The organism is Thermomicrobiales bacterium (assembly GCA_041390825.1).
Classification (GTDB): Bacteria; Chloroflexota; Chloroflexia; order Thermomicrobiales; family UBA6265; genus JAMLHN01.
The window spans coordinates 1-49,649 of record JAWKPF010000030.1 but is presented as its reverse complement, the minus strand read 5'-3'; the positions used below and the strand labels follow the sequence as shown (position 1 = coordinate 49,649).

Here is a 49,649-nt window from a genome sequence, read left to right as displayed (position 1 = left end):
ATGCGTTGCGGGACGCGCGGCCGTGATCAGCCGATCGAGTCCTTTGGCGGCTGCATCGAGCGACTCCTCCGAGAAGGTAAGTGGCGCTCGGTAGTGCGACTGCAGCACCATCAGTCGAAACGCCTGGGTCGTTCCACCTTCGATGAGGTCCTTGATGCGAATCACGTTGCCGATCGACTTGGACATCTTGTCCCCGCCGAGCTGCAACATACCGTTGTGCAGCCAATAGCGCGCGAACGGCGCCACGCCGAGGAAGGCTTCCGACTGGGCTATCTCGTTCTCATGATGAGGGAAAATCAGGTCGGTCCCGCCGCCATGGATGTCGACCTGCCCGTTCAAGTGATGGGAGCACATCGCGGAGCATTCGATATGCCAACCGGGTCGTCCGTCGCTCCAGGGACTCGGCCAGGTCGGTTCTCCCGGCTTGGCTGCCTTCCAAAGCGCGAAATCGAGCGGGTCCTCTTTGCGTTCGTCGATCTCGATTCGCGCGCCAGATACCATGTCATCGACATTGCGGCCAGAGAGTTTACCGTAGTCATCGAAGGTGCGCACCCGAAAGTAGACGTCACCGTTTGCGACGTAGGCGTGTCCCTTTTCGATCAATCCCTCGATCATCGTCACGATCGCGGGAATCTCGAGTGTGGCTTGCGGATAGACCGTGGCAGGCAGGACGCCCAGCGCTTCGCGCTCGCGGTGAAAGTCCGCGATCAGTTTCTCGGTGAGTTCGCTGGCGGACACACCCTCGCGTTGCGCGCGCACGATGATCTTGTCGTCGATGTCGGTGAAGTTCACCACATGACGGACCTCGTACCCTACGTGCTCGAGATAGCGCCGAATGACGTCGAACACAATGGCCGACATCGCGTGGCCGATGTGCGCGTTGTCGTACGGTGTGACACCGCAGACGTACATCCGCACCACACCGGGCTCGATCGTTTCCAGCGGCTCGACCTTGCGCGAGAGCGTGCTATAGAGACGAAGTCCGTCAGCCATTCCCGCATCCAATCGAGTTTCTCTCCTCTGCCTGTTGCAACGCGAGTCGCAGTTTCCGCGTCTCTTCTTCCAGTTCCTCGATGCGCTGTGTGATCGCCACCAGAGCATCCCGTTGCGGATCGGGTAGCGATTCCACTCTGCGGGTCTCGCCCGAGTGGGGATCGGTCCATCCCACCGCTCGCGCAGGAATGCCCACGGCGGTCGTGTGTGCCGGAACATCGCGCAGGACGACCGCGCCACCTCCGATGCGGGCGCTTTCGCCTATTACGACATCACCCAGGATCTTCGCGCCGACGCCGACGATGACTTTTGATTCCAGTGTCGGGTGCCGTTTGCCGCGCGCCTTGCCGGTACCGCCCAGCGTCACGCCCTGATAGAGCGTGCAATCGTCTCCTACGATGGCAGTTTCACCGATGACGACGCCCATGCCGTGATCGATGAACACTCGCTCACCGATCGTCGCGCCAGGGTGGATCTCGATCCCGGTCAGCCAACGTCCGAGATGGCTGACAAGTCGAGCAGGCAGGTACATGCCCTTCGCATAGAGTCGATGCGCGAGCCGGTGAAACTGGATGGCATGAAAGCCCGGATAGGCGAGCACGACCTCGACAGCAGAACGCGCCGCCGGATCGCGACTTTGAATCGCCCTGATCTCATCCCGAATTGACATTGGAAGCTCCTGTACCGATGTGACATCTGTTCGTAGGGCTGTATCGAGCAGCTCGCTGCCCAGGGAACTACGGGCGCCCGGTCAAAGCGCCCAACGTACAGGAGCAAGGAAAATGGAACCTCGAAATCGGCATCAGGACTCCGCAGCCGCCGCGGACGCCTTGACTTCCTTGGCGGCCTCCTTGGACGATTCTTTCGGCGCTGAACCGTTGCTGTCGCTCGACTTGTCCGACGAGTCGGACTTGCTGGTGGACGTCGGATTCTTGGCATTGCGGCTGTCGTTGACGTACCAGCCCGAACCCTTGAACACGATTCCTACCGGTTGCGGAACGCGACGAATCGGTCCTTCACATTCAGGACACACCGTCAGTGGGTCGTCCGCGAACTTCTGAAAGAAATCAAATGAGTGACCGCAATCCGAGCAGCGGTAATGATAGGTTGGCATGCGTTGTCTGGAACTCCGATGTGCTCGATATGAGCGCGTAACCTCTTGACCGTAATTCTACGGCCCACACCGTCCGATTCCCAAGCGGCGAGCGTCAGTTGGGCAAGACGTAATCTTCCATTTGATTCCAGTTTGGACCGACCGAAACTTCGGTCAGCAGGGGCACATCGAGTGGATATGCGCCTTCCATAGCCTCACGAACGGCGGCGACCGTCTCGGCGACGGCGTGCTCACTCACTTCCAACACGAGTTCGTCATGCACCTGAAGAATCATCGCCGCGGGAAGTTCGAGCTCGGAGAGCTTTCGGTCAGCGGCGATCATGGCGATCTTCATGATGTCCGCCGCGGTGCCTTGTACCGGCATGTTGATCGACATTCGTTCCGCCGCCGCGCGGTGCGCAGGGTTGGACGAGGTGAGATCTGGAGTCGGCCTGCGTCGGCCCATCAGGGTTTGCACGTATCCGTTCGCCGCGCCAAATGCGAGTGTTGCGTCGAGGTACTCGCGGACTTTGGGCAGGCGCGCCCAGTATTGGTCGATGAAGGCCTGCGACTCGGTGCGGCTCATGCCGGTGTCCCGCGAGAGACCCCATGCTTGCATTCCATACAGCAGCCCGAAATTCACCGTCTTGGCGACGCGTCGCTGATCCGACGTGACTTCTTCGATCGGAACACCATAGACCAACGAAGCCGTCGCCCGGTGGACGTCCTCACCTGCGCGGAAAGCATCGAGCAGGAACGGTTCCTGGCTCATGTGCGCCATCAACCGCAACTCGATCTGCGAATAGTCGATCGAGACCAATACCGAATCTGGCACGATCCGGAACTCCGGCCGCCTGTCCGCGACAAATGCCTGTCGCACACGACGGCCGAGCTCAGTGCGAATCGGGATGTTCTGCAGGTTCGGGTTCTGCGACGAAAGCCGCCCGGTCGCCGCGACAGTCTGGTTGTACGAGGTATGCACGCGGCCAGTTTCCGCAAGAATCGAGTCTGGCAACGCATCCACATACGTGGAAAGCAGCTTCCCGAGTGAGCGGTACTCGAGGATCAGGTCGACGAGTGGATGCTCGTTGCGCAGGTTTTCCAGAACTTGTTGATCGACCGAATATCCTGTCTTTGTGCGCTTGCCAGAAGGAAGCTTGAGATCATCGAAAAGGATCGTGGCGAGTTGCTTCGTCGAGTTGATGTTGAACGTCTGGCCTGCCAGCTCGTAGATCTTCGCCTCGATCTCGCCAGTGCGCTCGACGATCTCTGTGCTGAACGCGGCCAGGTACTCTAGATCGATGGCGACCCCGGCCTGTTCCATCCTGGTCAGCACCGGAACGAGTGGCATCTCGATGTCGCGCATCAGCGACTGCAACCCGCGCGCAGCCAGCTCCGGCTCGAAGAGTTCGCGTAATGCGAAGGTGACTTCGACATCCGCGCAGGCGTAGTCGCTGACGTCTCCAACGGGAACCACGTCCATCGTCAGTTGCGATCGACCGGTGCCGATCAGTTGCGAAATCTCGGTCATCTCGATGCCAAGCCGGCTGAACGCGAGATCCTTGAGCCCGACCGACTTCTCGTTGAGCAGATACGCCGCGATCATCGTATCGAACGTCACGTTCGTCACATCGAGCCCGGTGCGATGCAACACAGTCAGGTCGTACTTGCTATGGTGCGCCAATCCGGTGATTGCGGGATTCGTGACAGCCGGTCGCAGCCGGGCGGCCACATCGCCAAACGAAAGCTGATCGCCTTCGCTGTGCCCAACGGGAATGTACGCGCTTTCTTGCGGCGAAACAGCGATCGAAATTCCGACCAGGCGGGCTTGCATTGGGTCGGTCGAAGTCGTTTCGACGTCGATTGCGTAGGCGTCTGCCTGTTCGAGGCGCGCTACGAACGTTTCGAGCGCTTCGATTGTCCTGATCGTCTGGCGGATGGAAGGGGGGCGTTCCTCGATGATCCGCACCGGAACGCGCTTGGTCTCCGGAATTCGGGAGAGCAGCGAGCGAATCTCCAGTTCGCGCATCAAACCGACGACCGCCTCGCGATCGAAGTCGTCGATGCGCGCCGTCTCCAGGTCCAGGTCGATGTCGAGATCGCGCACGATGGTGGCCAGATGCTTGCTTCGCAGCGCATGCTCACGATTCCCTCGCAAGGCGTTCTGCGCGCGGGTAGGCGTCACCTCTTCGACATGGTCGAAGATCGACTCCACCGGCCCATAGGCTGAAATCAGCGCCTTGGCGGTCTTCTCACCGATTCCTGGCACGCCGGGAATGTTGTCCGATGTGTCGCCCACCAGCGCCTTGTAATCGGGTACGAACTCCGGACCAAAGCCATAGCGCTCGACAACCGCAGCAGTGTCGTACTGACGGAAGTCGTCGAATCGTTTCACGCCTGGAAGATAGACCCGAACGTGATCGCCGGCCAGTTGCAGCAGGTCCGTGTCCCCGGTGAGCACGATCACGTCATACCCTTGCTGGGCGAACTGTCGGGAGAGCGAGCCGATCACATCATCGGCCTCGTAGAGCTCGCGCTCGACGATGGGAATGTCGAGCGCCTCGATTAGCTGCCGAATGCGTCCGATCTGCACACGGAGCTCGTTTGGCATCTCAGCGCGTGTGCCCTTGTATTCCTCGAATGTGTCGTGCCGAAAGGTCCTCCCGCTCTCGAGCGCCATCACTGCAAAATCGGGCTGTTGATTGTTGAGGAGGTTGAACAGCATCGAGGCAACACCGTAGACCGCGTTTGTCGGCTCGCCTGACGAGGTGTTCATCGACGCCTGGATGGCGTAGAACGCGCGAAAGATCAAACCGAACCCGTCGATGAGCATCACCGTTGGCCGGTCGGTTCCGGAAGCGCTCGGTTCGGGCACTGCCGCGGTGGGTTCAGGAGATTCCAGGCTCAGTTGTTCGATCATTCGTTCGCCTCCACGCTGCTCGGCCCCCAAGTATATGGCCCGCGCGGTCCGGACCTCGTGCAGGTGCGGGGCAGAGTGAGGGCTATACTTCGCCCAGGCGCGCGGCGCCGAGTTCGCGCATAACTCCAGCAATGAAACTCGGAACGCCTGCCGTTCGTATGACCGGATGTGGCCCGAATCGCACAAGGTGACAGAGCAACGATGCAGGTTTCGTCCGTTCAGGAATTGGTTACGCGTGCCTCGCGCAACGTGGAGCGGGTGATCGTTGGCAAGCACCGTGAAGTCGAGCTGATGTTGATCGCCTTGATCTGTCGCGGGCATGTGTTGATCGAGGATGTGCCGGGGGTGGGCAAGACGATGCTCGCCAAGGCAGTTTCTCGCAGCATTGGCGCCAGTTTCAAGCGAATCCAGTTCACTCCGGACCTGCTCCCGAGCGATGTGACAGGGGTGAGTGTCTTCAATCCGCAACGAGGTGCGTTCGAGTTCCGACCCGGTCCCATCTTCTCCCAAATGGTGCTTGCCGACGAGATCAACCGCGCCACGCCCAAGACCCAGTCAGCGTTGCTCGAAGCCATGGAGGAGGGCCAGGTTACAGTCGACGGTGTCACGCATCAATTGGCGGAGCCATTCGTCGTGTTGGCCACCGAGAACCCGATCGACTACGAAGGGACCTTTCCCCTTCCCGAAGCTCAGCTCGATCGCTTTTTGCTTCGTCTGGCCATGGGCTATCCCGGAAAGCAAAACGAACTCGAAATGCTCGCACGCCAGCATCGCACGCATCCGCTTGCCGACTTGCAGCAGGTCGTCGGCATCGATGAGCTGCTCCATGCGCAGGACGTCGTACGCGAAGTCCATGTTAGTCCGCTCGTCAGCGACTACATCGTCTCCATCGTCGAGTCGACTCGTCGCCATCCCGAAGTGCTGCTCGGAGCGAGTCCGCGTGGCTCGCTGGCGCTGTACAACGTCTCGCGCGCGCAGGCGGCCGCACAGGGACGGGAATACGTCACCCCTGACGATGTGAAGTCGCTTGCCGAAGCAACGCTTTCGCATCGCATCATCGTGAGTCACGCTGCGCGAATGCGTGGATCGAGCGGCACAGAGATCGTTCGTGAAGTCGTCCGGTCGACCCCAGTCCCAGGCGCGAATCCCCGGATGACGCCCGTTCCGGCATAGCTATGACCTACCGTTCCTTCATCACCGCGCTCATTGCCGTCGCGTTCCTCGCGGCAGGCGAGGGGTTCGGCTGGCCCATCCTTCGGCAGCTCGGCGCCGCGGTGGCGGTTGTATTCGTTCTCGCGTATCTCTGGAGCCGAATGAACATTGCCGGTCTCAGCGCTCGGCGAGTGCTCGACACCCGAGCGCTTCAGGTCGGCGGAGTCTTCGCCGACGAGCTCTCAGTGCGCAGCCGCTCGCTGCTTCCCAAGCTGTGGATCGAGCTTCGCGACCGATGCGAGCTCCCAACCCATGATGCGAGTCGAGTGTTCGGGCTTCGGAGCCGGGGAACCGCTTCGTGGAAAACTCAATCGATCGCGGTTCGCCGGGGAGTGTTTCGCATGGGGCCGGTAGTACTCAGGTCCAGTGATCCGTTCGCCATCTTCTCCCACGAGCGGAGCGTCTCATTCGATGAAGACGTTACGGTCTATCCGCCAGTCTTCGAGCTCACCGCGTTCGAGTTGCCCGGCGCGCAATCCTCAGGAGGCCCGCACATCGATCATCGGTCTCCGCTCACCACCGCGGCGGTCTCGTCGATCCGTGACTATTCCGCGGGCGATCCGTTCAATCGAATCGCCTGGTCATCCACCGCGCGCACCGGGAAGTTGATGGTCAAGGAGTTCGATCTCGATCCCACTGCCGAGATATGGGTCGTGGCTGACTTCGGCGTTTCGCAAGCTGTCGTTCCCACCCGCGATCATGAGTTGTCGCGCCAACCGGGATTGACCTTTGCCGAGGCATGGCTCGATTCCAGTGAAGACTTCGTTGCCGCGCTTGCGGCATCGGTTTCCAGGAAGGCGATCGACGCGAATCGAGCGCTTGGGTTTCTCGCCAACGCGTCGTCGCACGATTTTCGCCCACCAGAATCATCGGAACGGCAGTTCCTCCGCGTCCTGGGAGCGCTGGCGCTCGCAAAGTCGGACGGGGCGGAATCGATCGACACCCTCCTCAACAATGAAATGCGCCGGTTCGACCGCTACCGCTCGCCGGTCGTGATTACGGCGAGCACAGAGCTCGACTGGATCGAATCGCTGGAGCACGCGGTGTTGCGCGGGGTGCGCCCTACCGTGATCTATGTCGATCCTGCGTCATTCGATGCGGCACGGGATAGCGCGCGTGTGCGTAATCGGCTTGCTGTTGCACCGTTCCCGGTTCATATTGTCGACTATCGGAACGGCATCGAGGCGGCATTCTCGTGGGCGAGTGCAGCGCCGTCGTCACGGGTCCTTCAGCATGTCAACTAGATCCGTATCGCTCCAGCGCGACCGACCGCAGGGTTCACGTGCGGGATCAGGGGTGCTTCCTGATGGCTGGTCGTTGCTCGTGCTGGGTGCGTTTTCGGTTGGGTTGCTCGGGGCAGTCGTCGGCGAATATTCCATCAATACCGATCCCGGGGCGCTGGCGACGCTCGCCACCGCTGGATACCTGATCGGATACGCGCTTGCCCGCACATCGATCCCCGACCTGGCCGCGCATGGCTTCAGCTTTCTCCTTGGAATCCTTGCGTCCTCGATCGCCATCGATCCTGCCGCCAACTGGCAGCAGGTGCGCAACGGCGAATGGCGACTCGTGCTCGATCGCTACGAAAGCCTGCTGCGCGGGTTTATTTCGTCGCTGGAGTCGAACAGCAAATTCGAAACTGATATCGCCGTGTTCGCGATCGGGCTAACGATCTGGCTCGTTGGCTACACCGCCGCATGGATGCTCTTCCGGCGAGGATGGATCTTCTGGTCGATAGCGCTGCCGGGTTCGATTCTTCTGGTCACCTTGGCACTGGAGCGAGAGCGTCCGGCGTGGCCGGCGCTGCTCTATCTCGGTCTTGCGTTGGCGATCGCTGCCGCGCATACGACATTGTCACGTTCCGCGTACTGGCGGTCACGATCGATCGATCAGCCGTCATCGTTTGGACGGCGATCGATTCTCCTGGGTAGCGCCATTGCCGCACTGGCGGTCGGAGTGGGTCTCTACTACTCGTTCGATCTCGACGATCGCCTGCAGGAACGCGCTGTCCAGGGCGGGGACCGGCTTGCGAGCTGGATCACCGATCGGTTCGACCAGTCCAGCTCGAATCCCTCGGGGCCGCAGCCGGTGGCCGGTAACTATGGCGCGTTTTCCGATCAGTTCAAGGTCGGTGATGGCGTGCCGTCCGGCGATGTCCCGATTGTCGTGATGGATGCGGACGATGAGGAGTACCTCGCCGCTCGGCGGTTGAATGAATACGATGGGTCGGGTTGGAAATCGACCACGAGCGCATCCGAGGACGCCGAGACTCCTGCGCCGCGGATTGCCTTTCAGTCCGACCAGCCAATGAACCTGCCACGCGAGCAACTGCAGTCTCGATCGCAGGAAGAGGCGACCCTGATGGTCCTGCAACCCACCGATCGGTTGCTCTTTACGATCGATCAGCACTACGCGGCATCGGTACCATCGCTTGTCCGCGTGGGGTGGGAACCGATCGATGAGACGGTCTCGGTCGATGCGATCGACATCGCGAGTACACCGGTCGACTTGCGGGAGTTGGTCGTCTTGCTGCAGTCGGCCGAGTTCAGCACCCCAGACGAAACAGACACCCCACAATTTGTCTCCGAGCAGGATCAGGCCGATTTCCTGCGCATTCAGAATCGACTCATGCAGAGTTACCCGGTGAACTCTGAACTGAGTTGGGGGGAAGATGGCGGCGTGGTGGTCCATTTCCAGGGTCGGCTCCCGGTCTATTCGGATGTCGAAGCTGTGTTTGGCTCCGACGAGCCAACTGGACATGCGTATTCCGTCATCGGGCTGGCGCCGCAGATTGCCCCGGCAGATCTGGCAAGCGCGGGATCGGACTACCCCCCGTTCATCGTCGAAACATATCTGGGTTTGCCCGAGACCGTGACCGAGCAGACCGCCGACCTGGCCAACCAAATCGTGAACCAGGCCGGTGCGACAACGCCATATGAGCAGGCCATCGCAATCCAGAACTACCTGAGGTCGAACTTCACCTATCAGCTCGACGCAGGCGGCGCGCCCGACGGTCGAGACATCGTCGACTACTTCCTGTTCGAGAGCAAGGTCGGTCGCTGCGATCACTTTGCATCGTCGATGGCAGTGATGTTGCGCACGCTTGGCGTTCCCACGCGAATCGTCACCGGGCTCGCTCCAGTGCCGTATAACGAAGAAATGCGTGGCTTTGTTTACCGGGGACGAAACGCCCATGCCTGGGTGGAAGTCTACTTTCCGGGATACGGATGGATTCCGTTCGAGCCGACTCCAACCCAGCAATCGATCGACCTCTCGCCCAGCGAACGCGAGACTCCCACGCCAGAAGCGACCTTGACTCCCGAACTGACGGCCACCCCCGAAGGCCCCTCTCAATCTCCAGTGCCGTCTCCAACACCGACGCCTCTTGCCGCTCCAGCGTCGACTGATACCGGTGGAACCTCGAATTCCGACGAGCGCATCGCTCCGTGGCAGATTGGACTGGCAGTAGGCGGATTCGCGCTCCTCGCCATCGCCGGGTTGTTCTTCGTGCGCCGGAGGAACGCGTATGCAGGGCTTCCTGTCGCGCATGCGAACTATGGGCGACTGCAGCGGCTCGGCAAGTTCATTGGCGTGTCGTCTTCTCCCGAGCTCACACCCAGGGAGTACGCAGCCAAGTTCGGATTCGCCCGCCCGCGTTCCGCCAGTGGAGCCATGCGGGTTGCCGACGCGTTCACACGCGAGCAATATTCGACGAATGTCGATGCAAGCGCTGTCGCGCGTGACAGTGAATTCGGTTGGCGTGAAGCCAGAGACGGGGCCAAAGACTGGAGATTGTGGCGTCGACGTTGACGGAGGCGATTCTTGGGCGACGGAAAGCGGATTCTGGTAGCGGGTTCCATCAATACCGATCTTGTCGTACGTGCACGGCGGGTGCCCGAAGCGGGAGAAACCGTCACCGGCACCTCGTTTGCCCAGTTTGGCGGTGGCAAGGGGGCGAATCAGGCCGTTGCCGCGGCCAGGGCCGGCGGACAGGTTGCCATGTTGAGTGGCGTCGGAGTCGATGATTTCGGTCGACAGCGCCTGGCTGACCTTGCTGCCGAGTCGGTCAATACCTCGACGATTCTGGTTACTGACCGCGCGTCCTCTGGCGTGGCCCTGATTACCGTCGATGAGACCGGGCAGAATCGAATCGCCTATGTGCCCGGCGCAGGCTGGGAAGTTGGGCCCGCCGAAGCGCTTTCGGCGCTCGACAGCTGGAATCCCGACATTGTGTTGAGCACGCTGGAACTGCCGCATGAGACGCTGGCCGCGTTGTACGCAGCGGCGAACGAGCGCGGCGTTCCGATCATCTGCAACGCAACTCCAGAACCGTCTGAAGGGCGTGACCTGGTTGCGCTCGCAACTGTTCTCATCGTGAACGAACAGGAAGCCATCGAGCTCGCTCAGACGAGCGGCACTGAAGACTGGGCGACGGTGGCCCAGGCGCTCACAGAACTTGGACCGAGCACCGTCATCCTCACCCTCGGAGAAGAGGGCGCGCTCGTCTGGGAATCTGGCAGATCATTCGACATACCAACGATCGAAGTCGAGGTCGTCGATACGACCGGGGCGGGTGACGCATTCTGCGGCGCATTCACGGCATTTTTCGCTGGTGGTGCATCAGCAGTCGAGGCGGCGAGGAAGGGAGTCATCGCCGGGTCGATTGCCGTTACCCGTCCGGGCGCGCAACCATCCGTGGCGACACTCGAGGAGATCGAGACAGCCTTCGCACGACGCGAACTTGCGGTTTGATTGGCAGATCGAACGGCGGAAGGGGTGGGATTCGAACCCACGAGACGGCATTACCGTCTACGCGATTTCCAGTCGCGCGCACTAGGCCAAACTATGCGACCCTTCCCGGATACAAAGGCAGAACTACTTCGCCTGGCGGAGAGGGCGGGATTCGAACCCGCGGTGGCTCAACACCACACCAATTTTCGAGATTGGCACCTTAAACCGCTCGGACACCTCTCCGGGGCTATTCTAGCAATCCGCGCCCATACAAGCCAGAATATCCCCGGTTGTTGACATTTCAGTTCCATGAACCGCCCATTGGAGGCATAGACGTTGGCCGACCATTCCGAAACCGAGTTCGCTCGCCCGGAGACGATCCATGCTCGGCCGACTCTTCACCAACTCATCATTGCCGTTGTCGTGCTGATCGGCGCGGGTGTCGCGACCTTGCTCTCTGGACCCGGCTTTGGTGTGCTGGTGCTCACCCTCGCGGCAGTTGCCGCGGCGTTATGGATGAGCTACGGCGGTCCGAAACCGACCCCGACCCCGACGCCAGCCGCTGCGGCGTCCTCGGCCGCATCCGTTGCTGTGCCCGGCACGATGAAACCCGCGCGCGAGCGCCGCTCGACCGATTGGGCGCGCATCCGGGCATCGCTCGACATCTCGCTCGATCGAGCGACGGTGCTGGCCTTGGCTCCGGCGGCACTGGTCATTGCGGCGATGGCCGCCTACTTCTACGCCCGGGATCTCCGAACCAATCCGCCGAATCTCTTCAGTGACGAAGCGATGATCGGATTGCAGGCGGCCGGGGCATTCAATGGTGAGGCCAAATTCCAGTTCCTGCGCATTTTCTACACGCACTTCGAGACGCCGCTGCTTGGAGCGCTCCCTGTCTACTCCACCTGGCCGTTCGTCACGTTGTTCGGGTTGAACGAGTTTTCTGTCCGCTTCGCATCGTCGTTCTATGTTGCGCTGGGACTCTTCTTTGCTTTCCTGGCGCTTCGCCGATTAAAGGTCCCATATCCCATCGTGCCCGTTGTGATCGCCGGCACGCAGCCGGTTGTCATTCACTTTGCCCGCATCAACTTTGGACACGCGGCAGCGTTCTGCCTCATGTTGGCGGCGATCTGGCTGTGGATTCGTGGCCGCCAGAACGAACAAGTCAGTCAGGCTATTCTGGCGGGTTTCGTGATGGGTGTCGCATCGTATGGACACCTCTCCTTCGTCATCGCCGTTCCACTGGTGGTGACGATCATCTGCATCTCGGAATTGGTTTGGAACCGAACCAACCTGCGAGCGTACCGGTGGATCGTCGCGTTCGGCGCCACCGCAGTGGTCACCATGCTTCCGCATGCCTGGCTGGCGCTCACCGACAAGCGCTATTGGGACCGTCTGGATGAGAAGCAAGGCGGCAACATCACGCCCGACATCTTGGTCGAGCGGTTGCGGACCTATCCGAGCTTCTTTAGCTATGACTATCTTTTTCGCAAGGGCGAGGAGTGGTATATCACCCGCCATTCGATCGTCGGGGCAGGTGAGCTCTTTCCCTATCTCTTGCCCCTGCTGCTCATTGGCATTGTTTCGATCTGGTTTCTCCGCAAGCAACCGGAAACCCGGTTTCTCTTCGTCTTCGCCCTGATTGCGCTGCTCTATCCCATTCCGGATGCAATCAGCCGCCCGCCACAGGACTTGCCCTACACCATCTCGACCTTTTGGGCCGCGATCGCCATTCCCTTCCTGGTCGGCAGCAGCTTCAAAGGGATTGCCCTGTTCTTGCGCCGAATTCGGATGCCACGAGCCCTGGCGCTTGCCGGAACCGGGGTGCTCCTTCTGGCGCTGGGGTGGGGGATCTGGTTTCACCGCGGCCCCGAAGCAGAGTATCCGTTGATCTCAGCCGACTATTGGGGCTGGCAGTATGGGCCACGTCCGATCAACGACTACTTCGTCAATCATTCCGATCAGTACGATGAGTTGCTACAGTCCGGCGACTTCAATGGCGCCTATGTCTTCCCGCAGTTCTATCTTTACCACACGCCACTGGCGAGCAGGGCTCGAATCGGAGGGGTCGAGAACATCGACTTCACAAAGCGATCACTCATTGCCATGCGTGTCGAGGAGTGGGAACGGTATCGGGCCAGCCAGTTTCCAGGGAAGGACTATTTGATCCTGGTCGACACCATCTATTACCCAAATGGCGACCCGGCGTTCTACCTGATGACTGTCGATCCGATGTACTTGACGTTGCCCACACCGGCGCCAGAAACAGAAGCGCCCGCTGGATAGCGGGCGCTGATCGCATCTTGGTACGCCTGGCAGGATTCGAACCTGCGGCCTTTGGGTCCGCAACCCAACGCTCTATCCCCTGAGCTACAGGCGCCTATTCATGTCCATCTTGCGAACGCGCTACCGTTCGCGGCGGGAAGGGAGGGATTCGAACCCTCGGAAGAGATTAAAGCCCCTTCAACCGCTTAGCAGGCGGCCCCATTCGACCACTCTGGCACCTTCCCAGATTCTCGCATTTCTCGAGCATCGGCGCCGGTGGCTGGCGGAGAGGGAGGGATTCGAACCCCCGGAGCTTTCACTCAACTGTTTTCAAGACAGCCGCCTTAAACCACTCGGCCACCTCTCCGAGTCGCAAGCCGGGCAATTCTACACCAGACGCCGATTCCCTGCGATCCCGCTTCTAGTTCACGCCGTCGAACACGATCACACTGCGCGCCACTTCACCGCGGTTGAGCGCGGCATAGCCATCGTTCACCTCGTCGAGCGAGATCGTTCGCGACACGAGCTCGTCGAGCTTCAAGTCCCCAGCCAGATAAGCCGCAACATACTTGGGAATGTCCACCCGAAAGCGGTTCGAACCCATATTGGAACCAAGCAGACTCTTCCCGTCACCCATCAGCAGTTCGCCGCTGACTTCGATCATTTCGCCTTCGGGGATCATACCGACAATAACGGCGCTGCCGCCTTTCCCGAGCATTCGAAACGCTTGTTCGGCCGCTGACTTCAGCCCGATCGCTTCGAACGCATAGTCGACTCCGCCCGGCACGATGTTCAGCACCGCCTCCACCGCGTCCTCTTCCGAGGCATCGACGACATCGGTGGCTCCGTATTGCCTGGCCAGATCGAGCTTCCATGCGAGCTTGTCGATGGCGATCACTTTGCCGGCGCCGGCCATGGCGGCGCCCTGGACCGCGTTGAGCCCGACTCCTCCGCAACCGAGAATCGCCACAGTTGCTCCCAGCGGGATGCGTGCGGTGTTCGTGACGGCCCCCACACCGGTGGTCACCGCGCAGCCCACCAGCGCGGCCCGGTCGAGCGGCATCTCTTTGGTGATGGTCACAGTGCTGTTCTCGTGGACCAGCATCTGTTCGGCAAACGCGCCGAGGCGCGCGAACTGGTTCACCCGCTGGCCGTCGAACGAGAGCCGCGGTTTTTCGTCTGGAGATCGTTCCAGTCCCTGCCGATTGCAAAGGTAGGGGCGTCCCGTGACGCAGAACGCGCATGTTCCGCAGAAGCTCGAGAGGCAGGTGATAACGTGATCGCCCGGTCGCAGGTAGGTAACGTCTCGTCCCACGGAAAGCACGATGCCGGCTGCCTCGTGCCCGAGCACGCACGGGAGGTCGGTGTGGTACTTCCCTTCGAGGAAATGCAAGTCGCTGTGGCAAAGTCCAGAAGCGGCAACCTGGATCAGTACCTCGCGAGGTCCTGGGTCGTCTACCTCGAGATCGACGATCTCGAGTTGGCCTGGAACCTCGAACTGGACGGCTGCGCGCATCGCATACTCCCTTGTGCTTCCTGGTCGTTCGTCGAAGCGAAATTGTACGCATCCGGCGTCGAACAGCCTCGTCTCGGATGTGCGCTCCTCGGTATGATGACGGGAGCTTGCCAGGGCGACGGCGCCCGGAGGAGAGATCGTGCGATTCGAAGTCTGGTTTCCGGTGCTCACGCTCATTCTGGGCGGGTTGCTCGTCATGGGGCAGAGCTGGATCGAGACCCGCTGGGGGCGCTCACAGCGGCGCGAATCGCAACGCGAGCAGTTCCAGTATGAGAAGCTGACGGAATTGCTCAACGTTGCCGCAAGGTGGCATGCCATCGTCGATCGGCACTATTGGAATTGCGTTGCCGAGTCCGATCTGACTGGCAAGTGGCCAACCGGTCCGCATGGCGAGCCGATCGATTCGGGCGACCGGGCCGAATACAACCAGCTCTGGACAGAATTGCAAGTGCTGTCGTTCCTCATCCACGACGAGGAGCTCCGCGAGGACATCGACAGCGTCCGTGACGGCGCATCCCAAACAGTCGAATCAACTGACCGAGAACGGGGGACGATCGCGTATCAGCGGGAGACCGAAGCCTACCTTGCGGTCGCCAAACGCATTGGGCAATTGCTGAGCGCCGACTTGAGCAAATGAGGAACTGAGCCATGCAGGAAGCGATGATTCGTGCCTATCTCGATGAGCCGGTCGCTTCGATCGATCCGCGCATCTACTCCGGATTCATCGAGCACCTGGGCCGTGGAATCTACGGAGGGATCTACGAACCGTCGCACCCAACGGCCGATGCGCATGGATTCCGCGGTGACGTTGTCGAAGCGCTGCGCTCGCTGAACATGCCGCTCGTTCGCTACCCCGGTGGCAACTTCGTCTCGAGCTATGTCTGGGAAGAAGGGGTGGGTCCGCGAGAAGATCGGCCGGTACGGTTGGAGCTCGCCTGGCGGTCGCTCGAACCGAACCTGGTCGGGACCAACGAGTTCATGGACTGGGTGGCGGCGATCGACAGCCAGCCCATGCTGGCGGTCAATCTCGGCACACGCGGCCTGGATGCCGCATGCGACCTGCTTGAGTACTGCAACCATCCTGGAGGGACGAAGTGGAGCGATCTCCGTCGCAGCCACGGCTACGAGATGCCGCATAACGTGCCGGTCTGGTGCCTGGGCAATGAGATGGATGGTCCGTGGCAGATCGGACAGCGACCGGCCGGCGACTACGGCATCCTTGCCGCCGAGTGCGCCAAAGCCATGCGCTTGATCGACCCAACGATCGAACTGGTCGCATGCGGGAGCTCCGGTCCGCGCATGTCAACGTTTCCGGACTGGGAGGAAACGGTTCTCGATCGCGCCTACAACAGCGTCGACTACATCTCGTTGCACATCTACTTGCGAGATGAAGTTGGTGTGCAGGACCTGTTGGTGCAGTCGGTCGAGATGGACGAGCAAATCAAGGCGGTCATTGCAGCCTGCGACCTCGTGAAGGCCCGCAAGCGAAGCCAGAAAACGATGATGCTGAGCCTCGACGAATGGAATGTCTGGTACCACAATCGGGAGACCGACAAGGTGCTCATGCGTGAGCGGCCGTGGCAAGTTGCGCCCCCGTTCGGGGAGGAGTGCTATTCCGCGGTGGATGCAGTCGCGGTCGGATCCATGTTGCTCACGCTGCTGCGTCATGCAGGACGCGTGCGCATGGCGTGTATTGCGCAGATCGTCAATGTGCTTGCCCCGCTCATGACCGAAACGGGTGGTCCGATGTGGAAGCAAACCACCTGGTATCCCTTCGCGCACGCGTCAGCGTTTGGGCGTGGCGAACTGATCTATTCATCGCATTCCGGGCCGGTGATCGATACCCCCAGATACGGACCGCAACCGGCGATCGAGTCGATCGTGACACGCGATCCCGAAACGGCGACGGTGACCCTTTTCGCGATCAATCGCTCGATGGAAGAGGCGGTTCCGCTTGCGCTGGCGATGCTTGGCGACGATCAGCTTCGACTTTCCGAGACCTACCGGCTGACGGCCGATGATCCCGCAGAAGCGAATACCGCGGCAGATCCCGAGCGTGTCGTTCCTCGCGCAATTCCAGACGCAACCTGCGCCGACAATCGGCTGACCGACAACCTTCCGCCGATGTCCTGGAATGTCTACCGATTCGTGCCGGTATCCGCAGGAGCGCTATAGGGATTCCTCAGGCGCACCTGCGACCGCTGCCCGATAGTGCGCGGTGCGGCGGCGCCCGACAATGGCGTTGGTCTCCTGGGCGGAAACGCCGTAGCGCCGCATGACATAGCGAACGCACTCCAGCCCGGCTTCGAACTCGGGTTGAACGATTTCGTTCGCGCCGGCAGCCCGCAGCAGCTCCACCTCGCTTGCCGCCTGCGCGCGGGTGACAATGCTGATCGACGGATTGACCTTGCGGGCATAGCGGATAGCCGCCGGGGTGGCAACCAGATCGACCGAGGCGACGACCAGCACGCGAGCATGCCGGATACCGGCGTGGTCGAGCACCGGTTCATTGCCGGCATCACCATAGACTGCGTGAATGCCGCGCCGCCGCAAATCTCGCACGATCGCCGGATTGATCTCGACCACGGTGTAGGCGAAGTTGCGGCGGTCGAGCGCATCTCCGAGCACCGTGCCGACCCGGCCGTATCCGCAAATGATCGTGTGCCGCTTCAGTTCCTCGCCGGGCGGCTCATCGCCGACGATTGCCAGCTCCTGCGCCGCGACACCCGGAAGTCGCGCAGCCAGGTCGACCAATGCCGGCGCCATCCGCACGACCAACGGTGTGAGCAGAATCGAGGCAACCGCGGTCGCCATGATGACCCCGAACTGGTTGTCGTCGATGACATGCTCTTCCGAGCCGGCGCCCGCCAGAACGAAGCTGAACTCGCCCATCTGCGCCATGAAAACGGCCACCAGCGTCGCTGTGGTGTGGTTCACCCCTGCAGCCAGCAACGCGCCGCCGATGATGAGCATCTTTCCGATGACCAGCGCCGAGGTGAACATAGCAATCTGCGGCACATGCGACGCAATGTAGGCAGGGTCGACCAACATGCCAATCGAAACGAAAAAGAGCGTCGCGAACAGGTCGCGGAGTGGGATGATCTCGCTCAGGACCTGACGGTCATACTCCGACTCTGAAACGACCAATCCGGCGAGGAATGCGCCAAGGGCGAGCGATAGCCCTGCTTCCTGGCTTGCCAGCGCAGTGCCCAGCGCGATCAACACCACGACCAACAGAAATAGTTCTCGAGATTCCACCCGAGCTACGGCATAGAGAATCCGAGGGACGAGCCGCGTCCCCAACACGATCACGAGCACCAGAGCCACCGTGGCGATGCCGACCGACTTGAGCAGCTCGAGTGGCACGTTCTCACCGGTGTTGCTGAGGACAGGAAGGAGCGCGATCATCGGAACCAACGCCAGGTCCTGCACCACACCAAGACCAAGCGCGACATGCGCCTGTGGAGAGTCGACCTCGCCCCGGCTCATCAGCCAGGTCAAGGTCACGATCGAGCTGGAAATCGCGAACGCGCCTCCGAGCAGGCATGACGCCTGGATGTTCCATCCGCTGAGAAGCCCCACGACGATGCCAAGCACGATCGTAAAGGGGATCTGGATGCTTCCAGCGAGGCTGACGATCTTGCGTACGCGAAGGAGCTCCGACAGCGAGAACTCCACGCCAAGACCGAACATGAGAAAGGCCACGCCCAGCTCGGCAAGCTGCGGGACGCGCTCACGGTCGGCCGCATAGCCAGGGGTGTTCGGTCCGATGAGAATGCCGGCGATGAGGTAGCCAATGAGCACCGGCTGACCAAAGCGGCGGGCGACCCAGCCACCTGCAAACGCCGCCGCAAGCGCGAGCGCCAGGTCGTAGACGAGCTCGCTATGCTCCATGCGATGGCGCCTCCGGCACGAAACACTGATCCACCGAACCGCGCCCTGGGGCGTTCGGGATTGGCAACGGCATGGTTGGGACCGCATCAGTGTGATGTCGGTGGTATTTTCGCATGTATGGAACATTGCCATGCGAGAGGAGCGACATGAACACTGAACAGCGAATCGAATCGCTTGAAACCCGGCGACTGATACTGCGTCCGTTCGTTTCGGACGACGCGGAGCAGCTCACGGCACTACTGCAAGATCTCGAGATTCATCGCTGGACAGGTTCGATCCCATACCCGTATTCGATCGATGATGCGCATGAGTTCATTGGAATCCGCGCGAAGGCCGATGAAGATGGAAGCACGTTCGGATGGGCAATCACGCTCAGGGACTCTGGTGAGCTCATTGGGTCGATTGGTTTGCACGATGTCCAACCAGAGGCCGGTCGCGCCGAGCTCGGGTATTGGCTGGGCGAGCCGTATCGCGGCAGCGGATACACCACCGAGGCCGCCCGCCGCGTTGTCTCCTGGTCGTTCGAGGTTCTCGACCTCTACCGGATCCAGGCCACCTTCTTGCCGGGAAACGGAGCCTCTGCGAGCGTGATTCGCAATATCGGGATGCAAGAAGAAGGTCTCATGCGGGGCTACGGACTCAAGAACGGCGAGCGCATCGATCTCTACATCTATTCGGTCCTCCAGATCGATCCGACGTGGGTCGCGACTGCCGACCAGTTGGCGTGACGCTATGAATGAACGGCCCCGCGCGCGTGACATTGGTCTGCGCATCGGAACCCTTCCGACTGGGACCCACAATGCCATCACCGACGTGCCTGGAGTGACCGTCGGGCAGGTGACGGTTTCATTCGGAGACGGGCAGTTGCGCCCAGGATTCGGTCCCGCGCGAACTGGCGTGACCGTCGTTCTGCCGCATCCGGGCAATCTCTTTCTCGACCGGGTTCCGGCCGCGTTCTATCAGTTCAATGGGTTTGGCAAGTGCGTCGGAATCGAGCAAATTGAGGAACTGGGCGTCCTGGAAACGCCGATCGCTCTCACCTCGACCCTCGCGGTCGGACGCGTCGCCGATGCACTCATTTCCCACGCGATATCCGAGAATCCGGAGATCGGCGTTTCCATGTCTACGGTCAATCCATTCGTTGGTGAGTGCAACGACGGATTCTTGAACGATATCCAGGGTCGGCATGTCCGCGCCGAAGATGTCGCCGCGGCGATTGCCACTGCCAGCGGCGGACCGGTCGCCGAGGGCGCGATTGGCGCAGGGACAGGCATGTCCTTGTTTGGCTACAAAGGCGGGATCGGCACGTCGTCCCGTGTTGTCCCGATCGACGTTGGGGGCTGGACGGTCGGCGTCCTGGTTCTGGCGAACTTCGGTCGGAAAGACGCGCTGGTCATCGACGGCGTTCCGGTGGGCCGTCTGCTGAACGAGGAAACCGGTCCTCAGGTGGACAAGGGTTCGATCGTCATGGTGGTTGCTACGAACGCCCCGTTGCTCGATCGGCAGCTACGCAGGCTTGCAAAGCGGGCAGTGTTGGGAATGGCCCGTACCGGCTCGCTCGGCGGCAACGGCAGCGGCGATGTGGTGCTGGCGTTTTCGACCGCCGAGTCGGTTCGCAGCCCATATTCAGGTACAGGGTGGACGGCACCGATCGAGCTACTCGCCGAGAGCGGGCCAGAAGGTTCGAGCGCGGCAATCGACGCGCTCTTCCAGAGTGTCGTCGAGGCGACGGAGGAGGCGATCTTGAATGCCCTGTTTCGCGCCGAGACGACCGTCGGTCGTGATGGACATGTGAGAACGGCGCTCCCCCTGGAACGCGTCACGGCAATACTCAGCGCCCATGGGCGACTCGCCCCGGAACAATGAGGGATTGATGTCAGCCAGCTGCAGCGCGGCGTGCGCGCACTGCTTCGGCAAGTTCGTCGAGGACAGGGAGCAACATCTCCCAGCCCATGCAGCTATCGGTAACGCTCTGCCCGTAGGTCATGTCGCCCGACCAATCGAGCTCCTGCCGCCCATCGACCAGGAAGCTCTCCAGCATCAGGCCGATGATGCCCGCTTCTCCCGCGCTGATCTGCTGGGCGACTTCATGTGCGACCAATGGCTGTCGGCGGTAGTCCTTGTTGCTGTTGCCGTGACTCGCATCGATCATGACACGCGCTGGCAGGTTGGCAGCCCGAAGCGAATCGAGCGCCGCGCTGACGCTCCCTTCGTCGTAGTTCGGACCCGACCGGCCACCACGCAGAATGACATGGGTGTCGCGGTTGCCGCGTGTCTCCACGATCGCCGCCAATCCTTCTTCCGTCACGCTCATGAAGTGATGCGGCCATGACGCAGCGGAGATCGCGTCGATCGCGATCTGAATGTCACCGCTCGTGCCGTTCTTGAATCCGACGGGCATGGACAAGCCGGACGAGAGGTTCCGATGCACCTGGCTTTCCGTCGTTCGTGCACCGATGGCCGCCCAGCTCACCGCATCGGCAATGAACTGCGGCGAGATCGGATCGAGAAACTCGCAGCCGGCCGGCAGTCCAAGATCGAGCACGTCCAGCAGAAGACCCCTCGCGATGCGCAAACCCTCGTTCACCGCATAGCTACCGTCTCCACGGGGATCGTTGATCAGGCCCTTCCAGCCGACGGTTGTGCGCGGCTTCTCGAAGTAAACTCGCAGGACGATCAACAGGTCATGCGCAAGCGCGGGGGCGATTTCCGCCAGCCGCGCCGCATAGTCGAGCGCCGCTCCGGCATCGTGAATCGAACACGGTCCAACCACCACCAGCAGACGGTCGTCCTCGCCGTTCAGGATGCGGCTGGCCGCGCGCCGTGACTGCTGCACTAGCGTTGCGCGCTCGTGAGTCAGCGGCAGTTGCTCCATCAGAATGGCTGGCGGAATCAGCGGCCGAATCGCCTTGATGCGCAGATTGCTCGTGATCGGCATATGCGAACCGCTGGGAACCAGGATGGTCGCGACCCCGGGGAGACTGCGCAGCACCGTCTCGACCTCGGAAAGCGGGTTACCGAGCAAGAGGATCTGGGCCGGCTCTCCCTCGTAGACTGCGGGTTCCAGCCCGGCGCCGTGCGCGACCTCGCAGACGCGTTCGATCTGCTTGCAAGTCGCGGAAGACTGCATTACCACCAGCATGTTGGTTCCATCACTCTAGCTTGCATGCGCGAAGGCAATCGTCCGCCTGGGCATGTTCTCGTTTACATGATTCGCAGGCGCATTCGCCGCGACCGGTCACAAATAGTACGAGAACTCCGGAAGGCACGGCCGATCGAGAACCTGTCGCGGCAAGCGGTTTGCAGGTGGTCCCCGAGCGCCCACCGAAATCGAACCAGAACGAAAAACGCCGAGCCTCGAAAGACTCGGCGCCATTCAGCGGAAGCGACGGGATTCGAACCCGCGGTCTCAGCCTTGACAGGGCTGCATGTTAGGCCACTACACCACGCCTCCAAGAGCGGAATGCATTCTAGCCCGAAGTCTGGCGACCTGTCAAGGCATTTTGCGTGACATAACACCGGTAGGCGTCAATAGAGGAAGCGTTGCTTTTCCCGTGCTTCATCGTATGCCGCGAGCGCGTCCTTGACGCCTGGCTGATTCGACGTCTCCGCAATCGGAACATCCCACCAACTGTCGAATCCTGGCACCCTGATGTCCTTGTCGACGCGCACATGGATGACCGTGCTGCGGGTTTCGTTCCGGGCTGCTTCGAGCGCCGATTCCAGTTCGGCCGGGCTGTTTGCCGAGAATGCGGCGGCTCCCAGGCTCGCGCCATTGGCCGCGAAGTCGATCGGGACGAGATCGCCATCGAGCCGGTTGGTGGCCGGGTTGCGGTAGCGCAATTCGTTGCCAAAAGACGGCGATCCGCAGGACATTTGCAGTCCGCGAATGCACTGGAAGCCTGAATTGTCGACCACGACGAGGTTGATCTTGCGCCCTTCGGCAAGCGAGGTCACCAACTCGGTGTTCATCATGAGGTAGCTGCCGTCGCCCACCATCACAAAGACCTCACGCTCCGGATCGGCCATCTTGACGCCCAGGCCACCCGCTATCTCGTATCCCATGCAGGAGAAGCCATACTCGACGTGATACCCCTTGGGGTCGAGTGGACGCCAAAGCTTGAGCAGATCGCCAGGCATGCCGCCAGCGGCGCAAACGACGACATCGGTTGGCTCCGTCGCCTGGTTCACGATCCCGATTGCTTGCGCTTGTGTGAGGGAGACGCCGGCCATCCCGGCGCGTTGCGCGTCGACAGCGGCATTCCAGTCGCGAGCAAGGGTCTCCACCACGTCGCCATATGCCGCGCTGGTGCGGAACTTCTGCGCCTGGAGCATGGGGGTCAGCCCGAGCAGCGCCTCCCAGGCGTCGCAGACCAGGGGGAACGAACCAGCCTTGTTGGCGTCCATCGCGTTGACATTGATGCTCAGGATCCGCAATTCGGGGTTCTGGAAGGCAGTATGCGAGGCGGTCGTAAAGTCCGACAGCCGCGTGCCGATTGCGATGACAAGATCGGCGCCGGCAGCGAGCCGATTGGCTGCAAGACCGCCGTTGGAGCCAACCGGTCCTGCGTACCATGGGTGGTTCCACGGCATCGAACCGTTGCCAGCCTGTGTCGTGACAACCGGTATCCCGAACTCATCTGCGAAGTGGGCGAGCGACGATGTCGCTTCACTGTAGATGACCCCGCCGCCGGCCACGATCAGCGGACGCTCGGACGCGCCAATGAGCGCGGCGGCATACCTCAGTTCCGACTCGGGCGCGATCTGCCGCACGACCCGATGCACTCGTTTCTCGAGGAAGGACGCAGGCACATCGAATGCTTCCGTCTGGGTATCCTCTGGAAATGCGAGGGTGACCGCACCGGTTTCGGCCGGATCAGCGAGCACCCGCATCGCCTCAGGTCCGCTGGACAACAGCTGCTCTGGCCGCTGAATCCGATCGAAGTACCTCGACACCGGGCGGAAGCAATCGTTGACCGAAACGTCCTGACCGAGCGGATACTCGAGCTGTTGCAGGACGGGATGGGGCACGCGGTTCGCGAACGTGTCACCTGGCAGCAATAACACCGGCAAGCGGTTGACCGTTGCGGTGGCCGCGCCGGTCACCATGTTGAGAGCGCCCGGGCCAACCGACGATGTGCAGGCCATCATCTGCAGGCGATTTTTCATGCGCGCGTATGCGATGGAGGTATGGACCATCGCTTGCTCGTTCTGCGGGCGATAGTAGGTGAGGTCTTCCCCGACCTCTTCCAGAGCCTGACCGATGCCGGAGACGTTGCCATGGCCGAAGATGCCGAACATGCCGGCGAACATTCGTTGCTCGTGGCCGTCTCGCTCGATGTATTGGTTGGACAGAAAGCGCACCAGCGCCTGTGCTGTCGTGAGTCGAACAGTCTTCATCGAGCCCTCCGCTGGGATGACCAGGTTCAGCTTGGCCGCTTGCCGGCGTCGCCGTTGATCTTGTCGGCGATGTCCTTCCAGCTGCCGATGCCATCGTTCATGTCGTCGCTCCAGGTCGCCCGTACCCAGGCGTGCTTTGGATCGTCCGATGGTTGCATCGTGCGCACTGGCTCGTCGCCTGCCAACACATTGAGGTAGTAGCCGGTGTATCCCTGGGCGACGGCGAAGGCGTGATAACCGAACGGCACCAGGAGCAGGTCGCCATCCCGAATGACGAAGGCTTCGTCGATCGTACCGTCAGCAGTGTAGAGGCGCTGCAGGCCGAAGCCATCGGGAGAGTCGATACGGTAGTAATAGATCTCCTCGAGGTCGGCCTCGCGCGGCATGTCGTGGATGTCATGCTTGTGCGGGGGATAGCTCGACCAGTTTCCGCTCGGTGTGATGACCTCGACGATCAGGAGCGAATCAGCCGGAAACTCAGGTTTGATGACGTGACGAATCTCGCGGCTGGCATTTCCGGCTCCACGAATCTCGACTGCCACATCGCTGGGCGTGATGAGTCTCGGAGGGAACCTGGAAGAGGCCTTCGACCGGCAAACCGCGATCTCCGAAAGAGTCTCGGCCTCGATCGAGCATGTGGATCCGACTGGCAGGTAGTACGCCCATGGGGGATCATCGAAGATGTTCGCGCGGGGACCGAGCGCGACGCGCTCACCATCGGAAACCACTGTGCACGAGCCGCTCAGGAGCACGAGGGCATATTCGGTGCCGTTGCTCTCGATCTGGAGCGGCGACCCTTTCGCGAGCCGGTGAACGGTGAGGCCGATGAACTCCCATTCGGCGATTTCGGCATCGACATGAATGAGGACACCGTCGCCGGGATCGACCGCGGAATGCAGCAAGAGTTCGCGTGGGTTCACTGGGACCCTCCTCAACGCATAAACCGGCTCATTGGCACAGGGGCGTTTTCCTGAATCGAAGCCTCGGCGGCATATGCCATCGCCAGCGCGGCTCGCCCGTCAGCGCCCGTGATGGGCACAGGGGAATCCTGCCGCAAGCAGTTCACGAAGGCGCGGATTTCCTCGACATAAGCCTCGTCGAATCGCTCCAGGAACCAGTAAATGTGATCGCTCCAAACGCCTTCGCTGTCATAACGAAAGAGTGGGGTTTCGCGTCCGTCACCGATCATCACTGCGCCGTTCGAACCGAAGATCTCTGTGCGCACGTCGTAGCCGAAACCCGAGCGGCGGCTGGCATCGATAGCGCCGAGTGAGCCGGACTCGAAGCGAATGTTCACGGTGCAGGTATCGATATCGTTGTACTTGGCGAAGACAGGGTCGACCAGATTCGCACCCATGGCGAAAACTTCCACTGGCTCGCATCCCATCAACCAGCGCACGCAGTCGAAGTCATGGATGACCATGTCGCGAAAGAGACCGCCACTGGTGGGAATGTACGCCTCATGTGGTGGATTCGGGTCGCGCATAGTGTCGCGCACGACCTCGATGTTTCCGAGCCTGCCATCGTGGATCATTTTCGAGGCCTTGGCGTAGGCCTTGTCGAATCGGCGTTGAAATCCGATCTGCAGCTGAACTCCGGCAACTTCCGCTGCGGCGATCGCCCGGTCGGTTGTTTCCAGATCGAGCGCGATCGGCTTCTCGCAAAAGATCTGCTTGCCGGCTGCTGCGGCAGCTTCGATCAGCGGGGCGTGAGAATCGGTCGATGTGCCAATGATGACCGCATCGATCGCGGGATCTTCGAAGATATCGGCGGGATCGGCGGTGACCCGGTCGCATCCTGTGGTGTCAGCCAGCTTTTGAGCAGACTCGAGATGCACATCGCAGATTGCGGCGAGCTTTGCGCCCTGAATCTCGTTCGCAACCGTTCGGGCGTGCCGATAGCCGATGCGCCCTGCTCCAAAAACGCCAATCTGGATCGATGCTGGCGAGGTCATGCTTCAGTACTTCCTTTGCTGCCGAGCAGGTCGAGCGCCCGGCCGAACATCGCATCAACGGAGAGACCGTATTTCTCGAGCAGCGCGTCGTTGGGCCCGGATTCGCCGAACCTGTCCTGAATGCCGACTCGCCTCATCAGTGTCGGTCGGTGCTCGCCCAGCACCTCCGCCACCGCGCCACCCAATCCGCCGATCACCGAATGATCCTCGGCGGTCAGGACCAGGTTCGTGCGCTCGGCGATCTCGACGATTGCGTCGATATCGATCGGCTTGATCGTCGGGACATGGAGCACAGAGGATTCGATTCCGCGCTCGGCGAGTCGCTCTGCAACGTCGAGAGCGCGTACGGTTTGCACACCGGTCGAGACAATACCGAGATCGCCGCCCTCACGGAGTAGCACGGCACGTCCGATCTCGAACTCATAGTTTTCGGGGAAGATAACCGGCGAGGCATCCCGTGTCAGCCGCAAATAGGTCGGTCGCCCGGAGACAGCAATCGCCGTCATGGATGCCTTCAGTTCCTGTCCATCGGCCGGGGCGATGACATCGATACCCGGAAGCGCGCGGAACGTGGCGATGTCTTCCACCGACTGGTGGGTCTTGCCCGTCTTTCCGGTGAGGATGCCTGAATAGCCGCCGCAGATCTTCACGTCGAGTCCCGGTTGGGCGATGACCACCCGGATTTGGTCGAGATCGCGACTGGTCAGAAACGCGGCGAAACTGCTGAGCCAGGGCGTGTACCCCAGCGTTGCCATGCCCGCCGCGACGCCCGCCATGTTCTGCTCGGCTATCCCCATTTCGAAGAATCGATCTGGGTAACAATCCGCGAAAATGTCGGCGCGCGTGGAATTGGCGAGATCGCCGTCGAGCACAACGGCGTTTGCGCCGGCAGCGGTAAGGTCACAGAGTGTTTGGCCCCAAACCTCGCGCAACGCGGCGTTGGTCCAGGGTCGTGGAGCCAGCGTGGTCACTCTCAACGTCATGCGGCACCTGCTCCAATCAGCGATCGCTCAGCAAGCTCGGCCACCGCGTCATCGAGCTCCTGCTGGGTCGGCACTTTCGCGTGCCAGTTGTGATTCGCCTCCATAAAGGAGACGCCCTTCCCCTTGATAGTGTTTGCAATGATGGCGACGGGTTGATCGGTCGCGCGCTCTGCTCGATCGAAAGCCGAGCGGAGTGATTCGTGATCATGGCCATCACAAGTGATTGTGTCCCAGCCGAATGCCGCGAATTTGTCCGCGGGATCGTCGATCGGTCGCGAGCGGGAATATCCTTCCTCGCTCGGCCAGCCGAATTGCGGCAGCTTGTTGTAATCGAGAATTGCAGTCAGGTTCCCAAGCCCGAACCTGGATGCGACGAAGCAGGCTTCCCAGATTTGGCCTTCCTGGATTTCACCATCTCCCAGAATCACCCAGGTGTGGAAGTCGAGCCCTGCATGTCGCGCGCCGAGCGCCATGCCGACTCCAGGCGACAGTCCCTGTCCGAGTGAGCCGGTCGACATGTCGATTCCCGGCAGCGTCTTCATGCACGGGTGGCCTTGCAGCCGGGAGTCGATCGCATCGAATGTGGCGAGTTCCTCGACCGGGAAGAAACCACGCAGCGCCAACACGGTGTAGAGCGCGATGGACGAATGCCCCTTGCTCAGAATCACCCGGTCCCGATCCGGCAGGTGAGGCCGATCTGGATCGATGTGGATTCGATCGAAGTAGAGATTGACGAGGATATCGGTGACCGAAAGCGGTCCGCCGATGTGTCCGGCGCCGGCATTGAACACCGATCGCAGAATGAGCTCGCGCGTGCGGGCGGAAAGCCCGTCGAGCTCCGAAATGGAGCGGTCAGACGGTCGTTTCGAAGTCAAAGCGTCGTCGCCTCTTCGCTTGATGTTAATGAGCGAGAACCTCGTGGCTGCTGGAGCATCCACGGTCGCCCTTCAATGGCGGATGCTACTGACCGGTCCGTTCATTGTCAATTCAGCATGCGTGGAACGCGTCGCCGTACACTGTGCCCGCAAAGAGTGCGAACGAGGAGAGGTCGATTTTTCCAATGGTTCGAGCAACGCGCCGGGCTGTGCTGCTGGGAGCGTCCGCGACAGTGGGTGGCGCAGTGCTTGGCATGGCGACGACTACTGGTTCTCGATCGATGCGGCTAGTTCGCGCCGCCGATGAGGACGATCGGCCACTTTCGGTCGCGCTGCTCGCTTCGCATGCGGAGCAGATGGAACCTCTCCTCGATACAGTCGAAGAGTCGCTCGGTTTCGAAGTCGAGACGACCGCGCTCGAGTATGCCGAGCTGTACAGCCAGTTGAGCCTGGTGCTGACCCAGCGCGCGCCGACGTTCGATGTCGTGTCACTCGACGATGTATGGGTCCCGCAGTTCTCTACGTTCCTGACGCCGCTGAAGCAGACAGAGTCGTATCTTTCACAGGTACCCGAGGTTGTCAGCGCGCTTTCGAGCTTTCCCGGCGAGTCCGAGCCTTGCTGCGTGCCGTGGCTTGGCAACGCCCAGTTCTTCGTCTCGCGTCCGGAATGGCTCGCTCGGCTCGGTCTCGAGTCTCCTACAGACTGGAACGAGACGGTCGAATTCGCGATCAAGATCGGGAACGCGTTCGGCGATGAAGAGTTGGCCGGTTTCGCGATCGAGTCGCTGACGCCGCATCAGGTGGTGAACAGCTTCCTGCCAATCCTGAGGGGATTTGGCAGCGAGCTGATCGATCCGCAAACGATGGTGCCCCAGCTCGATACCTCCGAGGCGATCGCGGCGGCCGAGGTCTTTCAGGCGTTGGCAGCTTTGAGCCCCGTTGAATCAGCCGCCACCGGCGAGCCGACGAACACCGAACGCTTCGAGTCGGGGACGGTTGCCATGATGGCGAATTTCTGGTCGTCCGGGGTGCTCGCCAGCAGTTCAGCCGAGATGGAATGGGAATCAGGGCCGATTGCCAGCAACGCGCAACCCGCGCAGCAAAGTGTTCCGCGTCAAACGATGACAGGCGCCTGGCTTGCCGGCATCCCTGCTGGCAGCTTGCAGGCAGCGAGGGCCCGTGAATTTATCGACTGGCTTACCTCTACCCGGGTGCAGATCTCGCTCATCGGATCCCTGCTGCCACCGGCCAATTCAGCAGCCTACGCAGACGATGCCTCGATCGATGCCCAGCCAGAGTTGCCGCATCTGCTGGAGTTGCTTGCTGGTTCGACGCCGCGGCCGCGCTCGCCCTACTACCCGCAGCTCGAACTGCTGGCGGCCACCGAATTGATCGCGATGCTTGCCGGAGAGCTGTCGGCCGAAGAAGCGCTCCGCAATGCCAATCTCGCGATGCGCGCTTTCCTCGCTCGCGAGGGCGTCCTGGATGCCTAAGCAGAGACAGTTGCCGATTATGCCGAAGCGGTGATACTGTTTTTTCTGTCGTACAGGGAAAAGGCTCGCCGAGAGCTTTGGTCGCTCCGGCTCCGCCATGGATCGGTCCACGGTGGATCGATCTCTCCCGCACGTTTCCATCGCAGGAGGCAGCTCGTGATCGAAGAAGGATTCACTCCGGCCGTTGATCGGCGCACCGTCCTCAAGAGCGGGGCGCTCGCTGGAGCTCTGGCCGCATTTGGCGGCATTTCAATGGCACAAGACGCCAGCGCCCAGGACACCGAACGATCCGATATTGATATCGTTGTCGTGTCCCATGGTCAGGCATCCGACCCCTTCTGGTCGGTGGTTCAGAATGGCGTTGCGCAAGCCGGGGAGGACATGGGCGTCAACGTCCAGTACCAGGCGCCCGGCACGTTCGATATGGTCGCGATGGCGCAGCTGATCGATGCCGCGGTCGCGACCGATCCAGACGGACTGGTTGTTTCGATTCCGGATGCGGATGCGCTCTCGGCGTCGATCACCGCAGCCGTCGAAGCCGGAATTCCGGTCATTTCGATGAACTCCGGTAGCGACGTCGCCGCCGATCTGGGCATCCTCACGCACGTTGGTCAGACCGAGTACGAAGCTGGATACGGCGGCGGTCAGCGAATGGCCGAGGCCGGCGTGACCAATGCGATCTGCGTCAACCAGGAAGTTGGCAATGCTGCGCTCGACCTGCGATGCCAGGGCTTCACCGACGCGTTGGCGGAGTCCGGCGGAACGGTGGAAACCGTTGCGGTCGATCTCGCGGATCCCACCGGTGCGCAGCAGCGCATCTCTGCTGCCATTACGGCAGATGACACGATCAACGGCATCCTGACGCTTGGTCCCACCGGCGCAGCGCCGGCGTTGGCGGCACTTACCGAATCTGGCCAGCTCGGATCGATGGCCCTGGCCACCTTCGACCTCTCACCCGAGGTGCTCGATGCCATCGAGGCGGGCGATATGCTCTTCGCGATCGATCAGCAGCAGTATCTGCAAGGCTACCTGCCGATCGTGCTCCTGACGCTTTACAACACCAACCTCAACACGATTGCCAATCCGGTTCTCATGACCGGACCTGGATTCGTGACCCAGGAAACAGCCGCTCAGGTCAAGGAACTCTCCGCGGCCGGCACCCGATAACTCGGGAACAACTGCTCTCGGGTGGCACGGCCGGCGCAAATCGCGCCGGTCGTGCCTCAGTCCTTCGCACAACAGGTGACGTGTATGGCCCAGGTTTCCTCGGCAACCGCTCCACCAATGGAGCCTGTGTCGACTCCTTTGCTGAAACGGCTGTTGCTCAAGCCAGAAATGGGCGCCATCGCCGGTGCGGTCGTCGTTTGGATCATCTTTGCAGTCATTGCGGGCGATCGAGGGTTCCTCTCGATGCGAGGAGCCGCGAACTATCTGGAGGTCTCTGCCGAGCTCGGCATTCTCGCGGTGGCCGTCGCGCTGTTGATGATCGGCGGGGAGTTCGACCTCTCTGTGGGGTCGACCATCGGCGCATGCGGCATGATCATTGCCATCCTTTCGGCCGAGTACGGCTGGAACTATTGGGCGGCGATCGGCGCTGCGCTGGTCTTTTCGGTCGTCATCGGAGTAATCAACGGCATCGTCGTCGTCAAGACTGGCTTGCCATCGTTCATCGTGACACTGGCCATGCTCTTCATGGTGCGCGGCGCCACCATCGGCATCACGCGCCAGATCACGGGACGAACTCAGGTCGGAGGACTGAAGGACCTTCCGGGCTTCGAAACCGCATCGAAGGTTTTCGCAAGCGATATCCATCTCTTCGGAAACAACTTCGCGATCTCGATCGTCTGGTGGCTGGCGCTCACGCTGATTGCTACCTGGGTGCTTCTCCGCACCAGATTCGGCAACTGGATCCCTGGGGTTGGGGGCAGCTTGCAGGCGGCGCGTAACCTCGGTGTCCCGACCACTCGCGTCAAGGTGACGCTCTTTGTCGCCACAGCAGTGTCCGCATGGTTGGTGGCGACGATTCAAGTGACGAGCTTCGGTGGCGCAGATGTGCTTCGCGGAACTTATCGTGAGTTCTACGCCATTGTTGCCGTGGTGATTGGCGGGACGCTCTTGACCGGTGGCTATGGGTCTGCGCTTGGCGCGGCGCTCGGCGCGTTGATCTTCGGCATGGTGCAGCAAGGCATCATTTTCGCTGGCATCGACGCCGACTGGTTCCAGTTTGTGCTCGGCGGCATGCTTCTCTCGGCGGTGTTGATCAACCGATTCGTGCGATCGCAGGCGGTGACGGCGCGATGAGCGAACAGACTCCAGCAGTCGAACTCCGCGACATCAGCAAGTACTTTGGCACCGTGGTGGCGTTGGAGCATGTCTCCATGGCCGCGCACTATGGCGAAGTGCATTGCCTTCTGGGCGACAACGGCGCCGGAAAATCCACGCTTATCAAGATCATTTCCGGTGTCTTTTCTCCCGATCGAGGCGAATATCTCTTCGAGGGAAAGCCAGTGCGCTTCTCGTCCCCGAGGGACGCGCTCGATCTTGGTATCGCGACCGTCTATCAGGATCTCGCGATGATTCCCCTGATGAGCATCTCGCGCAACTTCTTCCTCGGTTCTGAGCCCACCAGGGGGTGGGGGCCATTCAAGCGGTTCGATCTCGACTTCGCGGATCGCGTGACCCGAGAAGAACTCGCCAAGATGGGCATCAATGTGCGCGACACGCAGCAAGCGGTCGGCACACTCTCAGGTGGCGAGCGACAGTCCGTGGCGATCGCGCGCGCGGTCTACAACGGCGCCAAAGTGCTGATCCTCGACGAACCAACTGCCGCGCTCGGTGTGAAAGAAGCGGGAGTCGTGCTGCGATATATCGCGCAGGCCCGTGCCCGTGGCATCGCGGTGATTTTCATCACCCACAACGTGCATCACGCGTACCCGATCGGTGATCGTTTCACCATCCTGAACCGCGGTTCGAGCTACGGCACGTTCGTCAAGCGCGATGTCACGCGAGAGCAGGTCGTGGAGATGATGGCAGGCGGCCAGGAACTCGAAGAGCTCGGGCATGAATTGGAAGAATTCGCTCGTCTCGACGGTCTGACCGAGGAAATGAGAGCCGGACAGGCAATTGCGGCCGAAGGCCGCGCGCACGTACCGCCATCGAATTAGCGCTGCGTCGGTATCCCTCGTCGACCTAGACGGCGTTTCGTGGGATCATCAGCTGCCGGAATTGCGCCGCAGCCTGATCGACATGACGCTTGCCATTGCTGAGCGAAATCGACAGGTGGCCCGGCAAAAAGGCATCGAATTCGACCTCTGCCATCTTCAGCGTGCTTGCCGCGTATTTCTGGATAGAGCAATCGTGTATGTTCTGCGCGATGATGGTCCCGCCGTAGAACACCAGGTCTCCGCCAATGAGATAGGTCCGGTCGCCACCGGTAACCAGCAGAGAAACATGCCCATCAGCGTGCCCTGGCGTTTCGTACACCGTGACGGTAAGCGCGCCGACTTGAAACGAAGCGCCTTCGGTCAACGTTCCCTTGCCGGGACAGGGCTCGAATACATAGTCGGCCGGATAGAATCCGGCCTTCTTGGCGAACGGCAGGCTGATCTGCTCTTCGTCACCAACTGCCAATGTCGCCATGGTCAGCGGTGAGCCGATGACGTCCAACCCGAGACGATCACGAAAATCGGCCGCGCCGCCTGCATGATCAGCGTGATAGTGGGTCAGAAGGAGCTTGCTGATCCTGTCGATGTCCACCCCTGAATCCGCAATGTTCGCAAGGATTTGCTCGGTAGCGCCGTACTTGCCGCCCATTCCCGCGTCGACGATGGCGGCCTCGGAGCCTCCGTCGATGACATAGATGTGACAGTCGAGCGGCGCCGACAGGCCGAAGCCCGCATTGCCGCCGCCAACGAGACAGATGTCTTTCGTCAATCTCATCGTTCGTTCACCGGTGACTGAATTGCAGCCAATACCGCGTTGAGATCGGTGAAAACCAGGTCCGGCCGCGCCTCCGCGCCCGCAATATCCGCCCGTGTCGAGACTCCCGTCAATACGAGGACTGCAAGGGTTCCAGCACGGCTGCCAGCGACGATGTCGGTATCCAGCCGATCGCCGACCGAAACGATGTCGGACGGCCGCACATCCAGGTGCCGGGAGATGCCGTCGAACATGAGTGTCTCTGGCTTGCCCACGACGGCCGGTGTCACGCCGGTCGATGCCGCGATGGCAGCAATGATCGACCCACATCCCGGTTCGAGACCGTGTTCAGTCGGAAGCGTGACATCCGAGTTGGTTGCAACGAACGTCGCGCCGTTTTGAATCTGGGTGTGGGCTTCCGACAACTTGTCGTATGTGAACTTCCGGTCCAACCCGGCGACCACCGCTGCGGCCTGCAGGTCGGTGCCGTTGGCTTGCACGAGATCGTCTGTCTGGAAAAGTTGCTCGAAAAGAGCGGGCTCGCCGACGACGTAGATCGGCGAACCCTTGGGAAAACGGCTCAGAAGATACTCTCGCGTGGCGACACCCGATGTCACGATCCACTCGGGCGGCACGTCGAGGTCCATCTTTGCGAGCTTCTTGACGTATTGCGTGGGCGTCAGGGTCGAGTTATTCGTTGCAAGCCGGAACGGAATATTGCGCAGCTGCAGCGTGGCGAACAGGTCGATGGCTCCGGGAAGCGGGGCATTGCCGCGATAGAGCACGCCATCCATGTCGAAGATCCACGCCTTCGCCGAGTTCAATCGTTCGATCGCGGGTGAAGCCACAGTCGCGATCGGTTCTGGGTTGCTCTTTGTTCGCTCGCGCAACAGCTTCATGCCGGATCCAGTCCTCCCAACGCATCGATGATTGCCTGGTTGAACACGTCCATGTCGCGCGGTGTGCGCGACGAGATCAGGTTGCCGTCGATCACCAATGGCTCATCGACATAGTTCCCACCGGCATTCGTGATGTCGTCACGGATCTTGTTCACCGATGTGGTCGTGCGTCCCGGTAGCACCTTGGCCGAGATGAGAAGCTGCGGTCCATGACAGATCGAAGCCGCCGGCTTGCCGGACTCGACGAACTCTCGCGTAAACGCAACCGCATCATCTACGATGCGCAGATTCTCCGGCGCGCCGCCGCCGGGGATGATGAGCATATCGAACCCATCGATGGCCCTGGGTCCAAGCTGATCGAAGGTCGTGTCGACGGTCAGCACCGCGCCCTTCTTGCCGGTCACCTCACCGGGTTCGGTGCCGATCAGCACGGTTTCCGCGCCCGCGCTTTCTGCGGCGGCCACGGGCGCGGTCACTTCCACATCCTCGAAGTTGTTGGCAATTACGACCGCAACACGCTTCTTGCTCACCGTCATCCTCCTCGGCGTTTCCTGGGACTACGCGCTGGCGGTTGCCGCCAGGTGCAGGGACCGGCTCTCGTTCAGACTGCGCATCATCTCGATGGCCTTCTCGACTGGCACAGCCCCCAGGTCCTCGCCCGTGCGCAAGCGTATCGCGACTGAACCCGATTCCGCTTCCCGCTTGCCAATGACCAGCATGAACGGAATCTTCTTGAGCTGAGCGTTTCGGATCTTCGCTTGCATTCGGTCTCGGCCCTCGTCGACCTCGGCTCGCAATCCAGCGTCCCGCAACTGCTGGGCGACCTGATTTGCGTATTCGATTTGGTCTCCCGTGATTGGGATCAACGCTGCTTGCGTCGGCGCCAACCACATCGGGAAGGCCCCGGCGTAATGCTCGACCAGTCCACCGACGAAGCGTTCCATGGAACCGAGCAACGTCCGGTGGATCATGACCGCGCGATGCCGCTCGCCATCCTCACCGATGTAGTTGACATCGAATCGCTCGGGCAGATTGAAATCGACCTGGATCGTCGGCCCCGTCCATTCCCGGCCAAGCGCATCGACCCACTTGATGTCGATCTTCGGACCGTAGAACGCGCCTCCGCCCTCATCGATCTTGTAGCTCAGCCCTCGTCGTTCCATGGCCGTTCGCAGCCGCTCGATTGCCAGATCCCAGACCTCGTCATCTCCGATAGCTTTTTCGGGCCGCGTGGCGAGATATGCCTGGAACTCGTATCCAAAGACATCGGCCATGTGTTCGGCCAGGTCGATTACCGCTTCGACCTCATCGATGACTTGATCCGGCATGCAGAAGATGTGTGCATCGTCTTGCGTGAAGCCGCGCACCCGCAACATGCCGTGGAGCGTGCCCGAACGCTCGTAGCGATAGACCGTACCGAGCTCCGCATACCGCACTGGCAGTTCACGATAGGAGCGCACTGTGCTCTTGTAGATCATGATGTGCCCGGGGCAGTTCATCGGTTTGAGGTAGTAGTCCACCTCTTCGATCGACATCGGGGAGTACATATTCTCTTTGTACGTTTCGAGATGCCCCGAGATCTTGTAGATCTTTTCCGATGCGATGTGCGGCGTATAGACGAGTTGATATCCGCGCGCCAGCTGCTCCTGCTGCTCGAACTGCTCGACGAGGTAGCGGACCGTTGCCCCGTTCGGCATCCAGAGAATCAGGCCCGGCCCGATCTCCTCGGAGACCGTAAAGAGCTCAAGCTCCTTCCCGAGCCGTCGGTGATCACGCCGCTGCGCCTCCTCCAGCTTGGCGAGGTGCGCATCGAGATCTTCCTGCGTGAACCAGGCCGTGCCGTAGACCCGTTGCAGCATTGGTCGGTTCTCATCCCCCCGCCAATATGCCCCGGCCACGGATTGCAGCTTGAATGGTCCGATACGGTCTGTCGACTCGACATGCGGTCCTCGGCAGAGATCGAGGAAATTGCCCTGCTGATAGGTCGTGATCTCCTCCCCATCAGCAAAGCCGTTGATGAGCTCGACCTTGTACGGATTGTTCCCGAAGAGATCGAGCGCCTCCTGACGAGAAACGACCGTCCGCACGAACGGTTCGGCCGCGTTCTGATGAGCGCGCATTCGCTCTTCGATCGCGGCGAGATCGTCCGAACTCAGCGATTGCGGGAGGTCCATGTCGTAGTAGAAGCCGTGCTCGATCGCTGGACCGATGGCGAACTTCACTCCGGGGTAGAGCTCCTGGATCGCTTCGGCCATCAGGTGGGCTGCGGAATGCCGCATGCGCGCCAGTTCGAATTCCCCGGCCGCCGTCGGATCGAACGCAATGTCCATTTCTTCCGAGAGTTCGTGCAAATCAGCCTGTGCCATGTTCGATATCGCTTTCGTCTGTCGATGCGTACAAAAAAACCAGCCGTCCACTCTGGGACGTCTGGCTGACGTGGTTCCACCCTGATTCAGAATCGAATGAGATTCTCTCGAATCGCCAGTAACGCGGCGAGCCGCTGCGTCACTCCCGGTTGGTTTTCTCGCTTCCGCAAACTACTTCCATTTCAGCAAAGAGGAAGCTCTCTCGAGGCGCGGCAAGCGGTACTCGTCCCGATCGACGTGACGAAGGTATTCGGTTGTAGGTGAGGATACGGACCCAGCCGTCCGATTGTCAATCCACACCCGCGTCCGCGGTGGTGTGGGAGGGGACCAGCATGGCGGCTTTCTTGCGCTGCGACTGCGAATACGCCATCCACCCGCAGAACCCGGCCACCGCGATCGCCGCCAGGGCTCCCATGACCGTGATCGGTGTGGAAACGCGCCGTCCACCGCTCGATGTGTTCGAGTCCTGGCTTGTCGATGCCATCGCAAACGGAGATGCCGTGGGTGCGACTGGTGACGTGCTTTCATTGGGAACCGGCGAAGCGGCTGGCGCCTGGCCGATCGAATTGCCGCCCCGACTCTGCGCCAGGATTTGAGCGGCGTCAGGATCGCGATAGCTGACACGGCTGTTGGTGATTTGCTGACCCGCCGCTTCCCGCTCGGCCTTCGCTTCGAACGCATAGTCGAGCAGTATCGCGTTGTCCTGATACCAGATGTCAGGTGCCTCACCATCGAGCGTGACGGAAATCATGGTCGATCCATCACGGGTGGCGACTTCGATCAGGCAGTACCCCGCTTCGTCGTCGTAACCGGTCTTGCCGCCAATGATTCCGGAATAGCTGCCGAGGAGCTTGTTGGTGTTGCTGACGAAATAGCCACTGTCCGTCTGGTATGAGCTCGCCCCGATGAGCTGTTGAAAGGTTGGGTACTTGAGCGCGTACATCGTGAATGCCGCCAGGTCGCGGGCGGTCGAATAGTGCCCGTCCTCGCTGAGCCCGTGCGGGTTCTCGAGATGCGTGTTGGTGAGTCCCATGTCGGCAATGCGCTGATTGACGAGGTCGATGAAGTTGCTCACCGCCTGATCATCGGAGTCACCTTGCTGGTAGCCGAGTGAGCGGGCAATGGCATGCGCCGCGTCGTTGCCCGAGGGAAGCATCATCCCGTAGAGCAAGTCGTTGAGCGTAAACGTCTCACCGGGGCCGAAGCCCATGGTGGTCGAATCTGCGCCGAACATGTCGGAACTGTTTGTGGTGATGGGGGTGTTCAGGTCTGCCAGCTCGAGCGCCTCGATCGTTGTGAAGATCTTGGTCAGGCTCGCGATAGCCACTTCTTCGTCGGCGTTGTGTTCGACAAAGACCTCGCCAGTTTCGGCGTCGATGACGATGTATCGCTTGGAGGAGATGCCGTCGAGTTCTGAGATCTGCGCGCTGGCCGGAGCCATCGCGAGCGACACATATGCCGCGATGAGACCGAGCATCACGAGAAGGCGAACGACCTGGTGAGTTTTCGCGGGGAGAGGTTGGGCCATGAACACTGCTGGTTCGGCGATCACGCGAACGCGCGTCCTCGGTTTCGACGAAAACGCCCGCTCCTGGGAGCGGGCGTTCGAGGGTGGGCGATACTGGACTCGAACCAGTGACCTCCACGATGTCAACGTGGCGCTCTAACCAGCTGAGCTAACCGCCCATCAGCCGGAAGGAGATTATAGAGGATCGTTGGCCATCTTGTGCAGGGCTGGATCTAGTGACCCAGCAGCCGCACCGAGTTCGACCGGCGATGCCAGCGATAGTCGATGGAGCCAAACGATGCGCCAAGCGCGGCTGCCTCGTTGCGAAGCGGCTTGAGCTCTTCCTGCCGGACCTTCCATTTCCCCTGGACCTGATTGATGACGAGCTGGCTGTCACCGTCGACGCGCACATGCTCGACCGGTGCGCGGTCTCCAAGCTTCTCCCTGAGAAACAGGAGCGCCTCGATGAGTGTCCGGTATTCCGCCTGGTTGTTGGTCATCGCGCGGCCGGGATAGTCGCGTCGCTCCAGCAGTTCTCGGCCGGTGGGGCTTTGGATGTGAAAGCTTCCGTATCCCTTACCAGGATTCGGATCGGCTCCCCCGTCGAAGGTGATGACATAAGGATTGGTGCGAGAAGAGAGCGGAACGGGGGAGCCGGAATCCGGCTCCCCCAATGCAACCTGTGACTGACTCAAGCAGCGGCTTCCTCTCGGGCGCGTGCTTCAGCCTTGATCTGCTCGGCGAGATTCGGCGGAACCGGCTGGTAGTGCGAGAACTCGCTCGTGAACGAGCCGCGCCCCTGGGTAATGGAGCGAAGATCGGTCGCGTATCGCTGGATCTCAGCGCCCGGAACGGTCGCCTCGATGCACGTGGAACCGTTAGCGGCCGGGTTCATGCCGGTTACATGCGCTCGTTTCCCGTTCAGGTCGCTCATGACGTCTCCGGTGAAGGTGTCGGGCACGACCACGGAAATGGACATCACCGGTTCGAGGAGGATCGGCTTGCCCATCAAAATGCCCTTCTTGAAGGCCTCTTTCGAAGCGATCTTGAATGCCATTTCATTCGAATCGACGTCGTGATAGCTGCCGTCGTATAAGGTCACTTTGACGTTGACCACTGGATACCCGGCAACTGGACCGGCTTCGAGCGCCTCGCGCACGCCCTTCTCTACCGCCGGGTAGAAGTTGCGCGGTACCGAGCCGCCCACCACACGCTCGGCGAATTCGAAGTCGGCCTCCTCGAGCGGCTCGAGTTCCAGGAAGACGTGGCCGTACTGACCAGCGCCTCCAGTCTGTTTCTTGTGCTTGTATTCGGAATTCGTCTTGGAGGAAATCGTTTCGCGATACTGGACCCTCGGGAGCCCGAGCTCGACATTGACGCCGTAGCGCCGGGTCATACGCTCGATTGCAATTTGCACGTGCGGTTCTCCCAGTCCAGAGAGAATCGATTCGCCAGTTACCGAGTCGCGTCCCAGCTGAAGGGTCGGATCCTCCTCGACGATGCGGTGCAGAGCCTGTCCCATCTTGTCCAGGTCCGCTTTCGTCTTCGGATTGACTGCCGCGGAGTAGGATGGCTTCACGAAATCGATCCGCGGCAGTTCGAGGTGATGTCCTTCGTCGCTCAGCGTGTCGCCGGTGTGCGTGACCGAGAGCTTCCCGATCGCGCCGATGTCGCCGGCATCGATCGAATCGGCATTGATGTGCTCTTTGCCGCGAGAGAAGAACGCATGGCCCACGCGTTCGCTCTTGTCCGCATGTTCGTTGTAGACCGAGCTATTCGACTTGAACGAACCCGAGAAAACCCGGAAATAGGAAACCCGGCCAACATGGGGATCGGCTACGGTCTTGAACACCAGCGCGGCGAGCGGGCCACCTGCATCGGCGCCGAGTTCTTCCTCGTCGCCCTTCGAGTTCGTCGCGATCACGGTGCGTGTGGACGCGGCAGGGGCGTACTGGATGATGGCGTCCAGCAATCGATCGACACCCTTCATCGACGATCCGGCTCCTGCAAAGACTGGAACCATGTCTCCATTTTGGATGGCGACCTCGACCGCGTGCCGCAATTCCTCGTCGCTGATCTCTTCGTCGTTGAGATAGCGCTCCATCAGCACTTCGTCCGAGTCTGCAGCGGCTTCGATGAGTTGTCCGCGCGCTTCGCGTACCGGTCGTTTGAACTCCTCAGGAATGTCGGTTTCGATCGACTTGCCCGGATTGGCATCGTCGAACATGTAGGCGCGGCCGGAGAGGATGTCGGCAACGCCCCGGAATGACTTTTCTGCGCCAATCGGGAGTTGCAGCGGCCCAACCATCGGTCCGAGCACAGATCGGGCTGACTCGATCGTGCGGTTGAAGTCGGCATTGTCCCGATCCATCTTGTTGACAAAAAGGATCCGCGGAACGCCGGCCGCTCCGGCCATCGACCAGGCCTTCTCGCTCCCGACCTCGACGCCCGCTGACGCGTCGAGAAGAATGACCGCGGCGTCGACGACGGCCAGCGCCGATTGCACCTCTCCAAGGAAATCGGCATATCCCGGCGCGTCGACCACATTGATCTTGTGATCCCGATACTCGACCGGCGCCAGTGCCAGCGAGATCGACATGTGGCGCTTGATCTCGTCGACATCGAAATCCGTCACGGTGTTGCCGTCTTCGACCTTGCCAAGCCGCGTCGTCGCCCCGGAGACGAACAGCATCGCCTCGGCCAATGATGTCTTTCCCGCGCCACCGTGGGAAAAGAGGCCGATGTTGCGAATCTTGTCAGCTGTGTACTGCTTCACGGGGTCTCCTTCATCGAGAGCCGTTCAGGCCGGTTGACCCATCATGCGTAGATGGGCGGTCGAGCGACTGGATATGCGGCCGCTCGCCAGCCGATGGCGCGCACCGTTCCCGGGGCGTTGCAATCAGGCTGACGGCTTCGGTTGCGGATCGTCTGCATCGAGCAGACCTCCTTAGGACGCAAGCAATCGTGAAGACATTATAGAAAGGTCCATGGTCAGGCCACAATCGACCGCAATCGAATTCATGGAATTGGGCGTGTTCGTTCGTCTACTGCCCGGTCGCCGATTGGGCACGCTGCGCAATGAAGCGAAGGCCTTCGAGGGTGAGGTTGGTTTGCATGGGCCCAATTCCGAGGAACGTTCGGAGAAGAGCGCGCCGTTGCCACCGGTGAGCACGACGGTCTCGCAGCTGCCGAGCTCGGCTTTGGCCATTTCGACCAGGCCTTCGACCATCTTCAGGTGTCCGAGTACCACCGGCCTGTACCGCGTGTGTGGTGTTGCGTCCGATTGCCTCGCGCGGAATCTCGATTGGGACGGCGTACAGATCGCAGCCCGTGACGCAAGCGCATCCATGCTTACACCCAGATCTGTAGCAACAAGCTCTTCAAGAAAGCGGCCATCCGCGTCGAGCGCATCTACCTTGGTCGCCGTTCCAAAGTCGACGACGATGGCCGGACGGCCGTAGAGCACATCGACCGCGACCGCGTTGGTCAGGCGATCGGTGCCGGTTTCGCGTGGCTGATCGGTGCAGACTTGATGCCGAGCGGTAGCTGGCTCGATACCAGCAATGGAGAAATCCCGAACGCGCTGCTCCACATACTCGGTCAGGCTGCGGGTAATGGCGGGGACAACGCTGCACATCGCAACAATGCAATCGTCGGCGGTGAGTGCCTCAGCGGGATACTGAGGAGCGCGCCATTCATCAGCTGTCCGATCACGTGCGGAGGAGAACCGGAACGTTCTCAGCCAAGGCGCCGTCAGATCCTCGGTCAGCCCAATGTGCACATTTGTGTTGCCGACATCGATCGCGAGAAACACCCAGCTCTTCCTGACCCCTCTGTCGGGCCCCTGAGGGTTGGCTCCCCTTCATATTCGCCACGTATTATCATAGGCCGACGCGACGCGCGAATGCGCCGCCGCTTGTTCCTGCCTCGAGAGCTTTCCATGTCCGATTCTGCTGTCACGATACGAAATAATCCTGCTGACCTTCCTGATCAGCAAGGCGATGGGCGTGCTCATTGCGCTCACTGCCTTCTTCCTCGGAGCGCTTGCGCAACGCGGGGAATGGCTTCCAGACACCCTGGGAGTCGATTCCGTTATCGCGCCGGCTTCGGATGCGAACGACACCTCGATCGGCTGTCGCAGGTCGAGGAACTGATCAATGAGGAGTATTACGGACGTCCGCAGGATGGCGAGACCGTGACGAGTTTTGAGCGACCTCGGAGGGACGAGCCCTTACCGGGTTGGCCGAGGGGCTGGACGGTTACCCGTCTACCTGCCACCGGACGCAGATCAGCAACAGGCAGCGAATCAGCTCGAAGGCACCTTCGAGGAATCGGCGTCGGGGTGGCCACCCGCGATGGGAAGATGACCAATGTCGCGCCGATCCCCGGATCACCGGCCGAGGAGGCAGATACTTGCTGGCGATGTCATCCTGCAAATCGATGGCGTCTCGGTCGAAGGTCTGGACGGACGCCGACGCCTCGACTTGCTCAAAGGCCCGGCCGGGAGTCGGTGCATCTCCAGCTGCAACGCGGGACAGAACCACCCATGTCCCTCGATGTGGAGCGCCGCAAGATTCCTGTTCCCGTCGTGACCTACCGGCTCGACGAGGAATCGAACGTGGGCATCATCAGAATCGCCGTCTGGCGACAAGACCGCCGCGGAACTCGATGCCGGCGCGCTTCAGGCCGCGAAGAACGACGGACGGAATCATCCTCGATCTGCGGTCGGTGGATGGCTGGGTGCAAAAGCGCGCAACAGACGATCGGGCGCTTTGTGCTGGAAGATGCCGGTCCAGCCCTTTGGGAGGACACGCAATCCCGGTCGCACGGGGATGAGAAGAACAGCCCATCATCTCGGGCGACGTCAACGCATATGACATTCCACTGGTCGTACTGGTGAACAACGGGACCGCGAGCTCTGCGGAGATCGCTGCTGAGCATGCGGGACTACGAGCGCGCGACGATCGTGGGCTAAAGGTCCGTGCAACTGGTGCACGTCTTCGAGGACGGCTCTTCTTTCCGGCTTACCTGCGCATTGGTTGACGCCGAACGAAGAAGTGATCGACAAAGTTGGCATCGCGCCAGATGCGTGGCTTCGAGGACACCTGACAGCGAGATCGGCGATGATGCGCAGCTGAATGCCGCTATTCGGGTCTGACCACCTCGACAGGGACACCGGTTGCCTGATGTTCCTTACGCTAACAGAGTTTACAGGGCGGTAACCGCGAGTTAACGCGGCGTCCATAGCATTTGGTCGTGATGAGCGACCGAAGTGCTCCAACCGAACTCGAAACCTCCAACCAGCAGGCGCCATCGATGGAGCGGCACGATCTTGTTGGTGGAGGACGACCCTACGCTTCGCAGCATAACCACCTACAGCTACGATCGGCGCCGGATACGGTGTCATCAGCGCCGCGGTTGGTGAGGCCGCCATGGCGGTCGTGCGAGCAGCTGGACCAGATCGATCTCGTCGTTCTCGATCGATGCTGCTGGTTTGAGTGGCCTGGCAGTGCTGCTGCCAGATCCGGACCCGCAACGACGTTCCGGTGCTCATCGTCCGCACGAGGTGACAGGACAAAGTCGACGGACTCGAGAACTGGGCGCGGACGACTATGTCGTCAAGCCGATTCGCGTTGCCCCGGAGTTCATTGCCCGGGTGCCGGGCGACGATGCTGCCGCGCATTCCATCGGCGCGGCCGCCGTCGTAGCTCTATCGTGGCCCCCCTCACGATCGAACTGGAAAGCCAAGCGCAAGTGGGCGCCAGGGATCTGACGCTGAGCCGGAAGGTTCGGATTGCTGCGCGAACTCGCGTTGTGGCGCGGTCAGGTCTTTACGCGCCAGCAACTGCTCGACGTGGTGTGGGAACCGACATCTTCCGTCGATGAACGCACGATCGACGTGCACATGTCATGGCTCAGATCGAAACTGCGCGAAGCCAGGTCCGGACGGAATGATTCGGACTGTTACGGCCGCGGCTATTTAGCTGAGGTGGCGTCCTGACTGATGTCGCTTCGTCCTCCCATTCTCGAATTCACTGTCCGAGGGCATGGCAAGTGCCGGGGAGACGTTCCCGGTGATACCAAACCGTCAAGCAGAAAGGAGAAGAATGTCGATTCCGTCCCTGCAAAGCTCGCGTCGAGGGCTTCTTGGCTCCGGCGGCGGCGATTGGGCTGTCGCTGACGATCCTGTCAGGCGCCGTCGCGGGCACCACGCAGTCCGTATGAGGAGCCGGAGAATGCCGGCGACCTCTCCGGCACGATCGTTGCCGATGGTTCGTCCACGGTCGGACCCATCGCGATGGCAGAAGAGTTCGCGGCCATAGCGTCAGGTGTGCAACTCGGGTCAGCATCTCGGGTACCGGCGGTGGGTTCGACGCTTCCTGCAACGGCGAAACCGACCTCCAGAACGCCTCCGCGAAATCAAGCCGGAAGAAGCCGAGGCATGCGCTGCCAACGGCGTCGAGTACTACGTTTTCGAGGTTGCGTATGACGGCATTGCGGTGGTCGTCAACCCGGAGAACGACTTTGTCGAATGCCTGACCGTCGACCAGCTCAAGTTGATGTAGCGGCCAGAGAGCGCGCCGCGACGAAATGGAGCGAGATCGACCGTCGTTCCCGGATGAGCCGATTTCGCTCTACGGCCCCGGCACGTCTTCGGGAACCTTCGACTACTTCACCGCTGAGATCGTCGGCGAAGGCAGCTCGACCAATTACCTCCCGAGCGAAGATGACAACCAACTGGTGGAAGGCGTTGCCGGCAATACGAACGCGCTTGGCTACTTCGGACTGGCCTACTACGAGCAGAATGCCGACCGGCTCAAGCTGGTGGCGATCGATGGCGGTAGCGGCTGTGTCGAGCCAACTGCTGAAACCGTTGGCGATCTCACCTACGCGCCGCTTTCACGGCCACTGTACGTCATGAATGCCGAAAGCTTGCAGCGTCCTGAAGTCCAGGGTTCTTGGTTCGTCTGCGCCGCAGGCGAGATCGTCGCTGACGTCGGATACGTCGGATCTCTGCCAGGTCTATGCAGAAGACCAGTCAAGCTGTGCTGCTATCGATGGTCCGGCACGCCCGGACTCGGCCAGCTAGACAAGACCGTCTTTCCGCTTGGGACGGCTCCGACACTCGGAGCCGTCCGTCGCGTCAGGAAGAGGTGCGGTTTAATACGCATGGCAACCGCTGAGCGAAGTTCATTCATGGCGATCGATCCGACGACAGGCACAGACATTGGAACCGAGACTGTGCCGTTTTTTCGGCCCGGTCACTCCTACGTCGATCAGGATCTGTTGCGACGACAGCACCTGACCGAAAAGGCCGCTGGGTACATTCTGCTCGCATGCGCGGTGGTTTCCGTCCTGACCACGATCGGGATCGTGGTGGTGTTGCTGGCGCAAGCGGTCAACTTCTTTGCCGACGTGTCGGTCGTCGACTTCCTGACCGGGACCACCTGGACAGCGCTCTTTCAGAATCAGCAAGAGTGGGGTGTCCTGCCGTTGGTCTCCGCTACGCTGATGGTCACGCTCCTCTCGATGGTGATCGCGGTGCCGATTGGGTTGATGAGCGCCATTTATCTGAGCGAGTACGCGTCTCCCCGAATGCGCGCCATTTTGAAACCGGTGCTGGAATTGCTGGCCGGTATCCCGACCATCATCTACGGTTTCTTCGCGCTGACATTCATTACCCCGGACATTCTGAAGCGAATCTGGACCCAGACGAGTGTCTACAACGTGTTGGCCGCGGCGATCGCCGTCGGAATCATGATCGTGCCGCTCATTGCCTCGCTCTCCGAGGACGCAATTCGCGCTGTGCCGCGCTCGATGCGCGAAGGCGCCTATGCGCTGGGCGCCACCAAGCTGGAGGTTTCGGGGCGCATCATCGTGCCGGCGGCGCTGTCGGGCATCGTCGCCTCGTTCATTCTCGCGGCGTCACGCGCGGTCGGCGAGACCATGATCGTGGCGCTCGCGGCCGGATCGAAAGCGCAGATGGTGACGAATCCGCTCGGACCCGGCGAGACCATGACTGGCTATATCGTCCAGGTGGTTTCCGGGGACGCCCCGCGCGGCTCGACGATCTACTACTCGCTGTTCGCAGTCGGGCTCTTGCTCTTTGTCATGACGCTGGCGTTGAACATCTTCAGCCATTGGTTCGTGCGCCGGTTCCGGGAGGAATACGAATGAGCGCCGAGTCTTTCGTGCCGCAGTCTGGTTCGCTTTCGGACACGGGGAATCTCCCTCGCCGTCAGCGGATCGCCTCCGTCGGGCGCTGGGTGCTCTTGACTGCCACGCTCCTTGCGGTCGGCGCCCTGGTGGTTCTCCTTTGGTACATCTTCCAGCGCGGCTGGGATTGGCTCAGCTGGGGGCTGTTGACGAACCCGCCGTCGCGTAAGCCGGAAAAGGCGGGGCTCAGCATCGCCATCTCCGGCACGCTTTGGATCATTTCGCTCACATTGCTCGTGGCATTCCCCATGGGAGTGGCTGCCGCCATTTATCTCGAGGAGTACGCGCCCAAGAACCGCTGGACCCGCATGCTCCAGATCAACATTTCGAACCTGGCAGGCGTGCCATCGGTCGTTTATGGCTTGCTTGGGCTTGGCATCTTTGTCGAGTGGCTCAATCTTGGCCGCGTGGTGCTCGCAGGGGCGCTGACCATGGCCCTCCTGAGCTTGCCGGTCATCATCATTGCCAGCCAGGAAGCGCTGAAGGCGATCCCGTGGTCGCTACGGGAGGCCGCATACGGCGTTGGAGCCACGCGCTGGCAGGTCACGGCCTCGCACGTTCTCCCGGCCGCGGTTCCCGGCATTCTGACCGGTGTGATCCTTGCCGTGTCCCGAGCAATCGGCGAGACCGCGCCCTTGCTCGTGGCGGGCGCTGCCGGATTCGTCACGGCCAAACCAAGCGGGTTTTTCGATTCCTACACGACCATTCCGATCCAGATCTACAACTGGATGTCCCGTCCCCAAACGGAGTTTAGAGACCTGGCCGCGGCTGGCATCATCGTGCTGCTCGCGTTGCTCATCTCCATGAATCTCATCGCGATCATTGTCCGGCAGCGGTTTAGCTCCAGGACACGGTGGTAGTCCCATGACACAACAGCTCGAACGAACCAGTCTGCTCGACGCGCCGGTCAATTCCGCCGCCGGTGAGCCGCTTATCGACATAAACAACTTGAATGTGTACTACGGAAGCTTTCATGCCGTTGGCGATGTGACCTTCGACATTGCGAAGAACCAAATCACCGCCCTGATCGGACCGTCTGGCTGCGGGAAGAGCACAGTGCTCCGCTGTATCAATCGGATGAACGATCTCATTCCGTCCGCGCGTGTGGAAGGGGAGATTCGCTTCCATGGTGAGAACATCCTGGGATCGAATGTCGACCCGGTGATGGTTCGCCGTAGGATCGGCATGGTCTTCCAGAAGCCGAACCCCTTTCCCAAGAGCATCTATGACAATGTCGCATGGGGCGCCAAGGTCAACGGGATTCGCAAGGGAATGGATGAGCTGGTCGAATGGTGTCTTCGCTCGGCCGCGTTATGGGACGAAGTCAAGGACAAGCTCGATCAGAGCGGTCTCGCGCTCTCTGGCGGCCAGCAGCAGCGACTCTGCATCGCCCGGGCGCTGGCGAACAATCCGGACGTGATCCTGATGGATGAGCCGTGCTCGGCGCTGGACCCCATCTCGACGCTGCGCATCGAGGACCTCATGCGGGAACTCGCGCAGAACTACACAATCGCTATCGTGACGCACAATATGCAGCAAGCAGCGCGCGTTTCCGATCAAACGGTCTTCTTCTCACTTGGAGAGAACCGAATGGGCACACTGATCGAATCGAGCCCAACGCGCGAGCTTTTCACCAACCCACGTGACAGCCGAACCGAAGACTACATCACCGGGCGCTTTGGATAGGCGACCTGTCGAAAGAAGGGAGACACCATGACCCGCGAACAGTACATGCGGAGTCTCAGTCACCTGAGAGACCAGGTGGTGCAGCTGAGCTCGATGGTTGACAAAGCAATAGCCCGTTCGACTGATGCCCTCAAGAATCAGGATATCGAGCTCGCGCAACAGGTCGTGAGCGCCGATCACGACATCAACGAGCTCCGGTGGGGACTGGAGAGCGAAGCGCTTGCGGTGATCGCCATGCAAGCTCCAATGGCTGGCGATCTTCGGCAGATCGTTGCTGGGTTGCACATCATCTCCGAGCTCGAACGTATGGGCGACCACGCTGCGGGCAACGCGAAAATTGCCCTGCTCACCGCGGATGAGCCACCCTTGAAACCGCTCGTGGATATTCCCCGCATGTCATCGGTGGCGCGAAGCATGCTTTCGAGCGCGATCGATGCGTTCATTACGTCGGACGTCGAACTTGCCAGAAAAACGATGGCGAGAGATGACGAAATCGACCAACTCTATAACCAGGTCTATCGCGAGTTGTTGACGTTCATGATGGAAGATCAGCGCACCATCAACCGGGCGACGCATCTTCTCTGGGCTGCGCACAATCTGGAGCGCATTGGGGACCGAACGGAAAACATCTGCGAGTTCGTGGTCTATTCCGTGACGGGGAACATTGCCGAGGCGTACATTCCGGCCTAGCTCAACAATCGTTGCAGGATCGCGCCCACTTCTTCGATCTCCAACGGCGGCTCGAGCAGGAGCTGACCTCCTGCATCGGTGACGGCATCGAGCGAGATCTCCCCGGGCATGCCGGCGACTACGATCGCCGGCATGACGCTTCGTGGCGAACCGGCATCCACCCGGTCCGAAGTCCCTCGCATGCGGCGGATGACCTCCTCGGCCGAGATGTCGCCAATTCCAGCATCGAGCAAGACAGCATCGAACGATCGCAACCGCAAGACTTCGAGGAACTGCAATCCGCTCCCGATCGCGCTCGTCCAGAACCCCTCATAGAGCAGGCCTTCGGTGAGGAAATGAGACAGCGACAGATCGTCGGTGACGATCGCGAGATGCGGCCGCTCCAGGGCAGAATCGCTCATCGGCTGTTCCGACTCGCATCGTGACGAGTAGAATGGCAACCCGCCTGCTTCCAGCAGGTTGCGAATGTTGGTTCCCCACTCATCTGCACGAGGCGTTCTTTCACCATGATTCTCGACACCGACGACGCGCGCATCGCCGCGTTGGTAGATACATATACTGCACGGCTCGCGCTCCCCACATCCGATCTTTGGATCACCACCAACCGCACACGATACAACGAGTGGGTCGGGCGTCGGGTCGGCGGTTCCATCGGAGGAGCCTATGTCTATCACCCGGGCCGTGGCAAGCATCTCATTCTGATCAATCTCAAGCGAATCGATCTATCGCAGCCGAAGTCGCTCGAGATCGTTGTTTGTGAAGAGTTGCTACATATGCGCCACCGGATCGACGGCGATCGCCGCAGGCATGCCAAACATGGGTACGACCGCATTGCAGTGCAGGTGAGTGAGTTGACCGGGGCGACGATGGAAGAAGTCCGCACCTGCGTCAAGCCGGTGAAACGGCGTACCCCGAAATATGTCTATGCCTGCCCCAATTGCAAAACGGAGGTGCCACGCAGCCGTGTCGGAGTTTGGTCGTGTGGGCGTTGCTCGCCCACGTTCGATCGCCGGTATCAGCTTCGTATCGTGCGGACG

General features: G+C 60.9%; 42 protein-coding genes and 7 tRNA genes. 21 read left to right on the top strand and 28 right to left on the bottom strand.

Features of this window, described 5'->3' with window-relative positions; genetic code table 11:
• From cysS to polA, 4 genes are all read right to left on the bottom strand, one after another.
• The coding region (cysS, locus tag R2855_15445) for a cysteine--tRNA ligase (protein MEZ4532389.1) at window positions 1–993 on the bottom strand (993 nt) is incomplete at its 3' end.
• Window positions 986–1,714: a serine O-acetyltransferase gene (gene cysE, locus R2855_15440; protein MEZ4532388.1), complete on the bottom strand. Its 729-nt coding sequence runs from the start codon at window positions 1,712–1,714 to the stop codon at window positions 986–988. The genes cysE and cysS, both read right to left, overlap by 8 nt.
• A gap of 81 nt (window positions 1,715–1,795) precedes the next feature.
• Complete coding sequence (locus R2855_15435; GenBank protein MEZ4532387.1) at window positions 1,796–2,107, bottom strand: FmdB family zinc ribbon protein; 312 nt, start codon at window positions 2,105–2,107, stop codon at window positions 1,796–1,798.
• 94 nt (window positions 2,108–2,201) lie between these two features.
• Complete coding sequence (gene polA / locus R2855_15430; protein MEZ4532386.1) at window positions 2,202–5,006, bottom strand: DNA polymerase I; 2,805 nt, start codon at window positions 5,004–5,006, stop codon at window positions 2,202–2,204.
• 201 nt (window positions 5,007–5,207) lie between these two features.
• On the opposite strand from polA, the gene R2855_15425 reads away from it, so the two are divergent.
• Genes R2855_15425 through R2855_15410 form a run of 4 tightly spaced genes read left to right on the top strand, consistent with a single transcriptional unit; the run spans window position 5,208 to window position 10,970 of the window.
• Window positions 5,208–6,179 carry a MoxR family ATPase gene (locus R2855_15425; GenBank protein MEZ4532385.1) on the top strand — a complete coding sequence of 324 codons (972 nt, stop codon included), beginning with the start codon at window positions 5,208–5,210 and terminating at the stop codon, window positions 6,177–6,179.
• Between the two features lie 2 nt (window positions 6,180–6,181).
• The gene (locus tag R2855_15420; GenBank protein ID MEZ4532384.1) at window positions 6,182–7,462 is read left to right on the top strand and encodes a DUF58 domain-containing protein; all 1,281 of its coding nucleotides are present in this window, start codon (window positions 6,182–6,184) and stop codon (window positions 7,460–7,462) included.
• The gene (locus R2855_15415; GenBank protein ID MEZ4532383.1) at window positions 7,452–10,028 is read left to right on the top strand and encodes a transglutaminase domain-containing protein; all 2,577 of its coding nucleotides are present in this window, start codon (window positions 7,452–7,454) and stop codon (window positions 10,026–10,028) included. The genes R2855_15420 and R2855_15415 overlap by 11 nt, the downstream gene beginning before the upstream one ends.
• 12 nt (window positions 10,029–10,040) lie before the next feature.
• Window positions 10,041–10,970 (top strand): ribokinase, encoded by a 930-nt coding sequence (locus R2855_15410; protein MEZ4532382.1) that lies wholly within the window; start codon window positions 10,041–10,043, stop codon window positions 10,968–10,970.
• A gap of 16 nt (window positions 10,971–10,986) precedes the next feature.
• On the opposite strand, the gene R2855_15405 is transcribed toward R2855_15410, so the two are convergent.
• Window positions 10,987–11,076: transfer RNA gene (locus tag R2855_15405), tRNA-Ser, on the bottom strand.
• A 27-nt stretch (window positions 11,077–11,103) separates the two neighbouring features.
• Window positions 11,104–11,192: transfer RNA gene (locus R2855_15400), tRNA-Ser, on the bottom strand.
• A gap of 93 nt (window positions 11,193–11,285) precedes the next feature.
• On the opposite strand from R2855_15400, the gene R2855_15395 reads away from it, so the two are divergent.
• Window positions 11,286–13,235, top strand: coding sequence for a glycosyltransferase family 39 protein (locus tag R2855_15395; GenBank protein ID MEZ4532381.1), 1,950 nt, complete (start codon window positions 11,286–11,288; stop codon window positions 13,233–13,235).
• 18 nt (window positions 13,236–13,253) lie between these two features.
• Here R2855_15395 and R2855_15390 read toward each other — a convergent pair.
• The 4 genes from R2855_15390 to R2855_15375 form a co-directional block, all read right to left on the bottom strand.
• Window positions 13,254–13,329, bottom strand: a tRNA-Arg gene (locus tag R2855_15390).
• A gap of 39 nt (window positions 13,330–13,368) precedes the next feature.
• Window positions 13,369–13,459: transfer RNA gene (locus R2855_15385), tRNA-Ser, on the bottom strand.
• A gap of 36 nt (window positions 13,460–13,495) precedes the next feature.
• Window positions 13,496–13,581: transfer RNA gene (locus R2855_15380), tRNA-Ser, on the bottom strand.
• 54 nt (window positions 13,582–13,635) lie between these two features.
• The gene (locus R2855_15375; protein ID MEZ4532380.1) at window positions 13,636–14,730 is read right to left on the bottom strand and encodes a Zn-dependent alcohol dehydrogenase; all 1,095 of its coding nucleotides are present in this window, start codon (window positions 14,728–14,730) and stop codon (window positions 13,636–13,638) included.
• A 139-nt stretch (window positions 14,731–14,869) separates the two neighbouring features.
• Here R2855_15375 and R2855_15370 point away from each other — a divergent pair, with 139 nt between their 5' ends.
• Both R2855_15370 and R2855_15365 read left to right on the top strand, forming a co-directional pair.
• Window positions 14,870–15,367 (top strand): hypothetical protein, encoded by a 498-nt coding sequence (locus R2855_15370; protein MEZ4532379.1) that lies wholly within the window; start codon window positions 14,870–14,872, stop codon window positions 15,365–15,367.
• An 11-nt stretch (window positions 15,368–15,378) separates the two neighbouring features.
• Window positions 15,379–16,905, top strand: coding sequence for an alpha-N-arabinofuranosidase (locus tag R2855_15365; protein ID MEZ4532378.1), 1,527 nt, complete (start codon window positions 15,379–15,381; stop codon window positions 16,903–16,905).
• Here the strand turns inward: R2855_15365 and R2855_15360 are convergent.
• Entirely contained in the window at window positions 16,900–18,624 is a 1,725-nt protein-coding gene (locus tag R2855_15360) for a cation:proton antiporter (protein MEZ4532377.1), read from the bottom strand. The two genes, R2855_15365 and R2855_15360, sit on opposite strands and share 6 nt — an antisense overlap.
• Window positions 18,625–18,770: 146 nt before the next feature.
• Here R2855_15360 and R2855_15355 point away from each other — a divergent pair, with 146 nt between their 5' ends.
• On the top strand, window positions 18,771–19,352 hold the full coding sequence (locus R2855_15355; protein ID MEZ4532376.1) for a GNAT family N-acetyltransferase: 582 nt from the start codon (window positions 18,771–18,773) through the stop codon (window positions 19,350–19,352).
• Between the two features lie 4 nt (window positions 19,353–19,356).
• A complete protein-coding gene (locus tag R2855_15350; GenBank protein ID MEZ4532375.1) occupies window positions 19,357–20,490 on the top strand; it encodes a P1 family peptidase in 1,134 nt (377 codons plus the stop codon).
• A gap of 10 nt (window positions 20,491–20,500) precedes the next feature.
• On the opposite strand, the gene R2855_15345 is transcribed toward R2855_15350, so the two are convergent.
• From R2855_15345 to R2855_15315, 7 genes are all read right to left on the bottom strand, one after another.
• Entirely contained in the window at window positions 20,501–21,766 is a 1,266-nt protein-coding gene (locus R2855_15345) for a 3-deoxy-7-phosphoheptulonate synthase (protein MEZ4532374.1), read from the bottom strand.
• A gap of 238 nt (window positions 21,767–22,004) precedes the next feature.
• A tRNA-Asp gene (locus tag R2855_15340) sits at window positions 22,005–22,078 on the bottom strand.
• Window positions 22,079–22,152: 74 nt separating this feature from the next.
• The gene (gene iolD / locus R2855_15335) at window positions 22,153–24,024 is read right to left on the bottom strand and encodes a 3D-(3,5/4)-trihydroxycyclohexane-1,2-dione acylhydrolase (decyclizing) (GenBank protein MEZ4532373.1); all 1,872 of its coding nucleotides are present in this window, start codon (window positions 24,022–24,024) and stop codon (window positions 22,153–22,155) included.
• 26 nt (window positions 24,025–24,050) lie between these two features.
• Complete coding sequence (iolB, locus tag R2855_15330) at window positions 24,051–24,944, bottom strand: 5-deoxy-glucuronate isomerase (protein ID MEZ4532372.1); 894 nt, start codon at window positions 24,942–24,944, stop codon at window positions 24,051–24,053.
• Window positions 24,945–24,955: 11 nt separating this feature from the next.
• Window positions 24,956–25,978, bottom strand: coding sequence for an inositol 2-dehydrogenase (gene iolG / locus R2855_15325; protein MEZ4532371.1), 1,023 nt, complete (start codon window positions 25,976–25,978; stop codon window positions 24,956–24,958).
• Window positions 25,975–26,961, bottom strand: coding sequence for a transketolase C-terminal domain-containing protein (locus R2855_15320; protein ID MEZ4532370.1), 987 nt, complete (start codon window positions 26,959–26,961; stop codon window positions 25,975–25,977). Before R2855_15320 ends, iolG begins: the two co-directional genes overlap by 4 nt.
• Entirely contained in the window at window positions 26,958–27,836 is an 879-nt protein-coding gene (locus R2855_15315; protein ID MEZ4532369.1) for a transketolase, read from the bottom strand. The genes R2855_15320 and R2855_15315 overlap by 4 nt, the downstream gene beginning before the upstream one ends.
• A gap of 185 nt (window positions 27,837–28,021) precedes the next feature.
• Here R2855_15315 and R2855_15310 point away from each other — a divergent pair, with 185 nt between their 5' ends.
• From R2855_15310 to R2855_15295, 4 genes are all read left to right on the top strand, one after another.
• Window positions 28,022–29,329, top strand: a complete 1,308-nt coding sequence (locus R2855_15310) for an extracellular solute-binding protein (GenBank protein MEZ4532368.1) — start codon at window positions 28,022–28,024, stop codon at window positions 29,327–29,329.
• Between the two features lie 156 nt (window positions 29,330–29,485).
• Window positions 29,486–30,496: a sugar ABC transporter substrate-binding protein gene (locus R2855_15305; GenBank protein MEZ4532367.1), complete on the top strand. Its 1,011-nt coding sequence runs from the start codon at window positions 29,486–29,488 to the stop codon at window positions 30,494–30,496.
• 126 nt (window positions 30,497–30,622) lie between these two features.
• Entirely contained in the window at window positions 30,623–31,630 is a 1,008-nt protein-coding gene (locus tag R2855_15300) for an ABC transporter permease (protein ID MEZ4532366.1), read from the top strand.
• The gene (locus R2855_15295; protein MEZ4532365.1) at window positions 31,627–32,493 is read left to right on the top strand and encodes an ATP-binding cassette domain-containing protein; all 867 of its coding nucleotides are present in this window, start codon (window positions 31,627–31,629) and stop codon (window positions 32,491–32,493) included. Before R2855_15300 ends, R2855_15295 begins: the two co-directional genes overlap by 4 nt.
• 25 nt (window positions 32,494–32,518) lie before the next feature.
• On the opposite strand, the gene R2855_15290 is transcribed toward R2855_15295, so the two are convergent.
• The 9 genes from R2855_15290 to R2855_15250 all read right to left on the bottom strand — a co-directional run bounded on the left by R2855_15290 (window position 32,519) and on the right by R2855_15250 (window position 41,833).
• Complete coding sequence (locus R2855_15290; protein ID MEZ4532364.1) at window positions 32,519–33,262, bottom strand: MBL fold metallo-hydrolase; 744 nt, start codon at window positions 33,260–33,262, stop codon at window positions 32,519–32,521.
• Window positions 33,263–33,264: 2 nt separating this feature from the next.
• Window positions 33,265–34,146 carry an HAD-IIA family hydrolase gene (locus R2855_15285; GenBank protein ID MEZ4532363.1) on the bottom strand — a complete coding sequence of 294 codons (882 nt, stop codon included), beginning with the start codon at window positions 34,144–34,146 and terminating at the stop codon, window positions 33,265–33,267.
• Window positions 34,143–34,676 (bottom strand): type 1 glutamine amidotransferase domain-containing protein, encoded by a 534-nt coding sequence (locus R2855_15280; protein ID MEZ4532362.1) that lies wholly within the window; start codon window positions 34,674–34,676, stop codon window positions 34,143–34,145. The genes R2855_15285 and R2855_15280 overlap by 4 nt, the downstream gene beginning before the upstream one ends.
• A gap of 27 nt (window positions 34,677–34,703) precedes the next feature.
• The gene (gene thrS / locus R2855_15275) at window positions 34,704–36,512 is read right to left on the bottom strand and encodes a threonine--tRNA ligase (GenBank protein MEZ4532361.1); all 1,809 of its coding nucleotides are present in this window, start codon (window positions 36,510–36,512) and stop codon (window positions 34,704–34,706) included.
• A 289-nt stretch (window positions 36,513–36,801) separates the two neighbouring features.
• Window positions 36,802–38,064 (bottom strand): D-alanyl-D-alanine carboxypeptidase family protein, encoded by a 1,263-nt coding sequence (locus R2855_15270; protein MEZ4532360.1) that lies wholly within the window; start codon window positions 38,062–38,064, stop codon window positions 36,802–36,804.
• A 60-nt stretch (window positions 38,065–38,124) separates the two neighbouring features.
• Window positions 38,125–38,198 (bottom strand) — tRNA-Val (locus R2855_15265).
• A 54-nt stretch (window positions 38,199–38,252) separates the two neighbouring features.
• A complete protein-coding gene (locus R2855_15260; protein ID MEZ4532359.1) occupies window positions 38,253–38,714 on the bottom strand; it encodes a ribonuclease HI family protein in 462 nt (153 codons plus the stop codon).
• Entirely contained in the window at window positions 38,711–40,795 is a 2,085-nt protein-coding gene (gene fusA, locus R2855_15255) for an elongation factor G (GenBank protein MEZ4532358.1), read from the bottom strand. The genes R2855_15260 and fusA overlap by 4 nt, the downstream gene beginning before the upstream one ends.
• Window positions 40,796–40,966: 171 nt before the next feature.
• On the bottom strand, window positions 40,967–41,833 hold the full coding sequence (locus R2855_15250; protein ID MEZ4532357.1) for a type III pantothenate kinase: 867 nt from the start codon (window positions 41,831–41,833) through the stop codon (window positions 40,967–40,969).
• Window positions 41,834–43,513: 1,680 nt separating this feature from the next.
• Here R2855_15250 and R2855_15245 point away from each other — a divergent pair.
• The 7 genes from R2855_15245 (at window position 43,514) to phoU (ending at window position 48,612) form a co-directional block, all read left to right on the top strand.
• The gene (locus R2855_15245; GenBank protein MEZ4532356.1) at window positions 43,514–43,792 is read left to right on the top strand and encodes a hypothetical protein; all 279 of its coding nucleotides are present in this window, start codon (window positions 43,514–43,516) and stop codon (window positions 43,790–43,792) included.
• A 21-nt stretch (window positions 43,793–43,813) separates the two neighbouring features.
• Window positions 43,814–44,020 carry a winged helix-turn-helix domain-containing protein gene (locus tag R2855_15240; GenBank protein MEZ4532355.1) on the top strand — a complete coding sequence of 69 codons (207 nt, stop codon included), beginning with the start codon at window positions 43,814–43,816 and terminating at the stop codon, window positions 44,018–44,020.
• Window positions 44,021–44,348: 328 nt separating this feature from the next.
• Window positions 44,349–44,585, top strand: a complete 237-nt coding sequence (locus R2855_15235; protein ID MEZ4532354.1) for a hypothetical protein — start codon at window positions 44,349–44,351, stop codon at window positions 44,583–44,585.
• 25 nt (window positions 44,586–44,610) lie between these two features.
• Complete coding sequence (pstC, locus tag R2855_15230) at window positions 44,611–46,197, top strand: phosphate ABC transporter permease subunit PstC (GenBank protein ID MEZ4532353.1); 1,587 nt, start codon at window positions 44,611–44,613, stop codon at window positions 46,195–46,197.
• Window positions 46,194–47,096 (top strand): phosphate ABC transporter permease PstA, encoded by a 903-nt coding sequence (gene pstA / locus R2855_15225; protein ID MEZ4532352.1) that lies wholly within the window; start codon window positions 46,194–46,196, stop codon window positions 47,094–47,096. Before pstC ends, pstA begins: the two co-directional genes overlap by 4 nt.
• Before the next feature lie 4 nt (window positions 47,097–47,100).
• Window positions 47,101–47,922, top strand: coding sequence for a phosphate ABC transporter ATP-binding protein PstB (gene pstB, locus R2855_15220; protein ID MEZ4532351.1), 822 nt, complete (start codon window positions 47,101–47,103; stop codon window positions 47,920–47,922).
• Between the two features lie 27 nt (window positions 47,923–47,949).
• On the top strand, window positions 47,950–48,612 hold the full coding sequence (phoU, locus tag R2855_15215; GenBank protein MEZ4532350.1) for a phosphate signaling complex protein PhoU: 663 nt from the start codon (window positions 47,950–47,952) through the stop codon (window positions 48,610–48,612).
• Here phoU and R2855_15210 read toward each other — a convergent pair.
• On the bottom strand, window positions 48,609–49,013 hold the full coding sequence (locus tag R2855_15210; GenBank protein ID MEZ4532349.1) for a hypothetical protein: 405 nt from the start codon (window positions 49,011–49,013) through the stop codon (window positions 48,609–48,611). The genes phoU and R2855_15210 overlap by 4 nt on opposite strands.
• Before the next feature lie 105 nt (window positions 49,014–49,118).
• On the opposite strand from R2855_15210, the gene R2855_15205 reads away from it, so the two are divergent.
• On the top strand, window positions 49,119–49,649 hold a 531-nt coding region (locus R2855_15205; GenBank protein ID MEZ4532348.1), incomplete at its 3' end, for a hypothetical protein.

Coding starts and splice junctions, on each gene's coding strand:
- R2855_15435 (MEZ4532387.1), bottom strand. CDS start 2,107: ATGCCAACCTATCATTACCGCTGCTCGGATTGCGGTCACTCATTTGAT.
- polA (MEZ4532386.1), bottom strand. CDS start 5,006: ATGATCGAACAACTGAGCCTGGAATCTCCTGAACCCACCGCGGCAGTG.
- R2855_15425 (MEZ4532385.1), top strand. CDS start 5,208: ATGCAGGTTTCGTCCGTTCAGGAATTGGTTACGCGTGCCTCGCGCAAC.
- R2855_15420 (MEZ4532384.1), top strand. CDS start 6,182: ATGACCTACCGTTCCTTCATCACCGCGCTCATTGCCGTCGCGTTCCTC.
- R2855_15415 (MEZ4532383.1), top strand. CDS start 7,452: ATGTCAACTAGATCCGTATCGCTCCAGCGCGACCGACCGCAGGGTTCA.
- R2855_15375 (MEZ4532380.1), bottom strand. CDS start 14,730: ATGCGCGCAGCCGTCCAGTTCGAGGTTCCAGGCCAACTCGAGATCGTC.
- R2855_15365 (MEZ4532378.1), top strand. CDS start 15,379: ATGCAGGAAGCGATGATTCGTGCCTATCTCGATGAGCCGGTCGCTTCG.
- R2855_15360 (MEZ4532377.1), bottom strand. CDS start 18,624: ATGGAGCATAGCGAGCTCGTCTACGACCTGGCGCTCGCGCTTGCGGCG.
- R2855_15355 (MEZ4532376.1), top strand. CDS start 18,771: ATGAACACTGAACAGCGAATCGAATCGCTTGAAACCCGGCGACTGATA.
- R2855_15350 (MEZ4532375.1), top strand. CDS start 19,357: ATGAATGAACGGCCCCGCGCGCGTGACATTGGTCTGCGCATCGGAACC.
- R2855_15345 (MEZ4532374.1), bottom strand. CDS start 21,766: ATGCTGGTGGTAATGCAGTCTTCCGCGACTTGCAAGCAGATCGAACGC.
- iolD (MEZ4532373.1), bottom strand. CDS start 24,024: ATGAAGACTGTTCGACTCACGACAGCACAGGCGCTGGTGCGCTTTCTG.
- iolG (MEZ4532371.1), bottom strand. CDS start 25,978: ATGACCTCGCCAGCATCGATCCAGATTGGCGTTTTTGGAGCAGGGCGC.
- R2855_15320 (MEZ4532370.1), bottom strand. CDS start 26,961: ATGACGTTGAGAGTGACCACGCTGGCTCCACGACCCTGGACCAACGCC.
- R2855_15310 (MEZ4532368.1), top strand. CDS start 28,022: ATGGTTCGAGCAACGCGCCGGGCTGTGCTGCTGGGAGCGTCCGCGACA.
- R2855_15295 (MEZ4532365.1), top strand. CDS start 31,627: ATGAGCGAACAGACTCCAGCAGTCGAACTCCGCGACATCAGCAAGTAC.
- R2855_15285 (MEZ4532363.1), bottom strand. CDS start 34,146: ATGAAGCTGTTGCGCGAGCGAACAAAGAGCAACCCAGAACCGATCGCG.
- thrS (MEZ4532361.1), bottom strand. CDS start 36,512: ATGGCACAGGCTGATTTGCACGAACTCTCGGAAGAAATGGACATTGCG.
- pstC (MEZ4532353.1), top strand. CDS start 44,611: ATGGAGCGAGATCGACCGTCGTTCCCGGATGAGCCGATTTCGCTCTAC.
- pstA (MEZ4532352.1), top strand. CDS start 46,194: ATGAGCGCCGAGTCTTTCGTGCCGCAGTCTGGTTCGCTTTCGGACACG.
- pstB (MEZ4532351.1), top strand. CDS start 47,101: ATGACACAACAGCTCGAACGAACCAGTCTGCTCGACGCGCCGGTCAAT.
- phoU (MEZ4532350.1), top strand. CDS start 47,950: ATGACCCGCGAACAGTACATGCGGAGTCTCAGTCACCTGAGAGACCAG.
- R2855_15210 (MEZ4532349.1), bottom strand. CDS start 49,013: ATGAGCGATTCTGCCCTGGAGCGGCCGCATCTCGCGATCGTCACCGAC.